The organism is Bradyrhizobium sp. USDA 4473 (assembly GCF_054063335.1).
In genome coordinates this window covers 919,246-976,289 of record NZ_JBSSGE010000001.1, presented here as the reverse complement: position 1 = coordinate 976,289, position 57,044 = coordinate 919,246, and the positions used below count along the sequence as shown (strand labels likewise).

Annotated in this window: 47 protein-coding genes and 2 pseudogenes (1 of these 49 running past the window's edge); 18 read left to right on the top strand and 31 right to left on the bottom strand. The window is 65.4% G+C overall.

Translation table 11 applies throughout. From position 1 onward, the window contains the following. Window positions 1-62: 62 nt before the first annotated feature. The gene (locus ACVW17_RS04540; RefSeq protein ID WP_456750833.1) at window positions 63-686 is read left to right on the top strand and encodes a TetR/AcrR family transcriptional regulator; all 624 of its coding nucleotides are present in this window, start codon (window positions 63-65) and stop codon (window positions 684-686) included. A gap of 57 nt (window positions 687-743) precedes the next feature. After that, window positions 744-1,942: pseudogene (locus ACVW17_RS04535) on the top strand (MFS transporter). A gap of 52 nt (window positions 1,943-1,994) precedes the next feature. Here ACVW17_RS04535 and map read toward each other — a convergent pair. After that, window positions 1,995-2,819: a type I methionyl aminopeptidase gene (map, locus tag ACVW17_RS04530; protein ID WP_028340441.1), complete on the bottom strand. Its 825-nt coding sequence runs from the start codon at window positions 2,817-2,819 to the stop codon at window positions 1,995-1,997. Window positions 2,820-2,987: 168 nt separating this feature from the next. Next, complete coding sequence (locus ACVW17_RS04525; RefSeq protein WP_456750831.1) at window positions 2,988-4,304, bottom strand: mechanosensitive ion channel family protein; 1,317 nt, start codon at window positions 4,302-4,304, stop codon at window positions 2,988-2,990. A gap of 402 nt (window positions 4,305-4,706) precedes the next feature. On the opposite strand from ACVW17_RS04525, the gene ACVW17_RS04520 reads away from it, so the two are divergent. Continuing rightward, window positions 4,707-6,500: a potassium/proton antiporter gene (locus ACVW17_RS04520; protein ID WP_456750830.1), complete on the top strand. Its 1,794-nt coding sequence runs from the start codon at window positions 4,707-4,709 to the stop codon at window positions 6,498-6,500. A 7-nt stretch (window positions 6,501-6,507) separates the two neighbouring features. Here ACVW17_RS04520 and ACVW17_RS04515 read toward each other — a convergent pair whose 3' ends face one another. The 6 genes from ACVW17_RS04515 to mepA all read right to left on the bottom strand — a co-directional run bounded on the left by ACVW17_RS04515 (window position 6,508) and on the right by mepA (window position 11,842). Then, on the bottom strand, window positions 6,508-7,740 hold the full coding sequence (locus ACVW17_RS04515; RefSeq protein ID WP_456750829.1) for a hypothetical protein: 1,233 nt from the start codon (window positions 7,738-7,740) through the stop codon (window positions 6,508-6,510). Between the two features lie 119 nt (window positions 7,741-7,859). Continuing rightward, window positions 7,860-8,531 carry a molybdenum ABC transporter ATP-binding protein gene (modC, locus tag ACVW17_RS04510; RefSeq protein ID WP_456750828.1) on the bottom strand — a complete coding sequence of 224 codons (672 nt, stop codon included), beginning with the start codon at window positions 8,529-8,531 and terminating at the stop codon, window positions 7,860-7,862. Between the two features lie 2 nt (window positions 8,532-8,533). Then, window positions 8,534-9,229 carry a molybdate ABC transporter permease subunit gene (gene modB, locus ACVW17_RS04505; RefSeq protein ID WP_456750827.1) on the bottom strand — a complete coding sequence of 232 codons (696 nt, stop codon included), beginning with the start codon at window positions 9,227-9,229 and terminating at the stop codon, window positions 8,534-8,536. Further along, window positions 9,229-10,014 carry a molybdate ABC transporter substrate-binding protein gene (gene modA / locus ACVW17_RS04500; RefSeq protein WP_456756340.1) on the bottom strand — a complete coding sequence of 262 codons (786 nt, stop codon included), beginning with the start codon at window positions 10,012-10,014 and terminating at the stop codon, window positions 9,229-9,231. The genes modB and modA overlap by 1 nt, the downstream gene beginning before the upstream one ends. A gap of 222 nt (window positions 10,015-10,236) precedes the next feature. Then, window positions 10,237-10,746 carry a hypothetical protein gene (locus ACVW17_RS04495; protein ID WP_456750826.1) on the bottom strand — a complete coding sequence of 170 codons (510 nt, stop codon included), beginning with the start codon at window positions 10,744-10,746 and terminating at the stop codon, window positions 10,237-10,239. Between the two features lie 148 nt (window positions 10,747-10,894). Then, a complete protein-coding gene (mepA, locus tag ACVW17_RS04490; protein ID WP_456750825.1) occupies window positions 10,895-11,842 on the bottom strand; it encodes a penicillin-insensitive murein endopeptidase in 948 nt (315 codons plus the stop codon). 520 nt (window positions 11,843-12,362) lie between these two features. Here mepA and ACVW17_RS04485 point away from each other — a divergent pair. After that, window positions 12,363-14,567, top strand: coding sequence for a putative bifunctional diguanylate cyclase/phosphodiesterase (locus ACVW17_RS04485; protein WP_456756339.1), 2,205 nt, complete (start codon window positions 12,363-12,365; stop codon window positions 14,565-14,567). A gap of 109 nt (window positions 14,568-14,676) precedes the next feature. Here ACVW17_RS04485 and ACVW17_RS04480 read toward each other — a convergent pair whose 3' ends face one another. Genes ACVW17_RS04480 through ACVW17_RS04470 form a run of 3 tightly spaced genes read right to left on the bottom strand, consistent with a single transcriptional unit; the run spans window position 14,677 to window position 16,559 of the window. Further along, window positions 14,677-15,132 carry a DUF1801 domain-containing protein gene (locus ACVW17_RS04480; protein WP_456750824.1) on the bottom strand — a complete coding sequence of 152 codons (456 nt, stop codon included), beginning with the start codon at window positions 15,130-15,132 and terminating at the stop codon, window positions 14,677-14,679. A gap of 34 nt (window positions 15,133-15,166) precedes the next feature. Next, window positions 15,167-15,940 (bottom strand): sulfite exporter TauE/SafE family protein, encoded by a 774-nt coding sequence (locus tag ACVW17_RS04475; protein ID WP_456750823.1) that lies wholly within the window; start codon window positions 15,938-15,940, stop codon window positions 15,167-15,169. A 13-nt stretch (window positions 15,941-15,953) separates the two neighbouring features. After that, window positions 15,954-16,559 (bottom strand): TetR/AcrR family transcriptional regulator, encoded by a 606-nt coding sequence (locus ACVW17_RS04470; protein WP_456750822.1) that lies wholly within the window; start codon window positions 16,557-16,559, stop codon window positions 15,954-15,956. A gap of 103 nt (window positions 16,560-16,662) precedes the next feature. On the opposite strand from ACVW17_RS04470, the gene ACVW17_RS04465 reads away from it, so the two are divergent. Then, on the top strand, window positions 16,663-17,586 hold the full coding sequence (locus ACVW17_RS04465; protein WP_456750821.1) for a sterol desaturase family protein: 924 nt from the start codon (window positions 16,663-16,665) through the stop codon (window positions 17,584-17,586). A gap of 192 nt (window positions 17,587-17,778) precedes the next feature. On the opposite strand, the gene ACVW17_RS04460 is transcribed toward ACVW17_RS04465, so the two are convergent. Further along, a complete protein-coding gene (locus tag ACVW17_RS04460; protein WP_456750820.1) occupies window positions 17,779-19,746 on the bottom strand; it encodes a methyl-accepting chemotaxis protein in 1,968 nt (655 codons plus the stop codon). Between the two features lie 362 nt (window positions 19,747-20,108). Here ACVW17_RS04460 and ACVW17_RS04455 point away from each other — a divergent pair, with 362 nt between their 5' ends. The 3 genes from ACVW17_RS04455 (at window position 20,109) to ACVW17_RS04445 (ending at window position 22,865) form a co-directional block, all read left to right on the top strand. Beyond that, complete coding sequence (locus ACVW17_RS04455) at window positions 20,109-21,116, top strand: c-type cytochrome (protein ID WP_456750819.1); 1,008 nt, start codon at window positions 20,109-20,111, stop codon at window positions 21,114-21,116. A gap of 280 nt (window positions 21,117-21,396) precedes the next feature. Next, window positions 21,397-21,933: a TetR/AcrR family transcriptional regulator gene (locus ACVW17_RS04450; protein WP_456750818.1), complete on the top strand. Its 537-nt coding sequence runs from the start codon at window positions 21,397-21,399 to the stop codon at window positions 21,931-21,933. A 71-nt stretch (window positions 21,934-22,004) separates the two neighbouring features. Further along, window positions 22,005-22,865, top strand: coding sequence for a DMT family transporter (locus tag ACVW17_RS04445; protein WP_456750817.1), 861 nt, complete (start codon window positions 22,005-22,007; stop codon window positions 22,863-22,865). A gap of 26 nt (window positions 22,866-22,891) precedes the next feature. Here the strand turns inward: ACVW17_RS04445 and ACVW17_RS04440 are convergent, their stop codons facing one another. Then, window positions 22,892-23,752 (bottom strand): LysR family transcriptional regulator, encoded by an 861-nt coding sequence (locus tag ACVW17_RS04440; protein WP_456750816.1) that lies wholly within the window; start codon window positions 23,750-23,752, stop codon window positions 22,892-22,894. Between the two features lie 143 nt (window positions 23,753-23,895). Between ACVW17_RS04440 and ACVW17_RS04435 the strand changes: the two genes are divergently transcribed. From ACVW17_RS04435 to ACVW17_RS04425, 3 genes are all read left to right on the top strand, one after another. After that, a complete protein-coding gene (locus ACVW17_RS04435; protein ID WP_456750815.1) occupies window positions 23,896-24,795 on the top strand; it encodes an NAD(P)-dependent oxidoreductase in 900 nt (299 codons plus the stop codon). A gap of 73 nt (window positions 24,796-24,868) precedes the next feature. Then, window positions 24,869-25,717, top strand: a complete 849-nt coding sequence (locus tag ACVW17_RS04430; protein ID WP_456750814.1) for an alpha/beta fold hydrolase — start codon at window positions 24,869-24,871, stop codon at window positions 25,715-25,717. Window positions 25,718-25,821: 104 nt separating this feature from the next. Next, window positions 25,822-26,352 (top strand): VOC family protein, encoded by a 531-nt coding sequence (locus ACVW17_RS04425; RefSeq protein WP_456750813.1) that lies wholly within the window; start codon window positions 25,822-25,824, stop codon window positions 26,350-26,352. Window positions 26,353-27,022: 670 nt separating this feature from the next. On the opposite strand, the gene ACVW17_RS04420 is transcribed toward ACVW17_RS04425, so the two are convergent. The 3 genes from ACVW17_RS04420 to lepA all read right to left on the bottom strand — a co-directional run bounded on the left by ACVW17_RS04420 (window position 27,023) and on the right by lepA (window position 30,826). Then, window positions 27,023-28,195: an acyl-CoA dehydrogenase family protein gene (locus ACVW17_RS04420; RefSeq protein ID WP_456750812.1), complete on the bottom strand. Its 1,173-nt coding sequence runs from the start codon at window positions 28,193-28,195 to the stop codon at window positions 27,023-27,025. Between the two features lie 282 nt (window positions 28,196-28,477). Next, window positions 28,478-28,810, bottom strand: a complete 333-nt coding sequence (locus ACVW17_RS04415; protein ID WP_456750811.1) for a hypothetical protein — start codon at window positions 28,808-28,810, stop codon at window positions 28,478-28,480. A gap of 204 nt (window positions 28,811-29,014) precedes the next feature. After that, the gene (lepA, locus tag ACVW17_RS04410; RefSeq protein ID WP_018269553.1) at window positions 29,015-30,826 is read right to left on the bottom strand and encodes a translation elongation factor 4; all 1,812 of its coding nucleotides are present in this window, start codon (window positions 30,824-30,826) and stop codon (window positions 29,015-29,017) included. Between the two features lie 162 nt (window positions 30,827-30,988). Here lepA and ACVW17_RS04405 point away from each other — a divergent pair, with 162 nt between their 5' ends. The 3 genes from ACVW17_RS04405 (at window position 30,989) to ACVW17_RS04395 (ending at window position 35,032) form a co-directional block, all read left to right on the top strand. Next, window positions 30,989-32,359 (top strand): YARHG domain-containing protein, encoded by a 1,371-nt coding sequence (locus tag ACVW17_RS04405; protein WP_456750810.1) that lies wholly within the window; start codon window positions 30,989-30,991, stop codon window positions 32,357-32,359. Continuing rightward, complete coding sequence (locus ACVW17_RS04400) at window positions 32,360-33,151, top strand: M15 family metallopeptidase (protein WP_456750809.1); 792 nt, start codon at window positions 32,360-32,362, stop codon at window positions 33,149-33,151. A gap of 267 nt (window positions 33,152-33,418) precedes the next feature. After that, window positions 33,419-35,032 (top strand): glycosyltransferase family 39 protein, encoded by a 1,614-nt coding sequence (locus ACVW17_RS04395; protein WP_456750808.1) that lies wholly within the window; start codon window positions 33,419-33,421, stop codon window positions 35,030-35,032. A gap of 295 nt (window positions 35,033-35,327) precedes the next feature. On the opposite strand, the gene ACVW17_RS04390 is transcribed toward ACVW17_RS04395, so the two are convergent. From ACVW17_RS04390 to ACVW17_RS04370, 5 genes are all read right to left on the bottom strand, one after another. Then, window positions 35,328-35,654: an HPr family phosphocarrier protein gene (locus ACVW17_RS04390; protein ID WP_456750807.1), complete on the bottom strand. Its 327-nt coding sequence runs from the start codon at window positions 35,652-35,654 to the stop codon at window positions 35,328-35,330. Further along, window positions 35,651-36,052, bottom strand: coding sequence for a PTS sugar transporter subunit IIA (locus ACVW17_RS04385; RefSeq protein WP_021076632.1), 402 nt, complete (start codon window positions 36,050-36,052; stop codon window positions 35,651-35,653). The genes ACVW17_RS04390 and ACVW17_RS04385 overlap by 4 nt, the downstream gene beginning before the upstream one ends. A 214-nt stretch (window positions 36,053-36,266) precedes the next feature. Next, the gene (locus ACVW17_RS04380; RefSeq protein ID WP_456750806.1) at window positions 36,267-36,707 is read right to left on the bottom strand and encodes an HPr kinase/phosphorylase; all 441 of its coding nucleotides are present in this window, start codon (window positions 36,705-36,707) and stop codon (window positions 36,267-36,269) included. Continuing rightward, window positions 36,704-38,512: a stimulus-sensing domain-containing protein gene (locus ACVW17_RS04375; protein WP_456750805.1), complete on the bottom strand. Its 1,809-nt coding sequence runs from the start codon at window positions 38,510-38,512 to the stop codon at window positions 36,704-36,706. Before ACVW17_RS04375 ends, ACVW17_RS04380 begins: the two co-directional genes overlap by 4 nt. A gap of 110 nt (window positions 38,513-38,622) precedes the next feature. Continuing rightward, window positions 38,623-39,324, bottom strand: coding sequence for a response regulator transcription factor (locus ACVW17_RS04370; protein ID WP_016843287.1), 702 nt, complete (start codon window positions 39,322-39,324; stop codon window positions 38,623-38,625). Between the two features lie 240 nt (window positions 39,325-39,564). Here ACVW17_RS04370 and ACVW17_RS04365 point away from each other — a divergent pair, with 240 nt between their 5' ends. Both ACVW17_RS04365 and ACVW17_RS04360 read left to right on the top strand, forming a co-directional pair. Further along, on the top strand, window positions 39,565-40,299 hold the full coding sequence (locus tag ACVW17_RS04365; protein WP_456796799.1) for a HugZ family pyridoxamine 5'-phosphate oxidase: 735 nt from the start codon (window positions 39,565-39,567) through the stop codon (window positions 40,297-40,299). An 807-nt stretch (window positions 40,300-41,106) separates the two neighbouring features. Further along, window positions 41,107-42,723: a phosphoenolpyruvate carboxykinase gene (locus ACVW17_RS04360; protein ID WP_456796798.1), complete on the top strand. Its 1,617-nt coding sequence runs from the start codon at window positions 41,107-41,109 to the stop codon at window positions 42,721-42,723. Window positions 42,724-42,937: 214 nt separating this feature from the next. Here the strand turns inward: ACVW17_RS04360 and rocF are convergent, their stop codons facing one another. From rocF to ACVW17_RS04335, 5 genes and pseudogenes are all read right to left on the bottom strand, one after another. Further along, window positions 42,938-43,915, bottom strand: a complete 978-nt coding sequence (gene rocF / locus ACVW17_RS04355) for an arginase (protein WP_456796797.1) — start codon at window positions 43,913-43,915, stop codon at window positions 42,938-42,940. A gap of 102 nt (window positions 43,916-44,017) precedes the next feature. Continuing rightward, complete coding sequence (locus tag ACVW17_RS04350) at window positions 44,018-44,836, bottom strand: acyl-CoA thioesterase (RefSeq protein ID WP_456750800.1); 819 nt, start codon at window positions 44,834-44,836, stop codon at window positions 44,018-44,020. Between the two features lie 235 nt (window positions 44,837-45,071). Then, on the bottom strand, window positions 45,072-47,588 hold the full coding sequence (locus tag ACVW17_RS04345) for a glycogen/starch/alpha-glucan phosphorylase (RefSeq protein WP_456796796.1): 2,517 nt from the start codon (window positions 47,586-47,588) through the stop codon (window positions 45,072-45,074). A 557-nt stretch (window positions 47,589-48,145) separates the two neighbouring features. Next, window positions 48,146-49,132: pseudogene (locus ACVW17_RS04340) on the bottom strand (IS30 family transposase); the annotation flags it as partial. Window positions 49,133-49,198: 66 nt separating this feature from the next. After that, window positions 49,199-49,489 carry a GIY-YIG nuclease family protein gene (locus tag ACVW17_RS04335; protein WP_456796795.1) on the bottom strand — a complete coding sequence of 97 codons (291 nt, stop codon included), beginning with the start codon at window positions 49,487-49,489 and terminating at the stop codon, window positions 49,199-49,201. A 196-nt stretch (window positions 49,490-49,685) separates the two neighbouring features. Between ACVW17_RS04335 and ACVW17_RS04330 the strand changes: the two genes are divergently transcribed. Next, window positions 49,686-50,117: a hypothetical protein gene (locus tag ACVW17_RS04330; protein WP_456750797.1), complete on the top strand. Its 432-nt coding sequence runs from the start codon at window positions 49,686-49,688 to the stop codon at window positions 50,115-50,117. A gap of 105 nt (window positions 50,118-50,222) precedes the next feature. Here ACVW17_RS04330 and ACVW17_RS04325 read toward each other — a convergent pair whose 3' ends face one another. Further along, on the bottom strand, window positions 50,223-51,005 hold the full coding sequence (locus ACVW17_RS04325; RefSeq protein ID WP_456750796.1) for a DUF2865 domain-containing protein: 783 nt from the start codon (window positions 51,003-51,005) through the stop codon (window positions 50,223-50,225). Between the two features lie 180 nt (window positions 51,006-51,185). After that, window positions 51,186-51,749, bottom strand: a complete 564-nt coding sequence (pyrE, locus tag ACVW17_RS04320) for an orotate phosphoribosyltransferase (RefSeq protein ID WP_456750795.1) — start codon at window positions 51,747-51,749, stop codon at window positions 51,186-51,188. Between the two features lie 204 nt (window positions 51,750-51,953). Here pyrE and ACVW17_RS04315 point away from each other — a divergent pair, with 204 nt between their 5' ends. Further along, the gene (locus tag ACVW17_RS04315) at window positions 51,954-52,580 is read left to right on the top strand and encodes a glutathione S-transferase family protein (protein ID WP_456750794.1); all 627 of its coding nucleotides are present in this window, start codon (window positions 51,954-51,956) and stop codon (window positions 52,578-52,580) included. Between the two features lie 160 nt (window positions 52,581-52,740). Here the strand turns inward: ACVW17_RS04315 and ACVW17_RS04310 are convergent, their stop codons facing one another. The 3 genes from ACVW17_RS04310 to ACVW17_RS04300 form a co-directional block, all read right to left on the bottom strand. Then, entirely contained in the window at window positions 52,741-53,376 is a 636-nt protein-coding gene (locus ACVW17_RS04310; protein ID WP_456750793.1) for a LysE family translocator, read from the bottom strand. 251 nt (window positions 53,377-53,627) lie between these two features. Further along, window positions 53,628-56,678, bottom strand: coding sequence for a DNA polymerase I (gene polA / locus ACVW17_RS04305; protein ID WP_456750792.1), 3,051 nt, complete (start codon window positions 56,676-56,678; stop codon window positions 53,628-53,630). A gap of 211 nt (window positions 56,679-56,889) precedes the next feature. Continuing rightward, a protein-coding gene (locus ACVW17_RS04300; RefSeq protein ID WP_212021435.1) for a response regulator crosses the window boundary here: on the bottom strand, window positions 56,890-57,044 show its 3' portion. The gene runs 583 nt beyond the window's last position; 155 of the gene's 738 nt are visible here — the last part of the coding sequence; its start codon lies beyond the right edge, outside the window; its stop codon occupies window positions 56,890-56,892.

Genomic DNA, 57,044 nt, shown 5'->3' with positions numbered 1-57,044 from the left:
TTTTTGCGCACCGCACAAAGACGTGAATTGATTTAGGGAACAATCCCTTCCTAAAAGAGGCAATGACGGCCATGGTCCAGCGCTTGCAGCAGATGGCCCGCCCACGCGGGCGGCCGCGTGAATTCGACGTGGACCAGGCGCTCGACAAGGCCATCAGGGTGTTTCGCGAACAGGGCTACAACGCTACCTCGATCGAGGACCTGACCGGCGCGATGGGGCTGGCGTCCGGCAGCATCTACAAGGCGTTCAAGGACAAGCGTGCGGTCTTCTTGGCGGCGCTCGACCGCTACATGCGGCTGCGCAACGATCAGGTTGCCTCGATTGTCCGGACGCAGGCGCCGGCGCGCGAGCGGCTGCGCGCGCTGCTCGGCTTCTATGTCGATTCGGCAAAGGGGATCGAAGGCCGGCGCGGCTGCATGATCGTCGGCAGCGCGGTCGAGCTCGCCATCGCCGACCGCGAGGTCGCCGCGCGGGTCGGCGCCACGCTGGCGCGCAACGAGGCGTTCCTGGCCGATCTGATCCGGCAGGGGCAGGCGGACAGATCGATCTCGAGCCGGGTCGATCCGGAGGATACGGCGCGGCTGATGGTCTGCCTCACGCAGGGCCTGCGCGTAGTCGGCAAATCAGGGCGCGCGCCGGCGGATACCGCTGCCGCCGTCGATATCGCGATGAAGCTGCTGGCATGACGATCCGTCGCGCTTCGTGGCTATTTAGGAAATAAACGTTCCCGAAATGGAGTCCCCATGACGACGATCACCTCCGAGGCCGGCCCGGAGCCGGATTCGGTGTCCACCTGGCTGACATTCCTGCTGGCGCTGTCCTGCGGGTTGGTTGTCGCCAACATCTACTACGCCCAGCCCCTTGCCGGGCCGATCGCAGCGGACCTCGGCCTGTCGCCGGAACATGCCGGCCTGCTCGTGACCATGACTCAGCTCGGCTACGGCGCGGGTCTTTTGTTGATCGTTCCGCTCGGCGACCTGATCGAGAATCGCCGGCTGGTCTCCACCGTGATCGCGCTCGCGGCGGTCGCGCTGGCTGCGGCTGCGCTGTCGAGGCATCCGCTGCCGTTCCTCGCCGCTGCGCTGTCGGTCGGCTTCTCGTCGGTCGCCGTGCAGATCCTGATTCCTATGCCGGCCATCTGGCGCCCGCGCGCATCCGGGGCCAGGTTGTCGGCAATGTCACCAGCGGTCTGATGATCGGGGTGATGCTGGCGCGTCCGGCGTCAAGCTTCATCGCGTCGATCTCGTCCTGGCACATGGTCTACTGGCTCTCGGCCGCCTTGATGGTGTCGCTTGCGATCCTGCTGCGATTGACGCTGCCGACGCGGGTGCCGCAAGCGCGCCTGAGCTACGGTGCACTGCTGCGCTCCATGGTGCACCTCGCCCGCAATACGCCGGTTCTGAAGCGCCGCGCGCTCTACCAGGCCAGCCTGTTTGGGGCGTTCAGCCTGTTCTGGACCACCGTGCCGCTGGTTCTTGCCGGGCCTGCTTTCCGATTCACCCAGTCGGGCATCGCGCTGTTTGCGCTGGTCGGCGCGGCCGGTGTCGTCTCGGCGCCGCTTGCGGGGCGCGTCGCGGATCGCGGCTGGACGCGTCCGGCCACGGCAGCGGCGCTGCTGCTGGCGAGTATCGGCTTCGCGCTCACCATGATCGTTGAACCGGGTTCGACCCTGTCGCTGGCGCTGTTTGTCGCCGCGGCGATCGCGATCGATTTTGGCGTGCAGGCCAATGTCGTGCTCGGCTTCCGCGCGCTGTTCGTGCTCGGCGCGGAGACGCGCAGCCGCCTCAACGGGCTTTATATGGCGACGTTCTTCCTCGCCGGTGCGCTCGGCTCGGGCATCGGAGGCTGGGCTTATGCCTCGGGTGGATGGTGGCTTGCGGCCGCAATCGGCGGCGTGCTGCCGCTCTGTGCGCTCGCTTATCTTGCAACGGAGAGCAAATAGGACTTGCGGGTCGCTGCCGCCTAAGGCGACGACCCGTTACACCTGAACCGGATCAAACCTGCACCCACGGCTTCTCGCCATGGCGCTCGGACAGCGTGAAGATCTCGACGCCGTCGGCGGTGACGCCGACCGAGTGCTCGAACTGCGCCGACAGCGAGCGGTCGCGGGTCACCGCGGTCCAGCCGTCGGACAGGATCTTCACATGCGGCTTGCCGAGATTGATCATCGGCTCGATGGTGAAGAACATGCCGGGCTTGAGCGGCGCGCCTTCGCCGGGGCGGCCGATATGGATGATGTTTGGCTCGTCGTGGAACAGGCGGCCGAGGCCGTGGCCGCAGAAGTCGCGCACCACACTCATGCCCTGCGGCTCGACGAAGCTCTGGATGGCGTGGCCGATATCGCCGGTGGTGGCGCCGGGCTTCACCGCGGCGATGCCGCGCATCATCGCCTCATAGGTCACCTCGATCAGCCGCTCGGCCTTCCGCGCGATGGCGCCGATCGCATACATCCGGCTCGAGTCGCCGTACCAGCCGTCGACGATGAAGGTGACATCGACATTGACGATGTCGCCTTCCTTCAGCGGGCGGTCGCCCGGCATGCCGTGGCAGACCACGTGATTGATCGAGGTGCAGGTCGAGTAGCGATAGCCGCGATACATCAGCGTCGCCGGATAGGCGCCGTGGTCGAAGGCGAACTTGCGGACGAACTCGTCGATGACGGAGGTCGGGATGCCCGGCTTGACGATGTCGGTGAGCGCATCGAGGCACTTCGACACCAGGGCGCCGGCCTTGCGCATGCCGGCAAAGCCGCTCGGCCCGTGCAGCTTGATCTGGCCGGTCTTGCGAAGCGAGGTGTCGGTGGCGTCGATATAGCTCATGGGCGGGATGTTTCTGCGGGCAAGGGGCTGATTTCAGGCTCTAATTTAATGATCGGCGCGCCCGGCGCAAGCCAAGCCTGGGCATGGGGACAATGTCCAAACCGGCCTGATTTCCCGGCGAATTCCGAAAAAAGGCGTCGGCCGGCCGTCCGAAAGATCGTGCAAACGCTAGCTGGTGACCTCGACCACGCTTTCGACCGGCAGCGCCCCGCCGCGGATGCGGAGTTCCCGCACCGGATAGGGGACCTTGATGCCGTCCTGCTTGAAGGCATCCCATAGCGCCAGCATGACGTCGCTCTTCACATTGTCCATGCCGTCGGGGTCGGCGATCCAGAAGGTCAAAGAGAACTTCATTCCGGCCTCGGCGAACTCGGTCAGGATGCAGTTCGGCGTCCGGCCCTTGGTGGCGCGCGGATGGGCTGCGGCGGTCGCGATCCCGAGCTTGCAGACCTGCCGCGGATTGGCATCGTAATTGGTGGCGAAGGCGATCTTCACCAGCGTGTTCTTGTCGGTGTAGGTCCAGTTGGTGACCTTCTGCGTCACCAGATCCTCGTTCGGGATCAGGAACTCGCGGCCGTCGCCGGCAGCCACCGAGATGTAGCGGGTCTTCATCGCGCTGATGCGGCCCGAATTGTCCCCGATCGTGACCAGGTCGCCGGGCTTCACCGATTTGTCGACCAGGAGGATCAGCCCGCTGACGAAGTTGGCGACGATCTTCTGCAAGCCGAGGCCGATGCCGACGCCGGCCGCACCGGTGAACACCGCAAGCGCGGACAGGTTGATGCCGACCGCGCCGAGCGCGATCACGATCGCCAGCACCATCAGCCCGATGCGGATGATCTTGACCAGCAGCACCTGGATCGACGGTGTCAGGTCGGTGGCGCGGTTGATCCGGCTCTCGGCGAAATTGCCGGCGAGGTTGGTCAGCCACAGCGCCACGATCAGGAGCGCGCCGGCCTTGAGCAGCAATAGCGGGGTCAGGCGGAGGCCACCGACCACCACCGCGTAGGAGTCCAGCATGTCGGCCGCCCAATCGAGCTGGCCGATGATGCTGAGCGCCGCCACCACCCAGGCCGAGATCGACACCGTCTTCACGATGAAGGCGTTGTCGATCACCGAGGTGACGAGCCGGATCACCAGCCAGGCCAGCGCCAGCTTGGCGGAGACCGCGATCAGGTAGCTGCGGCTCGGCCAGGTGGCGTGCCACATCACGATGCGCGAGATCACCATCAGTACCGCGAACACAGCGGTGGAGGCGCTCGCCACCACCACGCGGACGAAATGCCGGAGCGGCAGCGGCCAGCGCATCGCCAGCGACGCCATGTTGACCCGTGCATGGATCGCGGTATCGGCGGCGTAGGCGAGGCCCGCGGCGGCGAGGATGATGCCGAATTGCAGATAGAACCAGGGCGAGGCGACCTCGGCGCCGACCGAGCGCGCCGCCAATTGAATCGATTCCAGGACGTCCTTCCAGCTCATGTCCATCGGCAAAGTCTCAACTCGAGGCGCGGGTCAGGCAAATGTGATTCGAGGCTGCGCGCAGAATCCCACATCGGCGCGCACGCGACCATCGATACACCACAGTGTCGGGGCGACCTAGTGTTGTGTCTCTCTCACGGTCCATCCGTCATTCCGGGGCGCGACGGAGTCGCGAACCCGGAATCTAGAGGTCGTGGATCGAGATTCCCCGGTGCGCAATTGCGCACCTGAGGTTCTCGCTTCACGAGCCCCGGAATGACACCGACTGAATCGCAAACACCGGGAGCTCACGGGATCGGGCACATTGCCGCTCATGGCAGAAATCGGTTGGCGTCCCAGTGTGGCGACGATAAGGATGCAATTGCAAGTATTTGAGACCTCCCAAGTCCTTGAGACCTCCAAAGGCGCATGGCATCCCTCGACTCTGTCAGTATAGCGATCCTGCTCGGCGCCGTGCTGGTGATGGCTGGCATCCTCTCGAGCCTGCTGGCGTTGCGGTTCGGCGCCCCCCTGCTACTGGTGTTCTTGCTGGTCGGCATGCTGGCGGGCGACGCCGGGCCCGGCCACCTCCAGTTCGACGACGTCCGCACCACCTATCTGGTCGGCTCGGTGGCGCTGGCGCTGATCCTGTTCGACGGCGGACTGAAGACGCGGTTTGCCAGCATCCGCACCGTGCTGGCGCCCTCGATGATGCTGGCGACCACCGGCGTGCTGTTGACCGCGCTGATCACGGCGCCAGTCGCCCGCTATGTGCTCGACCTCAACTGGACCGAGTCGCTCCTGGTCGGCGCCGTCGTGGCCTCGACCGATGCCGCGGCGGTGTTCCTGCTGGTGCATACCCAGGGCCTGCGCCTGCGCCCGCGCGTCGGCGCCACGCTGGAGGCGGAGTCCGGCACCAACGATCCGTTCGCGATCTTCCTCACCTTGATGCTGGTCGAGTTCATCTCGATCGGCCAGAGCTCGGCCTCGCATATCGCACTGGAGTTCATCCAGGAGGCGGTGCTGGGCGCCATCATCGGGGTGATCGGCGGCCGGCTGGTGGTGATTGCGCTGAATTACGTGGCGCTGCCGCAGGGGCTGCATGCGCCGTTCGTCACCACAGCCGCGCTGGTGATCTTTGGCGGCTCGCAGATCGTGCATGCCTCGGGGTTCCTCGCGGTCTATCTCGCCGGTATCATCATCGGCAACCGGCCGACCCGCGCCCATAATTCGGTGGTGACGTTCCTCGACGCCGCGACCTGGCTGGCGCAGATCGTGATGTTCGTGCTGCTCGGCCTCTTGGTCTCGCCGCATCGGCTGCTCTCCAGCGCCGGCGGCGCGGTGCTGGTCGCGTTCGCGCTGATGCTGGTGGCGCGGCCGCTGGCGGTGCTGATTTGCCTCGCGCCGTTCAAGTTCAACTGGCGGGAGAAGGTCTTCATCGCCTGGACCGGCTTGCGCGGCGCGGTCGCGATCTTCCTCGCCTCGATCCCGATGCTGGTCGGCCTGTCGAAGGCCTATCTCTATTTCGACGTCGCCTTCGTCGTCGTCATCATCTCGCTGCTGTTGCAGGGCTGGACGCTGGCGCCGGCGGCGCGGAAGCTGCATGTCGCGCTGCCGCGCACCGAGCGCGGCCCGCGCCGCGTCGAGCTCGATCTGCCCGGCCAGCTCGAGCAACAGCTGGTCGGCTATCCGGTACGGCCGAAGAGCCTGTATTTCCGCCGCGGCCTGATCCCGTCCTGGTCGAAGCCGACCCTGGTGATCCGCGACGAGCGGATACTGACGCCTGTCGAAGCCGATCCGGTCGCGCCCGGCGACTATATCTACCTGCTGGCGCCGCCGGAGCGCGCCGAGGCGCTCGATCGCTTCTTCGTCGATATGGCGCCGTCGAGCGCGCCCGATCCGCATCTGCTCGGTGACTTCATGGTGTCGGCGGAGCATACGCTGGGCGAGCTCGCCGAGATCTACGGCGTCAAGGTCGACGAGCAGCAGGCCAAGCTGACGCTGGCGGACTATTTCGACATCAATCTCGACCGCGCGCCGAAGGAAGGCGCCGAGCTTGCGCTCGATGAGATCGTGCTGGTGGCGCGCAGCATCAGCGGCGGCCGCGTCAATGTCGTCGGCCTGCGCCTGCCCGAGGAAGAGGAGAAGGTCGCGCCGCAAACGCGGATGCAGATCGTGCGGCGCAAGCTCGCCGATATCTGGGCGTCGGTGGCAGGGGTCTGAGCCGGCCTCACTGCTTGCGCAGGAAGTTCGAATCCGGGGCGAATTTCTTGATCATGTCGGACAGGCCGTCGTCGGGCGGGCCGGGGTCCTTCGCAGCCGGCTCGTCCTTGAACTTCTTCTGGCCGGAGATCTCGGCCAGCGCCGCGAGCAGCGTTTCGTCGAGATTGTCGGATGCTGTCTTGGCAGGTTCCATCTTGGCAGGCGCCGTGTTGGCGGGCGGAGGTGGCGCCGGCGGCGGTGACGCCGTGGTAGCGGGCTTCGGCGGGGAGGGGATCTCGGGCTCGGGCTTCGCCGACGGCATTGGCACCGGTGGAGGCTTGGATGCGTCCGCCCGCCGGGCTGCGGCCTCGCTGACGGCCGCGATCAGCGATGCTTCGAGGTCAGCGGGAGTTTCAGGCGGCATTGGCGGCGGTGCAGCCGGTATCGGCAGTGGCACGGCGGACACCGGCGGCGATGGCGCGTCCGGCTTCACGTCCCGGGCTGCGCGCCCGAACAGCGGTTCGCGCTGGCTCGCCGTCGCCGGACGGCTGTCGGTGGCCTTGCCGGGCTCCTTGTTCGATTCCCTGGCCGACTTGAAGAGACCGGCGCGTTCGGCGGCAACCCTGGCGGAAGCCTCCTCGACCGCACCGAGCAGGGACGCTTCCAGCGCATCGGCGGGATTGCCCGGCGGAGTCGCCGGCCTGGCGGCGGGGGCGGCCGCCGGCTTTGGCTCGGGCCGCTCCGGCCGCGGTGCTTCGACCGGCGCGGGCGGAGGAGCCGTCTGGCCGTCGCGAGCGCGCGCGATGATGCCGTCGACGATCGCTCCGAGGCGGCTCTTGTCGGGGGCGGCGAGATAGCTGGCGGCCAGCTCATCGACATATTGCGGGCCGTAATCGGCGAGCACCCTGGCGAGCTGGGCCAGATCGGGGTCGCTCTCGACCAGCCGGCGCCAGGTCTGCCGGTCGTAGGGCGCGTCCCCCTTATTGTCGGGCCAGGCCACCCGGCGCGGTTGGCGCTGGGGTCCGGTGTCCTGGCCGGTGACGGGGTCGAAGGTCGGCGGCTGCAGCCCGGCGCTGAGGCGGGGCGGGGTAAATCCGCCGGCGCCGGCCGGCACCGGGTCGTCGGCCTCGCGCCGGCGCCGCTCGGCGACCTGGAGCGAGATCAGGCCAACGCCCATCAGCAGGAAGCCGAGCGCAGCCCACGAAATCGTGGCGCACAACAGTCCGCCGATCAGCAGCAATACCCAGCCAGTCAGTCGCACGATGCACCTTTCCCCACGCCCGATCGGGAGGTCCCGACGTGGGCCTAGCAGGCAAGATGGGCTATCTTATGCCGACTTTCGGAAAAACGGCCAGCTGAGCCTTTTCGAGCGGAGTGGGCCTAGGCGCCCGACGTCAACACCTTGACACCGCCGAATGCGGTCACCTGACCCCGGCGCAGCATCACGATCTGGGTGGCGAGCTGGCGCAACTCGGCGGCGTCGTGGCTGACATAGACCATGGGCACGCCGGCCTCGTCGCGCAGCCGGACCAGATAGGGCAGGATCTCGAGCTTGCGGCTTTCGTCGAGCGCGCCCAGCGGCTCGTCCAGCAGCAACAGCCGCGGTTTGGACAGCAGCGCCCGGCCGAGCGCGACGCGCTGCCGCTCGCCGCCGGAGAGCTTGCCGGGACGGCGGTCGAGCAGGGCGCCGATGTCGAGCAGATCGACGACGCGCTTGTGCTGCGCGCGATCCTCGATGAGGCCGTTCATGCGGCGGCCGTATTCGAGGTTCTGGCGGATATCGAGATGCGGAAACAGCCGCGCGTCCTGGAACACGTAGCCGATCCGGCGGCGCCAGGTCGGGACGTGGATGCTGGCGGCGGTATCGTCGACGGTCTCGCCATCGATCACGATGGTGCCGCGATCGGGGCGCACCAGCCCTGCGATGGTGTTGATCAGCGAGGTCTTGCCGGAGCCGGACGCGCCGAACAGGCCGGTGACGCGGCCCTCGCTGGTGAACGATGCCGCGAGCGAGAACTCGCCGAGCTGCTTTTTGATGTCGACGCGCAGCATCGCTATTGCCCATGCAGCCGTGCGGTGGCGCGGCGTGCGAACACTTCCGCGGCGATCAGTGCGCCGACCGCGAGCACGATCGAGATGATCACGAGCCGCGCCGCGGCCGTGTCGCCGTCCGGCGTCTGGATCAGCGAATAGATCGCCGACGAGATGGTCTGGGTCTCGCCGGGGATGTTGGAGACGAAGGTGATGGTGGCACCGAACTCGCCGATCGCCTTGGCAAAGCCGAGCACCATGCCGGCCAGCACGCCCGGCAGCGCCAGCGGCAGCGTCACCGTCGCGAACACCCGCCAGGGGGCGGCGCCGAGCGTCTCGGCCGCCTGCTCGAGGCGGCGGTCGACCGCTTCGATCGAGAGCCGGATCGGCCGTACCAGCAGCGGAAACGACATCACGCCGCAGGCGAGCGCCGCACCGGTCCAGCGGAATGCGAACACGATGCCGAGATGATCGGCGAGCCAGCCGCCGACCAGCCCGCGCTTGCCGAAGGTCAAAAGCAGCAGATAGCCGGTGACGACCGGCGGCAGCACCAGCGGCAGATGCACGGCGGCATCGAGCAGCGACTTGCCCCAGAAATCGCGCCGCGCCAGCAGCCAGGCGAGCGCGATCCCGAACGGGGTCGCCACCAGCGTTGCAATGACCGCGACCCGCAGCGACAGCAGGATCGCCGTCCATTCGGTCGGCGAGATCTCGAACATCAGGTCGTCGGGCTGACCAGGAACTTGAAGCCGTACTTCTCGAGGATCGTCTTCGCCGCGGACGAGCGCAGGAAGGCGAGATACTCTGATGTCTCAGGCTTGGCTGTCGTGGTCGCCGCGACCGGATAGATGATGGCGGGATGGGTGTCGGCCGGGAAGGTGCCGACGATCTTGACTCCGGGCTCGACCTTGGCGTCGGTCGAATAGACGATGCCGAGCACGGCCTCGCCGCGCGCCACCAGTGTCAATGCCGCGCGCACGCTCTCGGCCATCGCGAATTTCGGCTCCGCCGCCTGCCAGGCACCGAGCTTCTCGAGCGCCGCCTTGGCGTATTTGCCGACCGGCACCGCCTTGACGTCGCCGGTTGCGATCTTGCCGTCGCCGGCGAGCTTGGCGAGATCGAACCCCGGGCCGATGTTGACACTGCCGATCATGGAATCCTTCGGCGCGATCAGCACGATCGAGTTGCCGAGCAGGTTGACCCGGGTCGGCTCGTTGATGGTCTTCTGCTTGATCGCATAGTCCATCCAATCGGTGTCGGCGGACACGAAGACGTCAGCCGGCGCGCCCTGCTCGATCTGTTTTGCCAGTGCCGAGCTCGCGGCATAGCTGGCGCTGATCTTGACGCCGGTCTTGGCGGTGTAGGCTGCATCGATGTCGTCGAGCGCGTTCTTCATCGAGGCCGCGGCGAACACGGTGAGCGTCTTGTCCTCGGCCTTCGCGGGCGACTGGATCGCGCCGAGCAGGATGATGAAGGCAGTGAGAAGTCCGGCGAGCCTTGAAATTGCAAGCCTTGAAACTGAAAGTCGTGACATGGAAAGCGCTCCGAGCAAATTCGCGCGCGAACATGCACGCGCAAATCAGGCGTTGAGTGGGGTCTGGCCTGCGACGGACGGAAGCGCTGTTCCGCTGGTCCCCGACGGACTTACGGTCCTCGGGGATATCGCACTGCAAACATAGCAGGCCGGGGCTTACGGTAAAGGCGACTGTTTGTCTAACCGATCCTGCTATTGATCCGCCGGCTGGATCGCGATCGACAGCGAATTCTCCTTTGCACCGCTGACCTGCAGCACGAAGGGGCTGGCGGCGAGGTCGTACTTCATGGTCTTGCGGATGCCGTCGCAATCGGTCGCGCCGCTGAACGCCTTCGGCTTCAGGAAATGGCCGTCCTGCACCAGGTCGACCCAGGCGCCGGCCGAGAGGCTGACGGTATAGAGCCCGGCCTTCGGCGCAGCCTTGAAGCTGGTGAACCCGGCGAAGGTGCCGTCCTTCGGCGCGCGCTCCGGCGGCGACGGCAATTTGGCATCGGCGGGCGCAACCAGCGCCAGCGTGATGGCGGTCGACGGCAATGCGGTCTGCTCGCTGCCCGAGGCAAGCCTGGCACGATCGGGCGCGGTAAGCGCTGTGCGGGCGCGGTCGATCGACCATTTGAACTTGTCGCAGCCGCTCGGCTCCTCCGCGGCGAAAGCGGGAACTGAGACGAGCAGCAGCGATGCGGCGAGGAGCGATGTGCGCATGTCTGGTCCAATGCAATTGTGGCGGATGATAGTGATCAGTGGCCCCGATCGATCGCTCGCGCGCGCTTACGGCGCGCCGACGTCAGATCATAGCGCAGTTCGCGCCGGCCGGCATAGCCGCCTGACGAAGATGTTATTGCCTTGGATGTTATGGTTTGGCGTCTGGTGCATTGAGCACCGTCTTGCAGGCCGCCGGCATCTGCGCCAGCGTCATCGGCGGGCGCGGTTTCGGCGGCTTCGGCGGCGGCTTCGGATGCAGCACCGAATCCTTGAACCAGAACGCGAGATCGGACGGCTTGCAGCCTTCGCCTTCCGCTTGCGGTTTCTGTGCCTCGCAGGCCGGGCTGCCGGGCGGACAGCGCATGCGGATGTGGAAGTGGTAGTCGTGGCCCCACCACGGCCGGATCTTCGACAGCCAGCTGCGGTCGCCCTTGGCCTCGCGGCACAGTGCCTTCTTGATCGCCGGGTTGACGAAGATGCGCTGCACCGCCGGCTCCCGCGCGGCGTCGCGGAGAACCAGCACATGACCCGGTGTGAAGACACGCGGATCGACATCGAGACGGTCATCTCGCACCATCATCACCGCCGACATCTCCTCGCGGTCCTCGCGCGACAGTTTGCGATCCGGCATCGGCGTCAGCCAGATGTCGGCGTCGAGCCCGATCTGGTGACTGGCATGACCGGACAGGGCCGGGCCGCCGCGCGGCTGGCCGATATCGCCGACCAGGATGCCGGGCCAGCCGGCGTCCCTGTGCGCGTTGGCCGCAAGCCGCTTCAACAGCGCGATCATGTCGGGGTGACCCCAGTAGCGGTTGCGCGACAGGCGCATCACCTGCCAGGTATCGCCGTTGAGCGGCATCTGCGCCGCGCCGGCGAGACAGCCCTTGGTGTAACCGCCGATCGATTGCGTCGGCATCGCCGCCGGCAGCACCTTGCGCGCGAACAGCTGCTTCGCCCCGATCTTTGGATCGTTGGGGTTAGCGAGCGGCGGCAATGGCTGCGGATTGAGCGAGCCCTTGTCCTGCGCCCGCGCGGAGACGGTGCAGGCGGCGAGGGCTAGGATCAGGAGCGGGATCAGACGCAGGCGGGGTGTCATTCGGATCACTCTGTCCGGGCAAGGCTAACATGGATTCGCGCGCGACGAACCGCGCGCTCATCCCAATTGCTTGATCGCCCACAGGGCGGATTGCCGCCGCGATTGCTGCGTCGACACTGGCACTCTCTCCGGCGCGCGCCGACGTCGCCGTTCACATCGATAAATCGTCCCAGCATCGAGATCACCAACTAGCTCGTCGCGCCTTTACCTCGCGATAACCCTGTCCCACGCTGGCAAACATTGATGCGCGTCCGCGCATTCGTTGTGCAGTCCCGCGCCGGTTTACGCTTCCTTCACCACGCTCCGGCGCTTCCACGCAGCAAATCGGCGCAGCTTGCCGCCTGCACGGCCGTGGCAAGGCGCGCGATACGCGGATTCGCCTGCAAAGCAGGCATGACCGGCGATTCTCATCCAGCGCGGCTCTTCGCCAAGAGACCGCCAAGGGATGGCCAAGAGATACCAATTTTTCAGAGACTTATCGCAGAAATGCCGCCGAACTGGAATGCGCGTGGGGCGTGCGATGCCGATGATGCGGCCGAAGAAGATCAAGAAACCAAAACAGGCCAGATTGTCAGGCCCGCCGGGCCGCCGGCCCAAGCCGATGCTGAGAGTGTCGGGCAGTTCGCGCCGCGCCGCTGCCGAGATCGGTGAGCTGGTGCGCCAGCGCGCGCAGGCCGAGGCCGCGATCGCCGACGCGCGCAAGTCCAATGCGCGGCTGCGCGAGGCGGTCGACATCCTGCCGCAAGGCATCGTGTTCCTGGACTCCGAAGGCCGCTATCTGCTCTGGAACAAGAAATACGCGGAAATCTACAAGCGCAGCTCCGACCTGTTCGAGCACGGTGCGCGTCTCGAGGATACCATCCGCGTCGGCGTCGCGCGCGGCGACTATCCCGAGGCCATCGGGCGCGAGGAAGAGTGGATCGCCGAACGGCTCAGGAAGATGTACCAGCCGGGCGAGCGGCACGAGCAGGTGCTGGCCGATGGCCGCGTGGTGCTGATCGAGGAGCGCTTGACCTCGGATGGCGGCATCGTCGGGCTGCGCGTCGACATCACCGAGCTGAAGCAGCGCGAGGCCTCGTTCCGCCTGCTGTTCGACGGCAATCCGGTGCCGATGATCCTGTGCGCGCTCGATGGCGAGCGGATCCTTGCGGTCAACGACGCCGCGATCGCGCATTATGGTTATGTGCGTGCCGAATTCGAGAAGATGACGATCAGGAGCCTGCAGGCGTTCGATGCCGAGCTGCCCTGGGCCGCCGGCCGCAGCAGCGACGAGCAGGCCGCGCGGACTTGGAAGCACGTGCGTGCCGACGGCACGCTGATCGATCTGGCGATCTATTCGCGCCAGCTGATGCATGGCGATCAGCCGGCGATGCTGCTGGCGCTGATGGACATCACCGAGCGCAAGCGCGCCGAGGCGCGGCTCGCCTTCATGGCCCAGCACGACAGCCTGACCGGCCTGCCGAACCGCAATCTGCTGCGCCAGCAGATGGAGGACATGCTGCAGCACACCCGCCGCTCGACCGACAAGGTCGCGGTGCTGATGCTCGGCCTCGACAATTTCAAGGCGGTCAACGACACGCTCGGCCACGGCATCGGCGACAAGCTGCTGCGCGCCGTCGCCAAGCGGCTGCGCTCGACGCTGCGCGAGGAAGACGCGCTGGCCCGCCTCAACTCCGATGAGTTCACCATCGTGCAGGGCGGCGTGATGCGTCCCGAGGACGCCGTGCTGCTGGCGCGGCGGATTCTCGATGCGATCGGCGAGCCCTATCTGCTCGATGGGCATTCGGTGGTGGTCGGTGCCAGCATCGGGATTGCGATGTCGCCCGGCGACGGCGAGGATTCCGAAAAGCTGCTGAAGAGTGCCGACATGGCCCTGTCGCGCGCGAAGAGCGAATTCCGCGGCACCTTCTCGTTCTTCGAGGCGGAGATGGATGCGCGGGCGCAGAGCCGCCGCAAGATCGAGATCGATCTGCGCGATGCGATCCAGAACGAAGGCCTGCAACCCTATTACCAGCCGCTGGTCGATCTTGCGAGCGGGCGCATCACCGGCTTCGAGGCGCTGGTGCGCTGGCCGCATCCGGAGCGCGGCATGATCTCGCCGGGCGAATTCATCCCGGTGGCCGAGGAGACCGGCCTGATCAATCCACTGGGTTCGCTGATGCTGCATCGCGCCTGCATGGACGCGGCGCAATGGCCCGATGACGTGCGCGTCGCGGTCAATCTGTCGCCGCTGCAATTCCGCACCGGCAATCTGCTGGCGCTGGTCACCGACGCGCTGCGGCAATCCGGCCTGCCGGCGCGGCGGCTCGAGCTCGAGATCACCGAGACGCTACTGCTCGAGAAGAGCAGCCAGGTGCTGGCGACGCTGCATGCGCTGCGCGCGCTCGGGGTGCGGATGTCGATGGACGATTTCGGCACCGGCTATTCGAGCCTCAGCTATCTGCGCAGCTTCCCGTTCGACAAGATCAAGATCGACCAGTCCTTCGTGCGCGACCTCGGCGCCAACCCGGACGCGCAGGCGATCGTGCGCTCGATCGTCAGCCTCGGCGTCGGGCTCGGCGTCACCATCACCGCCGAGGGCGTCGAGACCGAGGCGGAGCTGAGCTGCCTGCGCGCCGAAGGTTGCCACGAGGGCCAGGGCTTTCTGTTCAGCCGCGCGCGGCCGAATGGCGAGGTCATCAGTCTCTTGAAGGCGCAGCGGGTGGCGACGGCGCTGGTGGCGTAGGAATCACGGCGCAATCACCGTCATTGCGAGGAGCGAAGCGACGAAGCAATCCATCGTCCCGCATACGCGGAAGCATGGATTGCTTCGCTTCGCTCGCAATGACGGTGGACTAGCTGGCCGCGCCGGCCTTGCGCCGCAAATGATAGGTCAGCGCCAACCCGACGCAGTGGCGCAGCTCGGCCTCCGGCAGCTTGCCGGCGACATCGAGCAGGATGGCGCGGTTGCCGCTGTAGCTCAGCTCGGGATAGAGCTCGCGGAAGGTCTCGACCAGATTGGTCTGGCAGTGGAAGTAGACCGCGACCTGGTCGGTCGCAGGTTTCACCTGATCGATCCGGATCGTGCTGCCGCTGCCGGTCTCCGGCGTCAGATAGCTCGGCTGCCCCCATTTCAGCGTCTCTTGCAGCGCGCCGACGCCCTTGGTCGCCTTCGCGGTCTCGAAGATCAGCCGCCGCAGCGCCAGCAGCCTGGTCTTGACGGGGGCAGGGTAGGCGTCGAACAGCGCATCCGCCGATCTTGCCGTCGGTCGTCGTGTCGCCTTGCTGGGCGATCTTGCCGGCTTGCGCATCGCGGGCTCCGCGGGGAGGACGTGTCGCGTCTGTCTACCACAACGCCTTGAAGGTCAGATAGACCGCCATCAACGACACGAAGAAGATCATGGCGCTGCGCAGCCGCGCGCGATCGATGCGGTTGGCGGCGCGGGCGCCGAGATCGGTGCCGGCGAGCAGGCCTGCGGTCACGCCTGCCAGCACCGGCCAGGATGCGAGCGCGCCCTCGTTCCAATAAATCCAGGCCGACGGGATCGTGGTCGGGATCAGCGACATCACGAGGCTCGCCATTTGCGCTTGGTGCTGCGGCACGGCGAGCACGGCGCTCAGTCCGACCACGGTCGCCAGTCCGCCGCCGATGCCGAGAAAGCCCGACGACAGGCCCGCCAGCAGCCCGACGATGAGCAACGCCGGCGAGGATATGTCGCGCCCGGCGCCGTCGGGCTCCTTCTGGTCGTTTCCGCCGCGCAGGATCAGCATCGCGTCGAGCGCGACGAGATAAGCCACGTAAGTCCAGCGCAGCGCGGGCTCGGCGACATGGTTGGCGGCGAGCGCACCGGCCGCGCCGCCGGCGACGAAGCCGACAGTCAGCAGAACGATCCAGAGCAGCGGCGTGCGGTTGCCGCTCTGCCGATAGCGCCTGATGCCGGTGAGGCTGGTCGGCGGCACCTGTGCGACCAGCGAGATGCCCTGCGCGACGTGCTGGCCGGCGCCGAGCAGCAACACCGAGAACACCACCAGTCCGCCGCCGGGGCTGACGCCGAGCAGGCCTGCGGTCAGGCCGCCGGCAAAGCCGGTGACGATGCCGAGCAGGAGGTCGTGGATCATCGCCGCGTCCCCGTCAGCGCTTGGCGGCAAGGCCGGCGAGGAAGATGTCGAAGGCGTGCATGGCCTCCGCGGTCGAGACGGTCTCGCCCCACAACCGTTGCAGCACGATGCCCTGGAACATCGCGACCATCGCCCGTGCCGCGCCGCGCGGCTGCACATTGCGGTCGATCGCGCCGCTCTTCTGGCCGCGCCGCAGCAGGTCCACGATCATGGCGATCGGCTGGCGGATGCCGCTCGTCACCTGGTCGCGCACCACGTCGTCGCGCAGCGCCTCCGCCCAGAGCTGCAAGGCGACGCGGCGGGCGCGCAGGCCTTCCTCCTTCTGCAAATCGCCGAGAAAGCCGCGGGCGATCGCCCGCAGGCTCTGCAACACGTCGTCCGATTGGTCCTTCACCGCGAGCAGCGCGCTGTCGCGGCCATGGCGGCTTTCGCCGATCGCCTGGATCAGTTCCTCCTTGCCGGCAAAATGCCCGTAGATGCAGCCGGCGCTGAGCCCGGACTGCTTGATCACGTCCTGGATCGTGGTCTGGTGAAATCCCTGGCGCGCAAAGCAGATCTCCGCGGCCTGCAATATCTCCTCGCGGCGGATCGCAAGTGTTTCGGGCTTCACCTTCGGCATGGTCGGTCCTTGTGTTCGCCGCCACGCGGTGGCCGGGCTTGACGATCATCGCCCGCGATTATAAAGAACGAATATTCGTTTTGTAAAGAAAGGGTCAATCGGCATGATCGGTTTTGCAAAGCTGCTGTGGCATCCGGGCGCGGGCGAGATCGCCCATGTCGAGCTGCCGTCGATCGGCGCGCGCATCGCGTTCCTGCTCGCGTCGTTCGCGATCGTGCTGCTGTTCGAGGCTGCGTTTCCGCTGTTCGGCTACGCGCGCGGTGACCGGATGCGCAACATCGGCCGCAACGCTGCCATCACCGTGATCTTCCTCAGCGTCAACCTGCTGCTCAGCCCGCTGTCGCCATTGGCCGTGCAATGGACGCTCGATGCGAAATTCGGCCTATCGCACTGGCTCGGCCTGTCACCGCTGAACCAGCTGCTGCTCGGTCTCATCGGGCTCGACCTGTTCGCCTATTTCGCTCACGTCTCGATGCACAAGCTCGGCTGGATGTGGCGCTTCCACCGCATGCACCATGCCGATCGCTTCGTCGACGTCACCACCGCCTTCCGCGAGCATCCCGGCGAGACGCTGTGGCGGATCGGCTGGCACATCTCCGGCGTGATCGTGTTCGGTACGCCGGCCTGGGTGCTGGTCAGCTATCTGACGCTGTCGGGGCTCAACGCCCAGTTCGAGCACGCCAACATCCGCCTGCCGGAGCGGCTCGACCGCTGGCTGCGGCTCGTCTTCGTGACGCCGAACATGCACAAGATGCATCATTCGCGTCACCAGCCGGAGACCGACAGCAATTATTCCAATTTGCTCTCGATCTGGGACCGGATCGGCGGCACCTACAACCGCGGCCCGCGGTTCGCGGAGCTGCGCTACGGCCTCGACGGTTTCGACGATGCCGAGAAGCAGTCGCTGCCCGGGCTGCTGAAGATGCCGTTCATGGCCAAGTGGGGACAGTCCGAAGCAGGGCCGGACAACAAGCAGCGCGGGTCGATCGATCGCTCGGCGCCGCCGCCCGTGCTGCCCTGGCCGTGATCACGCTCCAGTACTGCTGCGCCATAAGCCGAGGCGTACGCTTCCTGACCCGTCATCCTGAGGTGCGAGCTCTTGCGAGCCTCGAAGGGTGCACGGCCCCGCTGGTGGCCGTCGACCCTTCGAGGGCCGCTGAAGAAGCGGCCACCTCAGGGTGACGGATGACGGGTTAAGGTGCCTTACGACGCGCTAGAACTAAGCCGCGTTGCGCAGGCCGGCGAGGAAGGTATCGACGCTGTGCGACAGCGCCGAGGCGTGATCGCCGAGCTCGCCGGAGGTCTCCAGCACATTGCCGGTGAGGGCGCGCGATTGGCCGGCGGCCTGGCTCGCGCCCGCGATATTGCTCGAGACTTCGCGGGTCCCGGAGGAGGCCTGCTGCACGCTGCGGGCGATCTCCCGCGTCGCCGAATCCTGCTGCTCGACGGCGGCCGCGATCGCGGTCGCGATGCCCGAGATCTCGCGGATGGTGCCGCTGATGTCGCCGATCGCGCTGACGCAATTGCCGGTGGCGGACTGGATCGCGCCGACCTGGCCGGCGATCTCGTCGGTCGCCTTCGCGGTCTGGCTCGCCAGTTCCTTCACCTCGGCGGCGACCACGGCGAAGCCACGGCCGGCCTCGCCGGCGCGGGCGGCCTCGATGGTGGCGTTGAGCGCCAGGAGATTGGTCTGGCTGGCGATCGCGCTGATCAGGCGCAGCACGTCGCCGATCTTCTCGGCCGACGCGGCAAGGCTCGTCACCATCTCGGTGGTTTCCATCGCCTTGGCCACGGCATTGTCGGCGACGCGGCTCGAATGGGTGACCTGGCGGCCGATCTCGGTGATCGACGAGGCCAGCTCTTCCGTCGCGGCCGCGACCGCATTGACGCTGGCCGACGCCTCCTCGGACGCGGCGGCGGCCGCCGAGGTCCGTTCCGAGGTGCCGTTGACGCTGGTGGCGATCTCGCCCGCGACGCGCTGCATCGCGCTCGACGACTGCGCGACGGCTGCGACCATGCCCTTGACGTCGGCCTCGAACCGGTCGGCCATCTGGCGCTGCAACGCCTGCTTGTCGGCCGCCGCCTTGACCTTGTCGGCCTCCTGCGCGTCGCGCAACGAGGAGGTCTCGATCATGCTGCGGCGGAACACGTCGACCGCCCGCGCCATGGTGCCGAGTTCGTCGCGGCGCTCGCTGCCGGGGATCGTGACGCTGGTGTCTCCGCTCGACAGCCGGTTCATCACCGCGGTGATCGCGGCCAGCGGCCGCGACAGGCCGCGGCCGAGCAGGAACGCGAGCAGCACGGCAGCCGCCAGGATCGCGACCACGCCGAGGATCAGGTTGCGCTGCGCGCTCGCGGCAGCCGCCGCATAGTCGCTGGTATCCTTGATGATCTCGAGCACCGCGACCGGCTGGCCGGCATAGTTCTTGATCTGGCCGAGATAGAGCTCCACGGCGTGGCCGTCGAGCATGGCGTCGCGCAGCACGACCGCGCCGTTCATCACGCTCTTAAGCTCGTCCGGGGTCGCGACCGCGGCGTCGCCGAAGGTGGACGACAGCCGCTTGAAGCTCTGGCCGTCGAACGAGTGCACAGCGAGGTCGATGCCGAAGCGCTTCTTGGCGCGGTCGACGAATTCCTTGCCGAAGGCGACGCCGATGTCGACATTGCCCAGCGTCTGGCCGTCATGCACGACCGGGGTCATGCCGAAGATCGAAAGCGCCTCGCGGCCGGGCTCGACGCCGACGATCGGCTTGCCGGCCTTGATCGATTCCACCACCGTGGTGCGCCGTGTGGAGGCGTCGTCGCCGAAGGTCTTCGGCACGTGGACCCGGTAGAAGCTGGTCGCCGGAGCCTGCCAGAACGAAATCAGCGGGATGCCCTGCGCCTTGATTGCGGCCCAGGGGGCGCCGAGCAGCTTGCCGAGGCCGTCGCGGTCGCCCTTGGCGATGGCGTCCTCGACCGGCGGCAGCGCGGCGATCACGGCGGAGACCGCGAGCGCGGTGCGACCTTCATAGTCGATCGCCGCGATCACGCTGTCATATTGCAGCTTGAGCTGCTGATCGAGCGCGAGCCGGGTCAGCGCCCGTTGCTGGCTGATGGAGAAGCCGCCGAGGATCGCGCAGGCGACCGCAACGGTCAGTGAAATCGCCAGAATCAGGCGGGCGGCAATCGATCGAAGCGTGAACATGGGACCAGCGGAACTCCAGGCATTAGCGCCGGCCGCACAATCCCAGAAAAAGCTTAACAACCGTATGTTGCGCTGCCAAAAAATCGTGCCGGGAGAATCGTCGCCAGCCTACTTCCGTACCTTGCGTCATGGGTGGGCGAGGTACGACCCGGCTGCCTGCCCAGTGATTGCCGTTTGGCGATGCCGCGGCTAATCTTTCGATTTCCCGGAATGTGCGCAAAGTTTTTCGAACGCATCAAGCCCGGGACGGCTAGGTTGTCGGCGCGCGGAAGATTTGCGCGAAAATCATTGTGATCAAGCGCAGACATTCCTGCCCTCAAAGCATTCAGGTCGGCCGTTTTGGCGTTTGTCAGGAGGCAATCTTGATTTCCTCGAAAAGGTATTTGATGCGCGCATTGATCCTGCTGGCAATCGCGATTCCCGCCAGCGGCGATGCTCTCACGCAGGGTGTTGTTGGCTCACCCGTGGCGCAGGCTCATGATGAGCTTCCGGCCTGGGCCTTCCTGTGGGACCCGACCGTTCAGGTGCCCCCGCCCAGCGACACGCCCATCAAGCTTCCAGGTAGCGACGTCATGTTCAGTTGGAAACAGGCGCGCGACCTCTTCGTTGCGCCTGACTGGCATCCGGATGACCATCCCGCGATGCCTGACATCGTCGCGAACGGCCGCAGACCCGAGATCCGCGCGTGCGGATCATGCCATCGTGTCGAGGGAACCGGCGGACCCGAAAATGCAAGCCTCGCCGGTCTGCCAGTCGCATATTTTGTCCAGCAGATCGCCGACTTCAGAAGCGGAGCGAGAAAGATGTCGGGCTCTCAGAGGCCTTCGACGCAACTGATGCTGGCGTCGGTCAAGGGCATGACGGACGCCGACATTCGTTCCGCTGCGGAATACTTCGCCGCGCTGGGCCGCAAGCGGATCGTCAAGGTCGTGGAGACGGAGATGATTCCGAAAACAGGACCGTCGCGTCTGTTTTACGTCAAGAGCCCGGAGGGAGGACTCGAACCACTCGGCCAGCGCATCGTCGAGATGCCCGATGATACCGACCAGTTCGAACTTCGCGACTCGCGAGCGACGTTCACGGCTTACGTCCCGGTCGGCAGCCTGGCCAAGGGAGAGGCGCTCGCAAAGACCGGCGGAGCCGGCGCGACCGTCGCCTGCAATCTCTGCCATGGACCGGACTTGAAGGGCGCTGACATCGTTCCGGCCATCGCGGGGAGATCGCCGACCTACATCGTGCGTCAGCTCTACGAATTCCAGCACGGCGGCCGATCGGGAGCCGCAAGCGCCCCGATGAAACAAGCTGTCGAAAAGCTTTCGCCGACGGACATGATCGCACTGGCCGCCTATGTGAGCTCGCTCGATCCGTAACCGACGCCTTTGCAGTTCATGACTGCACGTGCTGACCCATGATACCCAGGCCAATTCGTCGCCTCAGTGCGACATTCCATTCGCTGGCGACCGCCCGTCAATGCGGCACCGGTCGTCCCGATACGGCTGACGAAGAGGTTGCATTCGTCGCACGAACGAGCCGGCCACTTGATTTAAAGACCGATTGGTCTATATTTGCTCGATGAGCAACCGAACCCCCGCGCCATTGCCCCGCGGTCGCCCGCGGAGTTTCGATGAGGACGCCGCCATCGAACGCGCGATGGGCGTGTTCTGGTCGCGCGGCTATCATGCCACGGCGCTGCCCGACCTTCTGCGTGCGACGAAGCTCTCGCGTGGCAGCCTCTACGCTGCTTTCGGCGACAAGCACTCGCTGTTCCTGCGCGCGCTCGACCGTTACATCGACGATGCCGTGACACGGTTGAATGTCGAGCTTGATCCTCGCAAGGATCCGGTGGACGGCCTGCGGGCCTACCTTGCCGGATATGTCGACCGCACGAGCGGCGCCCATGGCCGGCGCGGATGCCTGGTGATCGCCACGGCCATGGAGCTGGCCGGGCGTGACGCCGACGTCAATCGTCGCATCGCAGGCTTCTTCAGGGTCATGGAAGCGCGGGTGGCGGATGCGCTGTCACGCGCGAAGGCCGCGGGCCAGTTGGCCGATGGTGTCGATCCTGCAAATGCGGCCCGCATTCTCGTCTGTTTCGTTGAGGGGCTGCGCGTCATCAGCAAAACGGCGTCCGCCGGAGACATCACGCACGCCGCCGCCGACGCTCTGCTCGATCGTTTCATCAGGTAGGCAAATCCGGGTCCCGTCCCCGCAATCGGCTCGCCGATATCTGGACCGATCGGTCGTTAAAGGAGAATGCAATGTCTGCGATCCAGATGGCCTGCGCGGTGGCCGTTCCCCTGATCTGGGGTTACCAGTTCGTGGTCATCAAATTGGGCGTTACGGAGTTCCCGCCGTTCTTCTTCCTGGCGCTGCGTTTCCTGGCCACCGCGCTGCTGCTGATTCCGTTCGTCAAAAAGCCCACGCGTGACCAGTTGCGTCCGATCGCGGCGATCTCGTTCTTTCTCGGTGGGCTGAATTTCGGGCTGTTCTATGTGGGTCTCGGGCTCGGCTCGGGAAGCATGACGGCTGTCGCATATCTGCTCTCCACGCCCTTCACGGTGCTGTTGGCCTGGCCGCTGTTGGCGGAGCGGCCGTCGCTCACGACCCTCTCCGGGGTGCTGCTCGCATTCGCCGGCGTCCTTGTGTTGAGGGCGGAGCCCGGCCTGTCGGCAAACGGGTTGCCGCTGCTGCTGGTGGTCGGAGCGGCCTTCGCCTTCGCGGTCTCCAACGTCCTGACCAAACGCTACGGCCCATTTGATCCCTTGATGTTGATGGGCTGGTCGTCGCTGTTCACGGTGCCGCAGGTGATGCTGATGTCGCTGCTGCTTGAATATGGCCAACTGGCGAGCCTCGTTGCCGCGGATGAGCGGGGGTGGCTGGCGCTCGCCTACACGATCTTCATCGGGGGAATCGTCGGATTCGGTCTTTGGTTCTGGCTGATCGCGCGCTGCTCCATGGGCCGCGTCGCCCCCTTCGGTCTGCTGCTGCCGGTGTTCGCCCTGATGTCGAGCGCCTTGTTCCTTGGCGAGCCGATGACCCCGAAGTTGATGATCGGTGCGCTGCTGGCGATCTCAGGTGTCGCCTTGACCCAGTTCAGGCCGAGCGCGCGAACGGTTTGAATACGAAAGCGCGCTCGGGCCGCACATCATGTGGTCGCGTGCACGAGATGGTCCGATACCGTCGAGACGAACGCGCGAAGACGCTCGAGACGCCGCAGGTCCCGGTGGTATCCCATCCAAATGTCTCGCGCTGGCGGCGGCGTTGGCAGTTCTAGTCTGCGGATACCCGGGATCTGGTTGCCGACCACGCGGGGCAGGACGGCGATGCCGACGCCTTGCCTGCACATGCGCCCCTGGACGTTGCGGTTGTTCGATCGAAGGACCGGTCTCGCGTTGGGGAAACTCTCGATCAGCCACGCGATGTCAGGGAAATGGCCCGTGGATGTATCATGGGTGATCAGCCGGAAACCGGCCCCATCGCCATAGTTGGGATCAGCCGCCTCCTCGGCGATGTAGACGCCGTATTCAAGCCTGAAGAGCCGCCGCTGAATGACATCGGCAGTGTCGAACGGAACGATGCGAAAAGCGACGTCGGCCTCCCGTTGCGCAAGGTTGACTCGGCGCGTGCCGGTCAGGATCTCGACGTCGACATTGGGGTAGGCTTTCGAGAAGTCCGCCAGGATAGGAGGCAGGACATAGGCCCCGAACCAGTCCGCTGACGTGATGCGCAGACTGCCTTTGAGATTTTGCTCCTGCCCCGCAAGCCGGCGCTCCATGCCCAGCGCGCCTTCTTCCATCTGCTCGGCCAGCGCGATGATCCCATGGCCCTCGTCGGTCAGAACAAGACCGTCCGCTGTGCGCTGGAAGAGGGTGTGACCGATTGCCTGCTCAAGTGCGCGAAGGCGCCTGCCGACGGTCGGATGGCTTGTCCGAAGAGAGCGCGCGGCGCCGCCGAGCGTACCGGATCGCGCAATAGCAAGAAAGATTCGGACGTCACTCCATTCCATCTCGACACCCACACAAAACTGAACGCCGACAGTACAGTTATGTCAGTTAAAGAACAAATCTAAGCACCTAGGTTCCTGCCATCGCCCGGCAGCCTGCGTCCGATCCGGCGCAGGGCTCTGACCCGGACAACAGGAGATGGAACATGCAGATCGGCTTCATCGGTCTCGGCAGTATGGGCTCGGCAATGGCCCTGAACCTGGTGAAGGCAGGCCATGATGTTCGGGCCTGGAACCGGAGCAAGGTCGCCCAGGAAAGCGTTCCCGGGGTGACGCTGCTCGAGCTTGCGGCTGATGCATTCGAGGCTGACGCCGTCTTCACGATGCTGTCCGACGACTCGGCCATTCGGGAGGTGATCCTCGATGCCGGCTTGTTGGCAAGCGCGCAACCAGGGCTGACCCATGTCGTCACCTCGACGATCTCTGTCGCTTTTGCGCGGGAATTGGACCTCCTGCACGAAGCGGCGGGCCTCGGCTATGTGTCCGCACCGGTCCTTGGTCGACCGAACATAGCCGCGAGTGGCCAGCTCAACATCCTGGCGGCCGGGAAGGCCGATGCAATTGCCGCGATCGAGCCGCTGCTCGCCCCCGTCAGCAAAAAGGTCTGGAAGTTGGGGGAGAACCCCGCTCGGGCGAATACGGCAAAGCTCGCCTGCAACATGATGATCGCCATGGCTATCGAGGCGATGGCTGAGGGTGTCGTGCTGACCGAGAGCGTCGGCCTCGACCGTGCGGATTTCTTTCAACTCATCCTGGGCACCCTGTTCTCGGGCCGCGCCTATGAGAGCTACAGCGCCCAGATCACGGAACGATCGTTCGAGCCGGGTTTCAAAGCCAGGCTCGCTCTCAAGGACATGCGCTTGGCGACCGAGGCCAGCAACGAGATCGGACGCACGCTCCCGATGCTTGAAGCTGTCCGCGAGGGGCTCGGCAAAGCTGTCTCGGCGGGCCTCGGGGAGAAGGACTGGTCGATCATGGCCGATATGACGGTTCGGGGCGGCGACGGCGTCGCGGCGTCTGAAAACAACGCGGAGAAGAGGCAATGAACTTGGCGCATCACAGGCTTGAGCGCGGGCCACGAGCTACGTTTGAGCGTCAACATCTGACTGGAAGGCGATCATGATCGCAACTTTGAAGGGGTTTACCCAGCAGCTGGTGCCGGTGAACGGCATCAAGATCAACGCCGTCACGGGAGGCTCAGGGCCGCCGATCCTTCTGCTTCACGGCTGGCCGGAAACATGGTGGGAATGGCACAAGGTGATGCCCCTGCTGGCCGAGCATTTCAGCGTGGTGGCCATCGATCTGCGCGGCGCGGGCTTTTCCGACTGTCCGCTCGACGGCTATGACAAGGCGACGATGGCGCGCGACGCGCATGAAGTGATGGTTGCCCTTGGGCATGAACGCTACGCCGTGTGCGGACATGACATCGGCGGAATGGTCGCCTTGCCGCAGGCCGCCATCTATCGGAAGGCTGTTACACACCTGGCCGTCCTCGACGTTCCGCTTCCCGGCTGGACCGGATGGGAGACGACGACCGCAAGGCTCTGGCACTTCAGCTTCCATATGAACCGGGACCTGCCCGAGCGTCTGATTCATGGTCGTGAATATGACTATGTTTCGACCTTCATGGCGGAGCGGTTCTACGATCACAGCACCTTCAATCCGGCGGATATCGAGATCTACGCCAAGGCGATGGCGCTTCCTGGCCGCACGCGTGGCGGCATGGAATGGTACCGCGCCTTCGCCGCCGACCATGCGACTGCGCTCGAGCACAAGAAGCAACCGCTCGAGATACCCGTGCTCGGCCTGGGTGGGGACCAGCGGTTCGGTGCGCAGATGGTGCCGATGCTCAAGGAGTTCGCCACCAACGTGACGGGCGGCTCGATCGCGCGGTGCAGCCACTATGTCGCGGACGAGCGGCCGGATGAAGTCGCAGCCGCCCTGATCGAATTCCTCAAGGCCAATTGAAACTCGGCGCCGGCGCCGTCGTGGGCCGGGCAGATCACGAGGCTGCGGGCGAATGCGCCCGCAGCGATCGCGATGGATCGAATAGATAGCAAAGGAGAACTGTCATGACCGCACCCGTCATTCGCGGCGTCAATCATATCGGCATCACGGTGCCCGACATCGAAGCAGCAAAATCGTTCCTGGTGGAGGCTTTCGGCGGCCAGGTGATCTACCAGTCCTTCGGACCCCAGGATCCGCCGCGGCAGGGAGCCGAATTCGAGCGGGCCGTCGGCGCTTTTCCCGGCACGGTCGTGCGCGCGCAGGCGATGGTCAAGATCGGAACCGGACCCGATATCGAGCTCTTCGAGATGCACGGTCCCGAGCAAGCCAAGCCGATCCGGGCGAGCGACTTCGGTATCACGCACTTCGCTCTCTACACCGACGACATCGACGCATCGGTCGAGCGTTTCGAGAAGGCGGGAGGCACAGCTCTCACCGCGCCGCGCGCTATTCCCTATGCAACCGAGAAAGGTCCTGGAAACAAGGTCTGCTACTGCCGCATGCCGTGGGGCACGACGATGGAATTCATCACCACGCCGGACCGCATGGGCTATCATGACCAGACGGATCTGCGCAGGTGGCAGGACGAGGGCTGAGCAGGGCGCGAACAGAGACCCGCATCGATTAAGTCGCGGCGATGCTGACGCTGCGCAAGGCTCGACGAGCGCGCAGCCGCGACGGCTGCCGTGACGGATCGACCGCGCCGGCTACCGCGAGGTTTCCGGCACAAAGGGTTCTAGATACGTTGTTGTTACGCTCGACTTCGATCGACCAAGCCCTCAAGGCCTGGTTCACTGCAAGGTTGACCCCTATACACTGGGCTTAGTTGACACTGAGGCGTCAAAACTTTCGAGCGCCCAATTCGCTGTACAGGAGGGCACATGCGCGGCGGCGATACAATTGCCGCTTACTAGCCCGCATGACCTTTGGGGCTGGATACGGCTTCTTCTTCTCGGCTCCATGTACGCAGCGATCATCGGATCTGTCTTTGGCTTCGCTGTGCTGCACGACTACGTTTGGAAACGCGGAAATCCCCACCAGACCGTGACCTGAGCGTGTGCATGAACATGCCGCATGGCCCGTAGCCGAAGGTCCACTCGTTCGCCTGCACGTCAGTTCGTTTGTTCCGAGCGGAAAACTCCGCTCGGTTAGACCGCTCTTGACGGCTTTTGATGCCGTGGTCACCCGGCGATGTCCGGTTCGGAGGCAGAGCCTACATGGCGGATGTGCGAGCACCCCGCCCCGGTTCAGTCTGATCACCGCGCCTTAGCGCGTCGTCGGCGGCGCTGCGAGATTGCCCGCCAGGATCGCCTTGCCGGCGTCCTCGTATTGGGTGTCGCGGGCCTGGATCTGCTGGGCGATCGCGTGCATGTCGCGAAACCGGCGTTCGAACGGGTTCTTGGCGAACACCGCCGTCGCGCCCGACATGTGATAGGCGATGTCGACCACGGACGCCGACTGGTGGATGGTCCAGGTCGAGGCGATGCGGATCGCGATCCGGTGCGCCTCGGTGATCGCGTCGCCGCGGGCGAGGTCGCTCCAGACCTCGCGGGCGGTCGCATAGAGATAGGCGCGCGCCGCCCGCAGGCTCGCCTCGGTGCGGCCGATCTGGCCCTGCACGGCGTTGTTGTCGCGCATCGCCTTGAGGCCTTGCGGGGTCTTCGCCCGGGCAAGCTCGGTCGCCGCATCCAGCATGGCGCGCGCGACGCCGAGCGAGGTGGCGGCAAAGCCCATGCTGAACACCATGTTGGTGGAGAGCTTGTAGAGCGGCCCTGGTTCGCGGCACGCGGCCGGGTCGTCGCGCAACGCGGCGAACTTCTCCGGGATGAAGAGATTGTCGACCGAATAGGAATCGGTGCCGGTGCCCTTCAGGCCGATCACGTCCCAGACGTCGTACATTGTCGCTTGCGACATCGGGAACAGGATGGTGCGGATCTCCGGCGAGCCGTCGGCCTTCTTGCGCGGCGAGCCATCAGCCTCGACGACACGGACATGGGCGCCGAGCCAGCTCGCCTGCCGCGAGCCCGAGGCGAAATCCCAGCGCGCATTGGCGCGGTAGCCGCCGGGCTCGGCGCGGACCTCATGGGCGATCGCGCCCCAGGCCAGGATGCCGGGTGCGGTGTTGAAGATCTCGTCGGCCGCGTCGGGCTCGAGATAGGCCGCGGTCATGGCGCAGACACTGCACTGGCCGAGGCACCAGGCGGTCGAGGCATCGGCCTTGGCGATCTCCTCCTGCATCTGCATGAACGAGTCCAGCGTCGCCTCGGCGCCGCCGAACCGCTTCGGCAGCAGCGCGCGATACAGCCCGTTCTCGATCAGTGCTGATGTGACAGCCGGCGTCAGCCGCCGCGTCCGTTCGATCTCGTCGGCTTCGGCAATGATCAGCGGCGCCAGCGCGCGTGCCCGCTCGACAAGGTCTACTCCCTGCGGCTTGTTCATGCGTGTCCTCGGCCCGTTCTGACATTCTTGTTGGGGGCGCGCGTGATGGTGGCTCATCCCAAAGGGGAGGGCAAGGCGGGATAGCCCCGACGCAGATCAGCTATCCGTCACCGATGCGCGCCGGGATGGCAAATGCGCCCGCGCTCAGGCGGCGGCGTGGAAGTCTGATGAGATCAGGTCGAGCTGGAGCGGCGTCAAAACTTCAGCTCTCCCTTGGGAGAGGTCGATTTTTGCGCAGCAAACCGGGTGATGGGTTGCGGTCCATCGAGAGAGCAAGAGCCCTCAGCCGCACTGCCAGGCCCGCCCGATCGGCGTCCAGGTCCAGCACGGGCCAAAACTGCCGCCATTGTAGCGGCCGCGGTAGAAGCCGGGGCGGCCGAAATAGTGCCAGTCGCCGCCATACCAGTATTCCGGCGAATAGTCCGGGTAGCCGCGGGCGGCGCCGCGCGGGCCGAACACCGGAATGGTTTCGTTGCGCGGCTGCCGGTAGCCGGGCAGGAAGCCATAGCCATGCCAGCGGGTGCTGCTGTGCCGCTTCTTCGAGGAGGCGGCTGCGCTCAGGTCAGGCTGCAGCAGTGCGAGGATGACGATCGAGAAGGTGAGAATGCGCAACATGCGCGGAGCTTAGTCGGGCCGCCCGGCGATGGCGATTCAAATCATGGTGCGTTTTGTTGCTGCGACAAGAATGAGCAACAGGTGCGGCAGCGCGTCGCGCTAGCCACCTCTCCGGCTCCTTTGCATGGGGTTGTTTTCGCGATTTTTGGTTGGGGCGGAACTAGCGTGGTTGCTGTCAGGCCGGCGACGGTCCGCGGACGCGCCTCAACTATCCACCTTCAGCGCGGCAATGAAAGCTTCCTGCGGGATGTCGACCTTGCCGAACTGCCGCATCTTCTTCTTGCCTTCCTTCTGCTTCTCCAGAAGCTTGCGTTTGCGCGTGATGTCGCCGCCGTAGCATTTCGCGGTGACGTCCTTGCGCAGCGCGCGGACGGTTTCGCGCGCGATCACCTTGCCGCCGATCGCCGCCTGGATCGGGATCTGGAACATGTGCGGCGGGATCAGCTCCTTCATCTTCTCGACCATGGCGCGGCCGCGGCCTTCGGCGCGGGTCCGGTGCACCAGCATCGACAGCGCATCGACCGGCTCGGCATTGACCAGGATCTGCATCTTGACCAGATCGGCCGGCTTGTAGTCGGTCAGGTGATAGTCGAACGAGGCATAGCCCTTGGACACCGACTTCAGGCGGTCGTAGAAATCGAACACCACCTCGTTGAGCGGCAGGTCGTATTTCACCATCGCGCGGGAGCCGACGTAAGTCAGCTCCTTCTGCGAGCCGCGGCGGTCCTGGCACAGCTTCAGGACGCTGCCGAGATATTCGTCGGGGGTGAGGATCGTCGCCTCGATCCACGGCTCCTCGATCTCGGCGATCTTGACCACGTCCGGCATGTCGACCGGGTTGTGGATCTCGAGCTCGGTGCCGTCGGTCAGCTTCATCTTGTAGATCACGCTCGGCGCGGTCGCGATCAGGTTGAGGTCGAACTCGCGCGACAGCCGCTCCTGGATGATCTCGAGGTGCAGCAGCCCGAGGAAGCCGCAGCGGAAGCCGAAGCCGAGCGCGGCGGAGGTCTCCATCTCGTAGGAGAAGCTGGCGTCGTTCAGCCTGAGCTTGCCCATCGCGGCGCGCAGCGTCTCGAAGTCGTTGGCGTCGACCGGGAACAGGCCGCAGAACACCACCGGGATCGCCGGCTTGAAGCCGGGCAGCATCTCGCTGATCGGCTTCCTGTCGTCGGTGATGGTGTCGCCCACTCTCGTGTCGGCGACTTCCTTGATCGCCGCGGTGATGAAGCCGATCTCGCCGGGACCGAGCTCCTCGACCTGCTCCATCTTCGGGGTGAAGAAGCCGACGCGCTCGATGTCGTAGGCGGCACCCGTGCCCATCATGCGGATGCGGCTGCCCTTCTTCATCACGCCGTCGACGACGCGGATCAGCACCACGACGCCGAGATAGACGTCGTACCAGCTGTCGACCAGCAGCGCCTTCAAGGTCGCGTCGCGGTCGCCCTTCGGCGGCGGCAGGCGGGTGACGATCGCCTCCAGCACGTCGGGCACGCCGACGCCGGTCTTGGCCGAGATCATCACCGCGTCGGAGGCGTCGATGCCGATCACGTCCTCGATCTGCTGCTTCACCTTCTCGGGCTCGGCCGCGGGCAGGTCGACCTTGTTGAGGACCGGCACGATCTCGTGATTGTTGTCGAGCGCCTGGTAGACATTGGCGAGCGTCTGCGCCTCGACGCCCTGGCTGGCGTCGACCACCAGCAGGGAACCCTCGCAGGCCGCCAGCGACCGCGACACCTCGTAGGCGAAGTCGACGTGGCCGGGCGTGTCCATCAGATTGAAGATGTAATCCTTGCCGTCCTTGGCGCGGTAGTTCAGCCGGACGGTCTGCGCCTTGATGGTGATGCCGCGCTCGCGCTCGATATCCATCGAATCGAGCACCTGCTCCTTGCCCGCCATTTCGCGATCCGACAGGCCGCCCGTCATCTGGATCAGGCGGTCGGCGAGGGTCGACTTGCCATGGTCGATATGGGCGACGATGGAGAAGTTGCGGATGTTGGAAATCGGGGCAGTTGTCATGGGGCGCGGGATAGCATCCGCACCCCCGCGCGGGCAACCACATTGCGGTATTTTGCAGGGGTGTGACGGCGAATCACGGGGGTGTTTCCGGCAGGGTTGCAGTGATCGATTTCCGGGCATGTTTCTGCTAGGTCTGGCGGCCCGAAAATCGTGGATTTGACGATGCGCTGGACCCTTCTCGCCGCCGGATTGCTGGCCATGTTGTTCGCGGCGCCCGCGGCTGCCGACAAGCGCGTGGCGCTGGTCGTCGGCAATTCGACCTATCAGAACGTGTCGCGGCTGCAGAATCCGAAGAACGACGCGCAGCTGGTGGCCGAGACGTTGCAGCGGCTCGGCTTTGCGCTGGTCGGCGGGCAGGCCCAGGTCGATCTCGACAAGGCCGGATTCGATGGCGCGATCCAGCGCTTCGGCAGCCAGCTGATGGGCGCCGACGTCGCGCTGTTCTACTACGCCGGCCACGGCATCCAGGTGCGCGGCACGAACTATCTGGTGCCGGTCTCGGCGAACCCCACGCGCGAGGCCGATGTCGATTTCCAGATGGTCGATGTCGGGTTGGTGCTGCGGCAGATGGAAGGCGCGGGCACCCGGCTCAACATCGTCATCCTGGATGCCTGCCGGAATAATCCATTCGGCGGCCGCGGCCTGCGCGCCGCTGACGGCGGCCTCGCCCAGATCCGCGCGCCGGAGGGCACGCTGTTGTCCTATGCGACCCAGCCCGGCAACGTCGCGCTCGATGGCGATGACGGCCATAGTCCCTACACGCGCGCGCTGGTCGACACCATGCAGAAGCCGGGGCTCGACGTGTTGCAGGCCTTCAACCAGGTCGGCCTCGTCGTCAAGCGCGCCACCGGCAGCGCGCAGCAGCCCTGGGTGTCGACCTCGCCGATCGATGGCTCGTTCTATTTTGCCGGCAACGCGCCCGCGCAGGTTGCGACCGCCGATCCGCCGGCGACGGTGATCCCGCCGCAGCAGAGCCTGCCGCCGCCGAGCACGCCTCCGCCCGCGCCGCCGGTGGCGCGCACTCAATCGGACTTCATTATTCCGGATTCCGACAGCCGCCTGCTGTCGGAGTCCGATCTCAGGTCGCTCAGCAAGGACGACCTGCGGATTGCCCGCAATGAAATCTACGCGCGGCGCGGACGCTACTTCAACGCGCCGGACCTGACCGCGCGGTTCAGCAGGTTCGCCTGGTACGTGCCCCGCTCATGGGATCCGCCGCTCAACGCGGTCGAGAGCGCCAATGTCGCGCTGATCGATCGCTTCGAATCCGGCGGCGCAGCGCCGAGCGGCTTCATCTTCCCGGATTCCGACCGGCGGCTGCTGACGCCGGCCGATCTGCGGTCGCTGTCGCGGGACGAATTGCGGCTCGCGCGCAACGAGATCTTCGCCCGCCGCGGACGCTATTTCGATTCCGCCGATCTCAAGGCGTATTTCTCGCGCTTCGCGTGGTATGCGCCGAACAGCTGGAATCCGCGATTGAACGCGATCGAGGAGGCCAATGTCGCGCTGATCGATCAGGCCGGGAAGCGCTGAATGGCCGCGCGCGGGATCGCCTGCATTATTGCTCTGCTGGCGCTGCTGCCGCAGCTCGCGCACGCCGAGAGTAGCAGCGAACTGCTCGACCGCCTGGTGCGCGCCTATCCCGATGCGCTGTCCGGTCACGACGACACCACGATCACCTGGCGCGACGGCACGGTGATGCCGGTCGATGACGGCGTCTCCGACAAGTCGTTCGATCAACTCCTGCGCAATGCGTCGATCCTTGACCAGATGCGGCAGCCCTATCCGTCGGGGCCGTCAGCGCCGCCGGCTGTGAATGTCGATCCCGGCCGCTTCCGCAACGAGGCCTTCTTCAGGAAGATGTATGGCGACTGCAACACGGCCGAGGTCCGGCGGAACCTGGTGACGATCAGCTGGCTGCCGAAATCCTGGGGCAAGCCGGTCCAGGTCACCCGGGTCAACGGCATTGCCGAGCGGCTCAAGCAGGTCTCCGCCGAGATTGAGGCGCTCGATCCAGCGCTGCGCGCCGCGGCGTTTCCGATCGCGGGTGTGCTGTCTTGTCGCGCCGTCGCCGATACCGGCCGGATGAGCATGCATGGCTATGCGGCCGCGATCGACCTCAACCTGAAAGTCTCCGATTACTGGCTGTGGGCGGGCAAGGGGCAAGGCAAGGGAGAAAGCAAGAGCAAAACCATCCCCTACAAGAACCGGATGCCGCGGGAGATCGTCGACATCTTCGAGCGCCACGGCTTCATCTGGGGCGGCAAGTGGTATCACTACGATACCATGCACTTCGAGTACCGGCCGGAGCTTCTCGAAAAGTGAAGAGGCCGGCTGGAGCATGATCCGGAAAAATGTGCGGCGGCTTTCCCAAAGATCATGCTCAAAGCAAAGAGGTAGAGCGGGTCGAAGAAAAGTCATCCCGCTCTGGACGCATTCTCACGCCAAGCTGATTTCACTGGCCACAAAAACGCGCTAAAGGGCGCTGAAGTGCTGGTGAGCATTCACTCATCGCGCGTACGCTTCCACTCGGTATGATCCCTCCGGAAAGCCACCTTCGACTTTTTCCGGGTCATGCCTCAGGCACAGGCCATGTCGACCGTTTCCACGCTTCCTGCCGCAAGGCGCTCCACCCGCAGGCTGACAATCCGGCGGATCGCCGCCTGGATTGCTTCGCGCGCCATCGATCCCAAGACCGGCCTGTGGTTCGTGATCGGCTTCGCACTGGTTCACGCGGTGCTGTGGACGCTGATCCTGGTCAAGCTCAAGGCCGCGCAGGACGTCCATATGGATGTCGCGGAGGCCTATGCCTGGGGCCAGCGCTTCCTGCTCGGCTATGGCAAGCATCCGCCGCTGTCGGGCTGGATCGCAGGGGTCTGGTTCAGGATATTCCCGGTCACCAACTGGTCGACCTATGCGCTTGCGATGGCGACCGTCAGCTTCGCGCTGGTGGTGTGCTGGCTGATCGCGCTGCGCGTGATCGATCGCCGCCGCGCGTTCTTCATGGTGGTGATGCTCGCGCTCTACCCGATCTTCAATTTCAAGGGCTTCAAATACAACGCCGACCTCGCGCAGCTGGTGCCGCTGCCGCTCTTGGTGCTGGCCTATCTGAACGCGTTCGAGAAGCGCAGCTTCAAGTCGGGTCTCTGGCTCGGCTTCGCCGGCATGCTGGCGCTGATGACCAAGTATTGGGTGGTGACGATGATCGGCGCCATCGGGCTCGCCGCGCTGATCCATCCGCAGCGCAGTCAATTCCTGCGCTCGCCGGCGCCGTGGGTTGCGATCGGCACCATGCTTGTGGCGATGATCCCGCATCTGGTCTGGCTGGAGGAGGTCAACTTCGTCCCGTTCACCTATGCCGGGGATGTCTACGCGCTGTCGAGCCGCGCGCTCAACGTCCAGCTCGTGATCGGCTATGTCATGCACAATCTCGGGCTGCTCGCGATTCCGACCGCGCTCGGCCTCGTCGCGCTGCTGTTGGGGGCGGTGCCGTGGCGGCCGTCGGACGTGCTGGCGCGGATCTGGTCGCGCGGGCCTAATCCCGCCGTCAACCTTCCGCAGGCGCTCAACGTCTGGATCATCCAGGCGATCGTCGCGATCGGGCCGCCGCTCGGCGCGCTGGCATTCACCGTTTACATCAAGACCGATTGGGGCATCCCGCTGTTCTTCCTGGTGCCGCTTGCGCTGGTTGCGATCCCCTCGCTCAGAATCCCGCGCATGGCGCTGTTCTCGATCGTTGCGGTCTGGTTCGTGGCCACGATGGTCACGCTGATCGCCGCGCCCAGCATCGCGACGCAGGAGATCGCGTCCAATCATGCCAGCGGCTCGACCTACGCCGCGCGCTCCGAGCTCGCGCGCGAGCTGACCGAGACCTGGCAGGCCAAATTCCATTCGCGCTGGGCGGTGGTGGTCGCGCGGTCCGACATCGGCGAGCCGATGACGTTCTACAGCCCGGATCATCCGGCCTCGCTGGTGCCAGGCGAGGCATGGACTTCGGGGCTGACGTCGCTCGACGAGGCCAAGCGTCTCGGCTTCATCGGCATCTGCGACACCACCGATCCGGTGTTTCTCAAACCCTGCGAGGCGTGGATGGCCGAGCATGCCAAGGATGCCGAGCCGCTGGTGATGACCACCATGCGCTTCTTCAACGGCCATCCCGGTCCGTCGACGGCGTGGAAGGTCTACCTGGTGCCGCCGGCGAAGTAGTCGTTGCCGGACATCAGTGCCGCTTCTGTTGTCCTGAGGGACCGTGACGCTTTCGCCGCCGTCATTGCGAGGAGCGATAGCGACGAAGCAATCCATTTCTCCGCTTGCGGCGCGATGGATTGCTTCGCTTCGCTCGCAATGACGCGGATAGGGCTGTACGCACCGTCATCCTGAGGTGCGAGCGAAGCGAGCCTCGAAGAATGAATCGGCCACCGCGGCGGGCCGTGCATCCTTCGAGACGCGCTTCGCGCTCCTCAGGATGACGGTGATAGGCTTTCGCTCAGCGTAGCGGCGCTTACGTGCCTTCCTCGTTGAACTTGCTGGCGACGAGCTCGGCGATGGCATCCAGCGCCTGCTGCGCTTCGTCGCCTTTCGCGGAGACCACGACCGTGGTGCCGGGTCCGGCAGCGAGCATCATCAGGCCCATGATCGAGGTGCCGCCGACGGTCTCGCCGCCGCGCGTCACCCAGATCTCGGCGTTGAAGCGCTCGACCAGCTGGACGAATTTCGCCGAGGCCCGCGCATGCAGGCCGCGCTTGTTGACGATCAGGAGTTCGCGCGAGATGGCGCCCGCTGGCACGCCCGGGCCGACATGGTTTGCGCCCGCGGCCTCGTCGCTCATTTGCCTGCGAGAACGCGGCTGGCGATGGTGACGTATTTGCGGCCGGCTTCCTGCGCCATCGCGATCGCGTCGGGCAGCGAACGCTCCTCGCGAACCTTGGCAAGCTTGACCAGCATCGGAAGATTAATGCCCGCGAGCACTTCCACCTTCGGGCGGCTCATGCAGGAGATCGCAAGGTTCGACGGCGTGCCGCCGAACATGTCGGTGAGGATCGCAACGCCGTCGCCGCTGTCGACGCGGTTCACCGCTTCGATGATGTCGCTTCGACAGAGATCGGAATCGTCTTCGGCCCCGATCGTAATCGCTTCAATTTGTTTCTGCGGACCCATGACGTGTTCGAGCGCTGCTCTGAACTCGTCGGCAAGGCGCCCATGGGTCACCAGCACTAGACCAATCATCGGAAACTCCTCGCGGGCGCCCTTTGGTGCACCGCACGAACGCGCCACTTTGACCATCCAGAGGCCCTGCGCAAGAGGGCATCTTGGCTAGTCTCCCGGTTCCTGGCGGTAGAGAGGGGAGGCTGCGCCGGCAAAATCCGACGCGATAGTGGATGTGATATGGTTACCAATTCCCTTCCCACAATTGGCCGCAAGATTACGGGACCATGAACTTTCAGGTTGTCGTCAGCGCAGCGACAACCAGCGGCAGGGGTTGGAAGCCTGCGGCTACAGGAATTCGGGGTAATATAATGCCATTAAGGCATGCCGTGAGCGCTTCGGGCGGCGGCAGCCGCTCGGCATCGTCGGCGGCCAGGTCGACGACCAGGCCGACCACGGCCTCGCCGGCGAACGGACAATGGCGGATTCCGAGGCCTCGGACCTCGATCAGACCGGCCAATTGCTGGGCCGGACGAACCCACAATTGTTCGCCGGCTGTGTCGAGATGGACACGGTCATCCCCCACCAAAATGGCCGGCGGGAGCGCTCCGGTGCGACCGGCGAGAATCAGATCGAAGGCCAGCCGCGACTTGCCGGCGCCCGACGGGCCGCGGATCAGCACCGCACGCTCGCCGACCAGAACGGCGGAGGCGTGCACGCTGGAATTGTCGCTCATAGTGTCGGCAGCCTGACCACGAAACGTGCGCCGGCCACGGTGGGGTTGCCGTCCTCGTCCGCGGGGCCCGGACGGTTCTCGGCCCAGATCCGCCCGCCATGGGCTTCGATGATCTGCTTGGAGATCGAAAGCCCGAGGCCGGAGTTCTGGCCAAAGCCCTGATGCGGCCGGTCGGTGTAGAAGCGCTCGAATATCCGCTCCAGTGCGTCCTCGCCGATGCCGGGACCGTCGTCGTCGACCACGATCTCGACCTCGCCGCGGGTGCGGCGGCAGACGATGCGCACCTTGTCGCCCGGCTTGGAGAAGGATTGCGCGTTCGACAGCAGGTTCGAGATCACCTGGCCGAGCCGGGAATCGTGCCCGGGCACCGAGAGCGTGTCGGTCGGCCCGCGGCCCTCGAAGCGCACCTCGACGGCGACGTCGTGGCCGAGCCTCGTCTCGTTGGCGACGCCGGTCAGCGTGGTCAGCAGCCGCCGCAGGTCGACCGCCGCCATGTCCTGGCGCTGCAATTCGGCATCGAGCCGGCTGGCGTCCGAGATGTCGGAGATCAGGCGGTCGAGCCGCTTGACGTCGTGCTCGATCACGGCGAGCAGCCGCGCGCGGCTGTTCTCGTTGCGCGCCAGCGGCAGCGTTTCGACCGCAGATCGCAGCGAGGTCAGCGGGTTCTTCAGCTCGTGGGCGACATCGGCGGCGAACATCTCGATCGCCTCGATGCGGCTGTAGAGCGCGTTGGTCATGTCGCGCAGCGCGCCGGAGAGATGGCCGATCTCGTCGCGGCGGCCGGTGAAGTCGGGAATCTCGACGCGGGTCTGGATGCGGTGACGGACCCGCTCGGCGCTTTCGGCGAGCCGTCGCACCGGGCCTGCGATCGTGCTCGCCAGCAGCAGCGACAGCATGATCATGACCGCGGAGGCGACCCCGCCGATCTTGAGGATGGCGAGGCGCTCCGACATCACCAGCTGGTCGATGTCGTCGCCCTGCGTGGTCAGCATCAATGCGCCGCGCACGGCGCGGAAATGCTGCACCGGCACGGCGACCGACACGATGATCGCGCCGCGATCGGTGACGCGCACGGCGCTGCTGTTCATGCCCTCGAGCGATTGCGCGACTTCGGAATAGCCCTTGCCGCCCTCGGGACCGAGCTCGCGATAGATCGGCAGGTCGCCGCGGTTGAGCCAGGTCTTGATGGTGGCCTTGGTCTTCTCATAGAACGACGGCTTTTCCGACGGCGGCGGCAGCTCCATGCGCAGCACGTCGCCGCGCGCGAACAGGTTGCGGCTGTCGAGGATCAGCCCGCCATCGCGATCGAAGATGCGGGCCCGCGTCTTGGTCGGCGCGATCAGGCGGCGCAGCACCGGCGCGACCCGCTCGGGATTGATCGGGAAGTCGGCCGATTCATCCGGCTGGCCATAACTCTCGCCGGGCTTGAGATCGAGCAGCCGGTCGGGATCGATGGTGACGGTGTTGCCTTCGACGGTCGCGGACGCCGCGATCGCCTCCGAGATGATCTCGGCATAGACCAGAAGGCTCTGGGTCCGCGCCTCGATCAGGCCGGCGCGGAATTGCGAGAGATAGAGGATGCTTGCGACCAGCGCGACGAGGCCGGCGAGGTTGAGCGAGACGATGCGGCGCGTCAGGCTCGAGAACGACAGCGCGAAGAAGAACTGACCGGCGCGGCGCAGCCAGCCGAGCGGCCGGCGCCAGCCCTTGTCCCGCGCCAGATCGTCGGCCACGACCTCTTGATCGAGGAGCTGTGAGGCGTCCTCGGTGGTCTGGCCTTGCTCGAGCTGCGTTCGATCAAGCACTGGCAAAGCTGCCGGTTGGTATGGGTGGCGTCCCGCGAAGCAGATGTTTGCCCGAGCTTACCCCAGCCGTGCGGAGCCTGTCAGTTAACAAGCTTCCCGGGAGGTGCAGATCAGGCTTCCTTGAAGCGATAGCCGACGCCATACAGCGTCTCGATCATCTCGAAGTCGTCGTCGACCACCTTGAACTTCTTGCGCAGCCGCTTGATGTGGCTGTCGATGGTGCGGTCGTCGACATAGACCTGGTCGTCATAGGCCGCGTCCATCAGCGCGTTGCGGCTCTTCACCACGCCGGGGCGGGTGGCGAGCGCCTGCAGGATCAGGAATTCGGTCACGGTGAGCGTCACCGGCTCGTTCTTCCAGGTGCAGGTGTGGCGCTCCGGATCCATCCGCAGCAGGCCGCGGTCGAGCGCGCGGGCGTCCGGCTCCTTCGGCGCGGCGGTCGGATCCTTCGGCTGGCCGCGACGGAGCACGGCCTTGACGCGTTCGACCAGCAGGCGCTGCGAGAACGGCTTGCGGATGAAATCGTCCGCGCCCATTTTCAGGCCGAACAATTCGTCGATCTCCTCATCCTTCGAGGTGAGGAAGATCACCGGCAGGTCGGACTTCTGGCGCAGCCGGCGCAGCGTTTCCATGCCGTCCATGCGCGGCATCTTGATATCGAGGATCGCAAGATCGGGCGGCGACGTGCGAAATCCATCCAGCGCCGACGCACCGTCCGTGTAGGTCATGATGCGGTAGCCTTCGGCTTCAAGCGCGATCGAGACCGAAGTGAGAATGTTGCGGTCGTCGTCGACCAAGGCGATTGTGGGCATGAGCTGCTTTCACAATGAGAGTGGCTTAAACGGCGGGCACTCGGGCAACGCGCCGTGGAAATGGGCTTCGAACGCGGTCAACGAGCAATGCAAGCTGGGCTGAAGTGTGACCGAGTTCCGCAAAAATACGCTTCTGCGACCCATGCGATGGACCCCATATACCACCCTGAGATTATGAAAACAGGCCCTTTTTTCATGCGGAACCGGCCTGTTTTGCCCCCAAAATGACCCGATAGGCCCATGCAACCGACCGTCGACTTCGATCCTGCCCACCTTGCCCGCTCGCTGCTGCGCCGCAGCCGCCAGGGCGCGCTCGCCACGTTGATGGCGGGATCCGGTGATCCCTATTGCTCGCTGGTCAATCTGGCGAGCCATCCCGACGGCTCGCCGATCCTGCTGATCTCCCGGCTGGCGCTGCACACCAGGAATATCCTGACCGACAGCCGGGTGTCGCTGATGCTGGACGAGCGCGCCGAGGGTGATCCGCTGGAGGAGGCCCGGATCATGCTGGCGGGGCGGGCAGAGGAGGTCGCCGACGCCGAGCGCGAGCTCGTGCAACGGCGCTATCTCGGCGCCCAGCCATCGGCGGAAGCCTTTGTGGAATTTAAGGATTTCTCGTTTTTCGTGATTCGGCCGAGCGGCGCCCATCTGGTCGCCGGGTTCGGCCGCATCGTCGACCTCAAGCCCACGCAATTCCTGACCGATCTCGCCGGGGCCGACGCGCTGCTGGAGGCCGAGGCGGGCGCGGTGGCGCATATGAATGAGGATCACCGCGAGGCCATGAACCTCTACGCCACCCGGTTGCTCGGCGCTGACCGTGCCGACTGGCTCTGCACCGGCTGCGATCCCGACGGCATGGACATGCAGGCCGGCCGCGCCACGCTGCGGCTCGATTTCCCCGAGCGCGTCAGCAACGGCACCGAGCTGCGCAAAATGCTGGTGCGGCTCGCCGGCGAGGCGCGCGCCAAGACATAGACCCAGGACTTAAACCTCGGGGATCGCGAGGCCCGTGCCCGACGAGGCATGGTGTCGCATGGCCGCGGCGGCATGTGCGTTTGTCGAAGCGTGTCATCCGATCACGCGGCGATCGGCATTGCGGGCGTCTGATAGCGCGATCATGTCGTGCCGGCGCGTCGATGATGCACGAGCAAGACGTGTTGGTTGCGTTACCATCGATCGTGATGGTTCAGCGATCGTCGATCGCCGAACCTCGCGGAACATTCGACGTTGCCGCGCATTGAAGTGACCCAGCCTCGATGGGTATTGAGCCCGATCAAATCTGCTGGTCCGCAGCTCAACGCTGACGATGGTGCTCGCCGCGTGCAACGCGATCGTGGACGACATGCCGGCGCTTCGCAATGCTGCATCAACTCGCGGCCGCCTTTCTCGATGACACATCCTCAGCGCGAAATGCATACCCGGCATTCTCGCTGCCTTTTGCTTGGCACGATGCGGGGCATACGATGATCGCTGGCACCCTTTGTGCATCGCAATGCCTTGTTCGCAGCGGGAAAGACGGCGAAACGCCGCCCGAGCGCTGCGAAAAGAACGAGAAAACGAAAGCAAAGCGAAAGCGTTTCGCGCTGCGGTATTCGAGCCAGATGATGCGTCCGCCTTGGAATAAACCAAAAGCCGTTCGACTGGCTTGGCAAGCCCGGCGATCCCCACTATTAGGTCGCCGGACCGGGGCCGAGAGGCTATATTCTGATGAAGGTCACCGCGGCGGGGCGCGATTAGCAACATTCGCGCGAACAAGGATACGCGGGTTCGAGGAGGTTCTTCGTGCAAGAGACGGGCGTGCATAACGGTGCCTTCGGTGCCGACAAATTCGGCTTAAAAAATCTCAAGGGCGTGCACTGGAACTACGGCGCGCCTCAGCTCTACGAGCATTCGTTGCGCAATGGCGAAGCGGTGCTCTCGGCCGATGGCGCGCTCTGCGCCGACACCGGTGAGTTCACCGGCCGCAGCCCGAAGGACAAATTCACCGTTCGCGACGGCCTGACCGACAAGAGCATGTGGTGGGCCGGCAACCAGTCGATCACCTCGGAGCAGTTCGCAACGCTGCATGCCGACTTCCTCAAGCATGCCGAAGGCATGACGCTGTTCGCGCAGGATCTCTACGGTGGCGCCGATCCGAAGCATCGCATCAAGACGCGCGTCTTCACCGAGCTCGCCTGGCACTCGCTGTTCATCCGCACGCTGCTCATCCGCCCCGAGGCCTCGGAGCTCGCGAGCTTCGTGCCCGAGCTCACCATCATCGATCTGCCGAGCTTCCGCGCCGATCCGAAACGTCATGGCTGCAAGTCGGAGAACGTCGTCGCGATCGATTTCGCCCGCAAGATCGTCCTGATCGGCGGGTCTTATTATGCCGGCGAGATGAAGAAGAGCGTGTTCACCACGCTGAACTTCTACCTGCCCGAGAAGGGTGTGATGCCGATGCACTGCTCGGCCAATGTCGGCCCCGACGGCGACACCGCGATCTTCTTCGGCCTGTCCGGCACCGGCAAGACCACGCTGTCGGCCGATCCCAAGCGCACGCTGATCGGCGACGACGAGCATGGCTGGAGCGAGGACGGCGTCTTCAATTTCGAAGGCGGCTGCTACGCCAAGTGCATCAAGCTGTCGGGCGAAGCCGAGCCGGAGATCTACGCCGCCAGCAAGCGCTTCGGCGCGGTGCTGGAAAACGTCGTGCTCGGCGTCAATGATCGCGTGCCCGATTTCGACGACGGCTCCAAGACCGAGAACACCCGCTCGGCCTATCCGCTCGATTTCATCCCGAACGCCTCGCGCACCGGGCGCGCGCCGCATCCGAAAAACGTGGTGATGCTCGCCGCCGACGCCTTCGGCGTGATGCCGCCGATCGCCAAGCTGACGCCGGCGCAGGCGATGTATCACTTCCTGTCCGGCTACACCGCGAAGGTCGCCGGCACCGAGCGTGGTCTCGGCAACGAGCCGCAGCCGGAATTCTCCACCTGCTTCGGTTCGCCGTTCCTGCCGCGCGATCCTTCGGTCTATGGCAATCTGCTCCGCGAGCTAATCGCCAAGCACAATGTCGATTGCTGGCTGGTCAACACCGGCTGGACCGGCGGCAAGTACGGCACCGGCCGCCGCATGCCGATCAAGGTGACGCGCGCGCTGCTCACCGCCGCGCTGAACGGCTCGCTCCGCAACGCCGATTTCCGCACCGACAAGTATTTCGGCTTCGCGGTGCCGACCTCGCTGCCGGGCGTCGAGCCGCACATCCTCGATCCGATCAAGACCTGGGCCGACAAGGCCGAGTTCGACAAGACCGCGCGCGCGCTGGTCGGCATGTTCGCGAAGAACTTCGCGAAGTTCGAAGCGCAGGTCGACGCCGAAGTCCGCGCCGCCGCGCCGGAAGTGAAACTCGCGGCGGAGTAAATCGCGCAAAACGTACACGATTTGAAAAGGCGGCCCCCGTGGCCGCCTTTTTGTTTTGATTTCTTCATGGCGCTATGCGGCGATATCTATCCCCGTCATCCTGAGGAGAGCGCAGCGCGTCTCGAAGGATGAACCGCCGGCCGGTGGCCGTCGACCCTTCGAGACGCGCGCAAGTGCGCGCTCCTCAGGGTGACGGGTCTGGAGTGCGGATTCTCTACTCGCCCATCTCCGGCAGCACTGCGTTGCTCGGCGTCTGCCTGTCCGTAATCTGCAAACCGAACAGGCTGCCGATCAACTCCACCGCGACGCGCGCGGTGCGGCCGCGTTCGTCGAGAAACGGATTGAGCTCGACGATGTCGAGCGAGCGCACCAGCCCGGAATCGTGCAGCAGCTCCATGATGAGATGGGCTTCGCGATAGGTCGCGCCGCCCGGCACCGTGGTGCCGACGCCGGGCGCGATTTCCGGATCGAGGAAGTCGACATCGAACGAGACATGCAGCACGCCGTTCTTCGCCCTGACGCGCTCGATGACGCGGCGGGTCAGGACGGCGACGCCGAACTCGTCGATCTGGCGCATGTCCGCGATCGACACGTTGCGCTGCCGCAGCAGCTTGCGCTCCAGCGGGTCGACCGAGCGGGTGCCGATCAGCGCGAGCTGATCCGGCGGGATCGAGGCGCGCGGCAGCCCGCCGAGCAGATCGTCGAGACCCGGCTCGCCGCACAGGAAGGCCGCCGACATGCCGTGCATGTTGCCGGTGATGGTGGTGGCCGGGGTGTTGTAGTCGGCATGCGCGTCGACCCACAGCGCAAACAGCGGCCGGCCCTTCTCCTTCCAGTAGCGCGCGACGCCGTTGATCGAGCCCATCGACAGCGAGTGATCGCCGCCCATGAAGATCGGAATCGCGCCGGAATGCGCCAGCCAGTAGGCGCGCTCCGACAGCGCGCGGGTCCAGGTCTTCACCTCGTCGTAGAATCTGGTGTTGGCCGGCACCGGGCCGTCGGCTGTAATCTGCGGGATCGCAAGATTGCCGTGGTCGTCAACCTGGAAGTCGAGCTGCTCGAGCAGGCGCGCGATGCCCGCGGTGCGCAGCGCGTCCGGTCCCATCAGCGGGCCGGCCTGCGAGGCGCCGATCTCGATCGGAACGCCAAGCAGCGCGATGCGCGAGGGCTTTGACGTGTCGGCTTCGGACATGCAGCAATGCTCCCAGAGGTGTGGAACAGCAGCGACGTGCCAATGTTCCCCCAACCCCTGAAATAGGCAATGCGGTCGGTGCAGAGCAATGTGGATATTTGGCTACGCCTTGAAATAGGCGATCTGCGTCGTGGTCGCGAGCAGGCGGCCGGATGGCGACCACAATTCGCCGTGCTGGTCGCCGTAGCTCTTGTGGAAGCTCTTGGCGTCGGCGACCGCCAGCACGCGGGTGGTATCCTCGGTGTCGAGATCGGCCGCGTCGGCATGGAAATAGGTCGTCAGCGACACCGTGCCGAACGGCACCAGCTCACCCCGCGCGTGGAACACGCGGCCGAAGAACGCATCCGACATCGACATCAGCGACAGCGCATCGAGCTTGCGCGGCACGCGGTCGGCGATCCAGAGTTTTGAATAGGGGCTCGACGGCTCCGTCGCGCCGGCGCCGCCGAATGCCGGCTCGCCCTCGGCGAAACGGAAGTCATACTGGTTGGCCCAGGTCATTTTGAGCTTCGGATAGGAGCGGAGCTGCTCGAACGGCACGGCGCCGGGAAAGGCCGCCGGCTGGTGCGACCAGGATGGACGGCGCTCGGCGAACACCGCGGTTGCCAAGGTCGCGACCTCGCCGCCGCCTTGCGTCATCTCGACCGACCAGTGCTGGCTCGATCGGTTGGCCTTGACCAGCCGCACGTCGAGATCGAACGCGCCCTCGGCGACCGGCGCGCAGTAATTGACCGTCAGTGCCAGCGGATCGCCGGCGCGCTGCGGGTGCTGCATCAGCGCGCGCAGGATGGTCGCTGCCGTGCAGCCGCCGAACGGACCGACAAAGGCCCAGTAATCCGGGCTGGTCCGCCCCTGCCAGCGGCTGTCGCCGGCGGTCACGGCCGTGGCTTCATCGAACAAATGCGGAGTCTTGATGAGCATGCAATTCCTTAACTGCAAATCTGTCCAGCTGTCATTGCGAGGAGCGAAGCGACGAAGCAATCCATCCTTCCGCACATGCGGCGCGATGGATTGCTTCCGCCTTCGCCAAGGCTTCGGCGGACAAGTCGCTTCGCTCGCAATGACGCTTGCGTTTAGACAAGCAGTACTCCAGCGACCACGCCCAGTTCAATGACGTCGGACGTCATCGATTTCCGCGACCCGGGAATTACCTTCGTCAGCCCTTCGCCTCGCGCTGGGTGCCCAGCAGCGGCGGCGCGCTCGGATGCACCGGCACGTGCCAGATGTCCTCGGCATATTCGCGGATGGTGCGGTCGGAGGAGAACCACGCCATCCGCGCGACGTTGAGGATCGAGGCGCGGGTCCAGGCCGGCACCACCTGCCAGCGCGCGTCGATGCCGCGCTGCGCGTCGTAGTAGGAATCGAAATCGGCCGAGACCATGTAGTGATCGAGATAGCGCAGCGCGTGCCCGATCGAGGCGAAGCGCGCGGCATCGCCGGGCGAGAACTCGCCGCTCTCGATGGCGCGGATCGCGCGCTCGAGCCGCGGCGACTTGCGGATCACGTCAGTGGCATCCAGCCCCTGCTTGCGGCGAACCATCACGTCGCCGGCCTCCAGCCCGAAGATCGCGATGTTCTCAGGCCCGACCGCGTCGCGGATCTCGATGTTGGCGCCGTCGAGCGTGCCGATGGTCAGCGCGCCGTTCAGCGCCAGCTTCATGTTGCCGGTGCCGGAGGCTTCCATGCCGGCGGTCGAGATCTGCTCGGAGAGATCGGCAGCCGGGATGATCACCTCGGCGAGGCTGACATTGTAGTCGGCGAGGAAGGCGACCTTCAGCCTGCCGCCGAGCGAAGCGTCGTTGTTGACGATTTCGGCGACGTCGTTGATCAGCTTGATGATCAGCTTGGCGTAGCGGTAGCTCGCCGCCGCCTTGCCGGCGAAGATCTTGACCCGCGGCACCCAGTTCGCACCCGGATTGTCCTTCATCGCGTGGTACAGCGCGATCGTCTCCAGGATGTTGAGCAGCTGCCGCTTGTATTCGTGGATGCGCTTGATCTGCACGTCGAACAGCGCCGACGGATCGACCTTGATGTTGTTGCGCTCACCGATCAGCCGCGCCAGCGCCAGCTTGTTGTGATGCTTGACGTCGCGGAACTGTTTCTGGAGTTCGAGGTCGCTGGAATGGGTCTCCAGCCGTTCGAGCAGCGAGAAGTCGTCGAGCACGGCCTCGCCGCAGGTCTCGCGCAGCAGCGCGGTCAGCCGCGGATTGGCCAGCATCAGCCAGCGGCGGAAGGTGATGCCGTTGGTCTTGTTGGTGATGCGAGACGGATAAAGATGATGCAGGTCGTGGAACACGGTCTCCTTCATCAAATCGGAATGCATCGCGGAGACGCCGTTGATGCGGTGCGAGCCGACAAAGGCGAGCTGGCCCATCCGCACCCGGCGGCCGCTGCGCTCGTCGATCAGCGAGACCGAGGCGCGATATTCGATGTCGCCGGGGAAGCGCTCCTCGGCGAGCGCGAGATGGGCGACGTTGATGCGGTAGATGATCTCGAGATGCCGCGGCAACAGCCGCTCGAACAGCTCGACCGGCCAGGTCTCGAGCGCCTCCGGCAGCAGCGTGTGGTTGGTGTAGGACAGCGTCGCGACCGTGATCTTCCAGGCCTCGTCCCAGCGGAAATTGTGCAGGTCGACCAGGATGCGCATCAGCTCGGTCACCGCAAGGCTCGGATGGGTGTCGTTGAGCTGCACCGCCGCCTTCTGCGCGAGATTGCGCAGGCCGCCGTCGGAGGCGAGGTGCCGCTTCACCAGATCCTGCAACGAGGCCGAGACGAAGAAATATTCCTGGCGCAGCCGCAGCTCGCGGCCCGCTGCGCTCTCGTCGTTCGGATAGAGGAATTTGCAGATCGCTTCCGCGCGTGCCTGCTCGGCGCTGGCCGAGACGTAGTCGCCTGAGTTGAACACGTCGAGCTTGAGCGGATCGGGCGCATGCGCCGACCACAGCCGCAGTGCGTTGACGTGCTGGCCGCGCCAGCCGACGATCGGCGTGTCGTAGGCCATCGCCTCGACGGTTTCCGCCGGGTGCCAGGTGGCGCGGTCGCGGCCGCGATCGTCGACATGCTCGACATGGCCGCCGAAATGGACGTTGTAGACCACCTCCGGCCGCTGGAATTCCCAGGGGTTGCCGAAGGCGAGCCACTCGTCGGGATATTCCTGCTGCCAGCCCTGGTTCATGATCTGGCGGAACAGGCCGAAATCGTAGCGGATGCCATAGCCGGTCGCCGGAATCGCCAGCGTCGCCATGCTCTCCATGAAGCACGCCGCGAGCCGGCCGAGACCGCCATTGCCGAGCGCCGCATCCGGCTCGCATTTGCGCAGGTCGGAGAGATCGACGCCGAGGTCGCCGAGCGCGGCCTCGAACAGCGGCAACAATCCCATATTGTTCAGCGCATCGGTGAACAGCCGCCCGATCAGGAATTCGAGCGAGAGATAATAGACCCGCTTGGCGCCGGCGTCGTAGCTCTGCTTCTCGGCGGTCAGCCAGTGGTGCACGATGCGGTCGCGCAGCGCCAGCGCCGCGGCCTTGTACCAGTCGCGTCGCGTCGCAACGGTGGCGTCCTTGCCGATTGCGAGCCGCAGCTTGGCCAGGATCGCGCCCTTGATCTCGGTCAGCGCCAGCTCATCGACCGGCTGATTCAGGGCCGGATAGTTTGTTTGTTCCTGCAACGCCAATCCCCGCCGTTCAAACTCTACGCAATGATACGCGCGTTGCGCTGCAACCGAAACCGTCGAGAGCCGTTACGCACCGCAACTGCCGCGATTTTATGCAAGGACCGGGCCGAATTCAGGCATTCGGGCCTGCCGCTTGCAGCGCGATCGTCGCCTGCGAACGCCGAGATTTTGCGATGGTTGCCGGAACGAGCTGATCGAGTACGCGGCCGCCGCGTTGCGCGTGCTGTGCATCACGGCGATGCGCGGAGCCTGCGCCGCGGCAGGTTCAACGCAGCGACAGACTGCTGTCGGCCGCGAATTGAACGCCGCGCAACGTGGCTTCATGCGCTGGTCGGGAACACCGTGGTGATACGGATTTCCAAGGCTTAACAGGTCCTTTACAACCACACCTGTCGCTCGTGGGGCGGGCACATATTTTAGCTCCGACGCATTTCATTCCGAAGCAATTTTTCAACGGGCCGCTGGCGTCAGTCAGCGGCCCGAATTGCTTTTGCACACAGCGTGAAGGGGCGACAATGCACGCTCGCACCACATCGTCGTCCTGGCGAAAGCCAGGAGGTGGATTCACACTCGAAGTGCAACACTTGAGAGAAGGCCTCGAGAGGGGTTTGGAAGTCAAGGCATTTGCGCGGGGTGTTGTTGTAGGCGTTGATCGACTGGCGGAGGCGGCGCGTCGGGAAGGTCGCGAGATCGGTTTTGCGTGGAATGAAGCGGCGCATCCGACCGATCGCATTCTCGATGCCGCCCTTCTGCCAGGGCGCGTGCGGATCGCAGAAGAAGGTCTCGATCGCGAGGCGGTGCAGCTCCAGGTGACAGGCGAACTCGGTCCCATTGTCGAAGGTAACGGTCTGGCACAGGCCTTCCGGCAAGGCAGCAAACAAGCGGACGAGATGACGGGCGATACCGCGCGCGAGCTTGCTGGCGATGCGGATGCCGAGCAGCAGGCGCGAGGTGCGCTCGTGCACGGTCAGGATCGCCTGACCGTATTTGGAGAACATCATCAGGTCGGCTTCCCAATGACCGGGGGCATTGCGATCGGCGGCCTCGATAGGCCGTTTGTTCAAGGAAACACGGCCTTCTATGAAGCTTGCGGGACTGCCGCCCTTCTTGCCGCGGTAGCCGCGTTTGCTCTTGCCGCGTGGCAGATAACGCCGCCAGCTGAAGTCCGAGGTGCGTCGGATCTGGGCGTATATGAAGCGGTAGATGGTCTCGTGGGAGATCACCTTGCGGCCGTGTTCGCGGGCCAGCCGGCCCGCGACCTGCTCGGGCGACCAGCCCCGACCAAGGCGCTCCAAGACCGCGCGGCGCAGGCCGGGCTCCCGTTCGAGGCGTACGCCCGTCCAGCGCCGCGCTCGCATCTGTTGCTGGGCATAGCTGGGTTTGTAGCCGACCTGGGCGCCAGAATTGCGGTTCAGCTCCCGAGAGATCGTTGATGGCGAGCGATCCAGAGCTGCCGCGATTTGCCGCACCGAGCTGCCATTGGCTGAAAGCCGGGCAATCTCGCATCGCTCGTCCAGGGATAGCTGCTCGTAACTCCGCCCCATCGCAACACCTCCTCAAGGAAGTGTTGCACTTCGTTTGTGAACTCAGGGGACCCATTACCCCGACTGTCAAATGAGGTCGGATCGGTCGTTCCAATCCGGATTTTCAGCCTCAATCAGCTTGATCTTCCAATCCCGCTTCCAGAACTTCAATTGCTTCTCGCGCGCGATCGCCTCCTCCGGCGTAGCGAATTCCTCGAGGTGAACGAGCCGGAAGACTTGGTATTTGTAGACAAACTTGGAGCCTCGGCCCGACCGATGCAGTTCGAGCCGCAGGCGAACGTCGTTCGTCACGCCGACGTAGATCGTTCCGTGATGGCGGCTGGCGAGGATGTAGACGTAGTAGCTGCCGGTGCTCATGCGTGGCCAAGGCTCGCGATAATGACGGCGTGTCGGGGTAATGGGTCCTGGCTTTCGCCAGGACGACGTCGATGGATAGTGACTTTTAAATGATCAGAACGAATTAAGAACACTTTAGCAAGTCGTTGATATATCATTATGATTCGGCGCTGTGCCGATACAATATCTAGGGTCTACTAGCTTCCGCGAGGACTACATGTCCACCATCGCCTTCGATCAATTCGCTCTCACCCGCATCGCGGATTTCGCCCGCTCGCTGTCGCGGCTGCATCAGGCGTCGCGGCGCCAGCCGATCGACGACGACCAGCTCGATCGCGAGTTCAATGCGGTCTGCATGTCGATCTGGGGCTACACCACGGATGATTTCAGCGACGAGCTGTTCTCGCTCGAGGATCACGCCTGGCTCGACGCGCTCGACGAAGCGCATGCGCGGATCTTCGCCGCCGAGCAGGGCTACGACCTCGTCGACGATCAGGGCATCCTGACCGACTGGTGGGGCTATTGCTGGATGATCCTGGCCGAGAAGCGCGGCATCCTCAATCCGGAGAACCGCGCCGCCGCGCGGGCCGCGATCGAGGAGAAATACCTGGCCGCGCCGAATGTGATCGGCGTGATCGTGGCGCGCTGATTGTTGTTGTGCTGTCATTCCGGGGCGATGCGAAGCATCGAACTCGGAATCTCGAGATTCCGGGTCTGGTGCTTACGCACCATCCCGGAATGACGGCGTCCGCCGTCAGTTCGCCTCGGCCCGCTTGGCGGGCTTTGCGGCATTGCCCTTCGGCACCACCGAGGATGGTGCCGACGGCGCTGTCTCCGCCAGCGGCGCCTCGCTCGCGATCTCGGCGCTGACGGGAGCGACCTTCATTTCGCCGAGCCGGGCGCGGACCGCTGCGGTCAATCCGGGATAGGAGGCGACCGGGGTGAAGTCGAACGCCTGCTCGTTACCGACCCGGACGCCGGTATAGGCGACCAGGCCGTCGGTGGTCGCGATCACGTCGCCGGCCTTCAGCGAGGCGTCGAGCGCGAGGTCGACCGGCGCAAGTCCTGCCGGGTCGCGGCCGTTGCAGGTGCAATCGGCGCGCAGCGCCTTGCGATACGCGAAGGCGTTCTCGCTGTCGGCGTAGCGCTCGCCGGTGCTCGAGGCGGAGCTGTCGATATGGCTGCCGTAATAGACCTTGGTGGCGCTTGCCGGACAGAACGCCTGGCAGAGCTGCGCCGGCGTGGCGTTGCCGCGCATCGTCAGCGGGAAATACTTGCCGTCGCAGGTTCGCACGCAATAGGCCGGTCCGGAACCGGCCACGCGTGGCGCCGAGGCCGCGGATGTCTGCCGTTCCGGCTGCTGGTTGAGGCCGAACGGATCGGCGAAGAAATTGGCCTGCGGCGGGGCCTGCCGGCCCTGCTGCTTCTGGACACCGCCGAAGAAGAAGTCGAACAGCCCTTCGGCCGAGACGGGCGCGGGCACGATCAGGATGGAACCCGCAAAGGCCACGACGGCCAGCATCACGCGGCGCCGCATGCGCCGATCACTCAACTCTGTACGCAACGCCAACTCCACCCGACGCGCCGTGGGCGGCGACGCGCAGCCCCGGCGGATTCACCATAGGGTGGGATGGTAAACGAGCGATTGATTGCGCGTGACGGCGTCACAAGAAACGGGCGCGGCCTATGCAACTGGCCGCGACGGCCGCGAAAGAGCTCAGTCCTTCAGGAACTCGCCGGCCTTGTACAGCGCGCGGAACGGCAAGCCGGCTTCGGCGAAGGTCTCGGTGGCGCCTTCCTCGCGGTCGACCATGGTGAAGACCAGGGCGATCTCGCCGCCGGCCTCGCGCACCGCTTCCGCCGCCTTCAGCGCCGAGCCGCCGGTGGTGGTGACGTCCTCGACGATCACGATGCGCTTGCCGACCAGCGTTTCGCCCTTGGCGAGCCCTTCGACCGAGAGCCGCGCGCCGTGCTCCTTCGGCTTCTTGCGCACGAAGAACGCCGCGATCGGATGACCCTTCAGCCAGGACAGCTGCGCGATGGCGCCGGCGAGCGGCACCGCGCCCATCTCGAGCCCGCCGACGAGATCGAGCTTGTCGTCCTTCAGGGCGTCATAGGTCAGCTCGGCAAGCAGTGCTGCGCCCTCGGGATCGAGCATCGTCGGCTTCAGGTTGAAATAGAAATCGCTCTTGCGGCCCGACGCCAAGGTGATCTCGCCGCGGCCGAACGAGCGCTTGCGGATGATCTCGGCGAGGCGGGCGCGGGAGGCTGATTTGGACAAGGCTTTTTCCCTCTGGGGGTTTCTTTGGCGGCTTTGAGGCGGCCGGCAATCTATCGGCGGCAGCAGGCACATTCCAGCGGGTAAATCCTGCCGTCAACAGTGGGGGTGCCGCCATTTCGGCGCAGCGGTGTGCGGAAAGCGCGGGTTGTGCGGCTCCCGGCTTCCCCCTAAAGCAAGCGCCAAACATTTGCACGAGAAGCGGAAATGACCATCGAGCTGCACACCTGGAACACGCCCAATGGCCGCAAGATCTCGGTCGCGCTGGAGGAAATGGGCCTTCCCTACAAGGTGATCCCGGTGAATATCGGCAAGGGCGAGCAGATGGCGCCCGCCTTCCTCGCGATCAGCCCGAACAACAAGATCCCGGCGATCGTCGATCCCGATGGCCCCGGCGGCAAGCCGGTCAGCATCTTCGAGTCCGGCGCGATCCTGCTCTATCTCGGCGAGAAGACCGGCAAGTTCCTGCCGAAACCGCTGGCGGAGCGGATCCCGGTCTATGAGTGGCTGATGTGGCAGATGGGCGGTTTCGGCCCGATGCCGGGCCAGGTGCATCATTTCATCGCGTTGGAAAACGAGCAGGATCGCGCCTACGGCCTGAAGCGCTACATGGCCGAGACGCGGCGGCTCTACGGCGTGCTGGACCGCCGGCTCGACGGCCGCGACTTCGTCGCCGGCGATCTCTCGGTCGCCGATTTCGCCGTCCTCGGCTGGGCCTGGCGCCACCCGCGCCACAAGGTCGATCTCGCCGACTTCCCCAACGTCAAGCGCTGGTACGAAACGCTGATGGCCCGCCCCGCGACGAAGCGGGGCATGGAGGCGAAGCTGGATTGAGGAGGCACTCTTCCCTTCTCCCCATGTGGGAGAAGGTAGCGCGCAGCGCCGGATGAGGGGTTGTTTCCGCAGACGCGCTCGTGGAGAGAAACCCCTCACCCGGCTTCATCTCGCTTCGCTCGATTTCGCCACCCTCTCCCACAGGGGGAGAGGGTACTTGCTAGGCCTTCCTCGCCTCGAGCGCCATCTTCATCGCTAGCCCTGCGAGCACGGTGCCCATCAGCCAGCGCTGCACCAAGAGCCAGGTCGGGCGGGTGCCGAGGAACACGGCGATCGAGCCGGCGGCGAGCGCGATCATCGCGTTGACGCTGACGCTGATCACGATCTGGATCGAGCCGAGCGCGAGCGACTGCGACAGCACGCTGCCGCCGGCGGGATCGATGAACTGCGGCAGCAGCGCGAGATAAAGCATCGCGATCTTCGGGTTCAGCAGATTGGTGAGGAAGCCCATCGCGAACAATTTGCGCGGGCCGTCGATCTTCAGCGCCTTGACCTGGAACGGCGAGCGGCCGCCGGGCTTGAGCGCCTGCCAAGCCAGCCACAGCAGATAGCCGGCACCGGCGAAGCGCAGCGCGTCATAGGCGTAGGGGATCGCAAACAGCAGCGCGGTGATGCCGAACGCCGCGCACAGCATGTAGAACACGAAGCCGAGCGCCACGCCGCCGAGCGAGACGATGCCGGCCGCCGGCCCCTGCGTGATCGAACGCGAGATCAGGTACATCATGTTCGGTCCCGGCGTCAGCACCATGCCGAGGCAGACCAGTGCAAAGCCGAGCAGGGCGGATGTGTGGGGCATCATGGGTCTCGCGAGGGGATGCACGCAGTTCTAGCGTGTGATCCAAGGCGCGGCCATGCTGGAATTGTACTCGGAGCAATGTGGGTTGCGCCTCGGCCCGGTCTCTCTCATCGTCATTCCGGGGCGTGCGAAGCACGAGCCCGGAATCCATCGGGCCGCATAACGCGCGGATGAATGGATTCCGGGTTCTCGCCTGCGGCGAGCCCTCAGGTGCGCAATTGCGCACCGGGGAATGACGAGAGAGGCTGGCGCTAATGCGCCTCGTCCCAATTGTTGGCGGCGCGGGCGTCGACCTGCAGCGGCAGCGACAGGATCACCGCGGGGAACGGTGCGTCCTGCATCACCTTCTGCACGACCGGCAGCGTCGCCGCGACCTCGTTGTCGGGCACCTCGAAGATCAGCTCGTCATGCACCTGCAGCAGCATCTGCGCGGTGAGCTTCTTCTCGGCGAGCGCGTCCTCGACCCTGATCATGGCGCGGCGGATGATGTCGGCGGCGGTGCCCTGCAAGCGGGCATTGATCGCGGCGCGTTCGTTGAAGGCGCGCACCGAGGCGTTGGAGGCCTTGATATCCGGATAGTACATTTTGCGGCCGAACAGCGTCGTCACATAGCCGTTGCGGCGGCAGGAGTCCTTGGTCTCGTCCATATAGGCGCGGATGCCGGGGAAGCGCTCGAAGTACTTCTTGATGTAGGCCGAGGCTTCCTCGCGCGCGATGCCGAGCTGGTTGGCGAGGCCGAACGCCGAGATGCCGTAGATGATGCCGAAATTGATCGCCTTGGCGCGGCGCCGCACCTCGCTCGGCATGTCCTTGATCGGCACGCCGAACATCTCCGAGGCGGTCATCGCGTGAATGTCGAGCCCGTCGCGGAACGCCTGGCGCAGCACCGGGACGTCGGCGATCTCCGCCAGCAGCCGCAGTTCGATCTGGGAATAGTCGGCCGACACCAGCTTGTGGCCCGGCGCCGCGATGAAGGCGCGGCGGATCTTGCGGCCGTCCTCGGTCCGAACCGGGATGTTCTGCAAGTTCGGCTCGTTCGACGACAGCCGGCCGGTCGTGGTCGCGGCCAGCGCGTAGGTCGTGTGGACGCGATGGGTCTGCGGGTTGACGTAGGTCGGCAGCGCGTCGGTGTAGGTCGATTTCAGCTTCGAGACCTGGCGCCACTCCAGGATCTTCTTCGGGAATTCGTGGCCCTGCTCGGCGAGCTCGTCGAGCACCTGTGCGGTGGTCGACCACGCGCCGGTCTTGGTCTTGGTGCCGCCGGGCAATCCCATCTTGCCGAAGATGATGTCGCCGATCTGCTTCGGGCTGCCGACATTGACCGGCTCGCCGGCGATCTCTTGGATCTCGGCCTCGACGCGCGCCGCGGTCTGGGCGAAATCGCCCGAGAGACGTGACAGCACCTGGCGGTCGATCGAGATGCCGCGGCGCTCCATCCGCGCCAGCACCGACACCAGCGGCCGCTCCAGCGTCTCGTACACCGTCGTCATCCGCTCGGCGATCAGGCGCGGCTTCAGCACGCGCCACAGCCGCAGGATCACGTCGGCGCTCTCGGCGGCATACTCGGTCGCCTTGTCGATGGTGACCTGGTCGAAGGTCAGCTTGCCCTTGCCGCTGCCGACCAGGCCGCCGTAATTGACGACGGCATGGCCGAACCAGCGCTCGGCGAGCGCCTCCAGCGCATGCGAGCCGCGGCCGGCATCGAGCGCGTAGGACATCAGCTGCGCATCGTCGATGTTGCGCAGCGTGACGCCGTGCTGCGCCAACATCACCGAGGTGAACTTGACGTTGAAGCCGACCTTCTGGATGCCGGTCGATTCCAGCAGCGGCTTCAGCGCCTTCAGCGCATCGGCGGTCTTGATCTGGCCGGGCGCAAGGCCGGCATCGAACAGGCCGGCGCCGCCGCCGGGCGCCTTGTGGCCGAGCGGGATGTAGCAGGCGTCGTTGGGCGCCACGGCCAAGGCCAGTCCTGACAGCTCGGCCTGCATCGGGTCGATCGATTCCGACATCGCCTCGATCGCGAGATAACCGGTGTCGTGCGTCCGCGCGACGATGGCGTTGAGCTGATCGAGACCGCCGATCGTCTGGTAGGCCTTGCGATCGAAGCCGGTCTTGCGGATCGCCTCGCCGCGGGCCTCCGCCAGCGTGGCCGGCGTGCCCTTGCGGTTGGAGTTCTTGTCGTCGCGCGCGCCGGTCGGCTTGGCTTTCGGCGGCGGCGCTGCGGCCGATGTTGGCGCTTCTCCCGGTGCCGGCGTCACATCCGACGGCGGCAGCGGCGAGAACACGCTGGCGCCGCTCTTGTTGCCGGGATCGGCGTCGACATTGGCCGGATCGATCTGCGCATACTCGGCGACGCGGCGGGTGAGGGTGGTGAACTCCATCGCCTTGAGGAAGGCGATCAGCTTGCGCGCATCGGGATCGTGCACGGCGAGATCGTCGAGCGGCACCTCGAGCTCGACCTTGTCGTCGAGCAGCACCAGCTGGCGCGAGATCCGCGCCTTCTCGGCATTCTCCAGCAGCGCCTCGCGCCGCTTCGGCTGCTTGATCTCGGTGGCGCGGAACAGCAGCTGATCGAGATCGCCATATTCGATGATCAGCTGCGCGGCGGTCTTGACGCCGATGCCGGGCACGCCCGGCACGTTGTCGGTGGAATCGCCGGCCAGCGCCTGCACCTCGACGACCTTCTCCGGCGGCACGCCGAATTTCTCGATCACCTCGTCGCGGCCGATGCGGCGATCCTTCATCGTGTCGTACATCACGACCTTGTCGGTGACGAGCTGCATCAGGTCCTTGTCGGACGATACGATCGTCGTGGTGGCGCCGCGCTCGGTCGCCAGCCGCGCATAGGTTGCGATCAGATCGTCGGCCTCGAAGCCGACCTGCTCGAGGCAGGGCAGGTCGAAGGCGCGCACCGCCTCGCGGATCAGCGCGAATTGCGGGATCAGATCGTCGGGCGCCGGCGGCCGGTGCGCCTTGTAATCGGGATAGAGCTTGTTGCGGAACGTGATCTCCGACTTGTCGAACACGATCGCCAGATGCGTCGGCCGATTGTCGTCCGGCATGTCGCGCAACAGCTTCCACAGCATGTTGCAGAAGCCGAGCACGGCGTTGACCTGCAGCCCGTCGGACTTGCGGTTCAACGGCGGCAGCGCGTGGTAGGCGCGGAAGATGTAGGACGAGCCATCGACCAGGAACACGTGGTCACCCTTCGCCGCGGGCTTGGCGGCAACGGGCTTGGGGGCGGTCTTCGGAGCTGGCTTTTCAGCGGGCTTGGCGGGGTCTTTGGAGGCTGTTTTCGGCATGGCCGAAACTTAGGGATTTTTGCGCGGATTGACAGCCTTACCTGTGTGGATTCTGGGTGTGCCGCACAGCGAATTCGATGAATTTGACCCGTCATCCTGAGGAGCCTGCGCAGCAGGCGTCTCGAAGGATCGACGGCCACCAGCCGGGCCGTGCATCCTTCGAGACGCGCTGCGCGCTCCTCAGGATGACGGGGACGGCAGCCGGAACGGCTTACGCCTTATCCCCGGTCGGCGAGAACAGGTAGCCGCCACCGCGGATGGTGCGGATCACCGACGGCTTGGTCGGATCGAACTCGATCTTGCGGCGGATCCGCATGATGCGCAGGTCGACGGCGCGGTCGAAGGCTTCGGCGTCGCGTGCATTGG

What these genes read in the sequence shown, in the direction of transcription:
- ACVW17_RS04465 (WP_456750821.1), top strand. Translation starts at nt 16,663, where the DNA reads ATGATCGGTTTTGCAAAGCTGCTGTGGCATCCGGGCGCGGGCGAGATC.
- map (WP_028340441.1), bottom strand. Translation starts at nt 2,819, where the DNA reads ATGAGCTATATCGACGCCACCGACACCTCGCTTCGCAAGACCGGCCAG.
- ACVW17_RS04395 (WP_456750808.1), top strand. Translation starts at nt 33,419, where the DNA reads ATGTCGACCGTTTCCACGCTTCCTGCCGCAAGGCGCTCCACCCGCAGG.
- ACVW17_RS04430 (WP_456750814.1), top strand. Translation starts at nt 24,869, where the DNA reads ATGATCGCAACTTTGAAGGGGTTTACCCAGCAGCTGGTGCCGGTGAAC.
- modC (WP_456750828.1), bottom strand. Translation starts at nt 8,531, where the DNA reads ATGCTGCGCGTCGACATCAAAAAGCAGCTCGGCGAGTTCTCGCTCGCG.
- ACVW17_RS04310 (WP_456750793.1), bottom strand. Translation starts at nt 53,376, where the DNA reads ATGCCCCACACATCCGCCCTGCTCGGCTTTGCACTGGTCTGCCTCGGC.
- ACVW17_RS04525 (WP_456750831.1), bottom strand. Translation starts at nt 4,304, where the DNA reads ATGGACATGAGCTGGAAGGACGTCCTGGAATCGATTCAATTGGCGGCG.
- ACVW17_RS04495 (WP_456750826.1), bottom strand. Translation starts at nt 10,746, where the DNA reads ATGCGCACATCGCTCCTCGCCGCATCGCTGCTGCTCGTCTCAGTTCCC.
- ACVW17_RS04475 (WP_456750823.1), bottom strand. Translation starts at nt 15,940, where the DNA reads ATGATCCACGACCTCCTGCTCGGCATCGTCACCGGCTTTGCCGGCGGC.
- rocF (WP_456796797.1), bottom strand. Translation starts at nt 43,915, where the DNA reads ATGTCCGAAGCCGACACGTCAAAGCCCTCGCGCATCGCGCTGCTTGGC.
- ACVW17_RS04350 (WP_456750800.1), bottom strand. Translation starts at nt 44,836, where the DNA reads ATGCTCATCAAGACTCCGCATTTGTTCGATGAAGCCACGGCCGTGACC.
- ACVW17_RS04420 (WP_456750812.1), bottom strand. Translation starts at nt 28,195, where the DNA reads ATGAACAAGCCGCAGGGAGTAGACCTTGTCGAGCGGGCACGCGCGCTG.
- ACVW17_RS04405 (WP_456750810.1), top strand. Translation starts at nt 30,989, where the DNA reads ATGCGCTGGACCCTTCTCGCCGCCGGATTGCTGGCCATGTTGTTCGCG.
- ACVW17_RS04370 (WP_016843287.1), bottom strand. Translation starts at nt 39,324, where the DNA reads ATGCCCACAATCGCCTTGGTCGACGACGACCGCAACATTCTCACTTCG.
- ACVW17_RS04520 (WP_456750830.1), top strand. Translation starts at nt 4,707, where the DNA reads ATGGCATCCCTCGACTCTGTCAGTATAGCGATCCTGCTCGGCGCCGTG.
- ACVW17_RS04415 (WP_456750811.1), bottom strand. Translation starts at nt 28,810, where the DNA reads ATGTTGCGCATTCTCACCTTCTCGATCGTCATCCTCGCACTGCTGCAG.
- ACVW17_RS04335 (WP_456796795.1), bottom strand. Translation starts at nt 49,489, where the DNA reads ATGAGCACCGGCAGCTACTACGTCTACATCCTCGCCAGCCGCCATCAC.
- polA (WP_456750792.1), bottom strand. Translation starts at nt 56,678, where the DNA reads ATGCCGAAAACAGCCTCCAAAGACCCCGCCAAGCCCGCTGAAAAGCCA.
- ACVW17_RS04540 (WP_456750833.1), top strand. Translation starts at nt 63, where the DNA reads ATGACGGCCATGGTCCAGCGCTTGCAGCAGATGGCCCGCCCACGCGGG.
- ACVW17_RS04315 (WP_456750794.1), top strand. Translation starts at nt 51,954, where the DNA reads ATGACCATCGAGCTGCACACCTGGAACACGCCCAATGGCCGCAAGATC.
- mepA (WP_456750825.1), bottom strand. Translation starts at nt 11,842, where the DNA reads ATGACACCCCGCCTGCGTCTGATCCCGCTCCTGATCCTAGCCCTCGCC.
- ACVW17_RS04435 (WP_456750815.1), top strand. Translation starts at nt 23,896, where the DNA reads ATGCAGATCGGCTTCATCGGTCTCGGCAGTATGGGCTCGGCAATGGCC.
- ACVW17_RS04445 (WP_456750817.1), top strand. Translation starts at nt 22,005, where the DNA reads ATGTCTGCGATCCAGATGGCCTGCGCGGTGGCCGTTCCCCTGATCTGG.
- ACVW17_RS04425 (WP_456750813.1), top strand. Translation starts at nt 25,822, where the DNA reads ATGACCGCACCCGTCATTCGCGGCGTCAATCATATCGGCATCACGGTG.
- ACVW17_RS04440 (WP_456750816.1), bottom strand. Translation starts at nt 23,752, where the DNA reads ATGGAATGGAGTGACGTCCGAATCTTTCTTGCTATTGCGCGATCCGGT.
- modB (WP_456750827.1), bottom strand. Translation starts at nt 9,229, where the DNA reads ATGTTCGAGATCTCGCCGACCGAATGGACGGCGATCCTGCTGTCGCTG.
- ACVW17_RS04325 (WP_456750796.1), bottom strand. Translation starts at nt 51,005, where the DNA reads ATGCGGCGCCGCGTGATGCTGGCCGTCGTGGCCTTTGCGGGTTCCATC.
- ACVW17_RS04385 (WP_021076632.1), bottom strand. Translation starts at nt 36,052, where the DNA reads ATGATTGGTCTAGTGCTGGTGACCCATGGGCGCCTTGCCGACGAGTTC.
- ACVW17_RS04480 (WP_456750824.1), bottom strand. Translation starts at nt 15,132, where the DNA reads ATGCGCAAGCCGGCAAGATCGCCCAGCAAGGCGACACGACGACCGACG.
- ACVW17_RS04470 (WP_456750822.1), bottom strand. Translation starts at nt 16,559, where the DNA reads ATGCCGAAGGTGAAGCCCGAAACACTTGCGATCCGCCGCGAGGAGATA.
- lepA (WP_018269553.1), bottom strand. Translation starts at nt 30,826, where the DNA reads ATGACAACTGCCCCGATTTCCAACATCCGCAACTTCTCCATCGTCGCC.
- ACVW17_RS04365 (WP_456796799.1), top strand. Translation starts at nt 39,565, where the DNA reads ATGCAACCGACCGTCGACTTCGATCCTGCCCACCTTGCCCGCTCGCTG.
- ACVW17_RS04390 (WP_456750807.1), bottom strand. Translation starts at nt 35,654, where the DNA reads ATGAGCGACGAGGCCGCGGGCGCAAACCATGTCGGCCCGGGCGTGCCA.
- ACVW17_RS04460 (WP_456750820.1), bottom strand. Translation starts at nt 19,746, where the DNA reads ATGTTCACGCTTCGATCGATTGCCGCCCGCCTGATTCTGGCGATTTCA.
- ACVW17_RS04450 (WP_456750818.1), top strand. Translation starts at nt 21,397, where the DNA reads ATGGGCGTGTTCTGGTCGCGCGGCTATCATGCCACGGCGCTGCCCGAC.
- ACVW17_RS04380 (WP_456750806.1), bottom strand. Translation starts at nt 36,707, where the DNA reads ATGAGCGACAATTCCAGCGTGCACGCCTCCGCCGTTCTGGTCGGCGAG.
- ACVW17_RS04330 (WP_456750797.1), top strand. Translation starts at nt 49,686, where the DNA reads ATGTCCACCATCGCCTTCGATCAATTCGCTCTCACCCGCATCGCGGAT.
- ACVW17_RS04400 (WP_456750809.1), top strand. Translation starts at nt 32,360, where the DNA reads ATGGCCGCGCGCGGGATCGCCTGCATTATTGCTCTGCTGGCGCTGCTG.
- ACVW17_RS04485 (WP_456756339.1), top strand. Translation starts at nt 12,363, where the DNA reads ATGCCGATGATGCGGCCGAAGAAGATCAAGAAACCAAAACAGGCCAGA.